Annotated in this window: 39 protein-coding genes, 1 tRNA gene and 1 pseudogene; 24 read left to right on the forward strand and 17 right to left on the reverse strand. The window is 74.9% G+C overall.

Translation table 11 applies throughout. The annotated features are described in order from the left end of the window. Positions 1-104 precede the first annotated feature (104 nt). The 10 genes from ACWEO5_RS19350 (at position 105) to ACWEO5_RS19395 (ending at position 16,237) form a co-directional block, all read left to right on the forward strand. A complete protein-coding gene (locus tag ACWEO5_RS19350; protein ID WP_452163546.1) occupies positions 105-1,610 on the forward strand; it encodes a DUF7059 domain-containing protein in 1,506 nt (501 codons plus the stop codon). A 396-nt stretch (positions 1,611-2,006) separates the two neighbouring features. Continuing rightward, the gene (locus tag ACWEO5_RS19355) at positions 2,007-2,507 is read left to right on the forward strand and encodes a hypothetical protein (protein ID WP_452163512.1); all 501 of its coding nucleotides are present in this window, start codon (positions 2,007-2,009) and stop codon (positions 2,505-2,507) included. A 338-nt stretch (positions 2,508-2,845) separates the two neighbouring features. Continuing rightward, positions 2,846-5,734: a type I DNA topoisomerase gene (gene topA / locus ACWEO5_RS19360; RefSeq protein ID WP_452163513.1), complete on the forward strand. Its 2,889-nt coding sequence runs from the start codon at positions 2,846-2,848 to the stop codon at positions 5,732-5,734. 78 nt (positions 5,735-5,812) lie between these two features. Then, on the forward strand, positions 5,813-9,013 hold the full coding sequence (tmk, locus tag ACWEO5_RS19365; RefSeq protein ID WP_452163514.1) for a dTMP kinase: 3,201 nt from the start codon (positions 5,813-5,815) through the stop codon (positions 9,011-9,013). 288 nt (positions 9,014-9,301) lie between these two features. After that, positions 9,302-10,507, forward strand: a complete 1,206-nt coding sequence (locus ACWEO5_RS19370; RefSeq protein WP_452163515.1) for a DNA polymerase III subunit delta' — start codon at positions 9,302-9,304, stop codon at positions 10,505-10,507. A 297-nt stretch (positions 10,508-10,804) separates the two neighbouring features. Continuing rightward, complete coding sequence (locus ACWEO5_RS19375) at positions 10,805-11,893, forward strand: hypothetical protein (RefSeq protein ID WP_452163516.1); 1,089 nt, start codon at positions 10,805-10,807, stop codon at positions 11,891-11,893. Positions 11,894-12,154: 261 nt separating this feature from the next. Next, the gene (locus ACWEO5_RS19380; protein WP_452163517.1) at positions 12,155-13,774 is read left to right on the forward strand and encodes an alpha/beta hydrolase; all 1,620 of its coding nucleotides are present in this window, start codon (positions 12,155-12,157) and stop codon (positions 13,772-13,774) included. A gap of 128 nt (positions 13,775-13,902) precedes the next feature. Further along, positions 13,903-14,553, forward strand: a complete 651-nt coding sequence (gene leuE / locus ACWEO5_RS19385; RefSeq protein WP_452163518.1) for a leucine efflux protein LeuE — start codon at positions 13,903-13,905, stop codon at positions 14,551-14,553. A gap of 108 nt (positions 14,554-14,661) precedes the next feature. Continuing rightward, positions 14,662-14,735: transfer RNA gene (locus ACWEO5_RS19390), tRNA-Thr, on the forward strand. A 281-nt stretch (positions 14,736-15,016) separates the two neighbouring features. Continuing rightward, complete coding sequence (locus ACWEO5_RS19395) at positions 15,017-16,237, forward strand: DUF6236 family protein (protein WP_452163519.1); 1,221 nt, start codon at positions 15,017-15,019, stop codon at positions 16,235-16,237. A 7-nt stretch (positions 16,238-16,244) separates the two neighbouring features. Here the strand turns inward: ACWEO5_RS19395 and ACWEO5_RS19400 are convergent, their stop codons facing one another. Next, the gene (locus ACWEO5_RS19400) at positions 16,245-16,871 is read right to left on the reverse strand and encodes a hypothetical protein (RefSeq protein ID WP_452163520.1); all 627 of its coding nucleotides are present in this window, start codon (positions 16,869-16,871) and stop codon (positions 16,245-16,247) included. A gap of 242 nt (positions 16,872-17,113) precedes the next feature. Between ACWEO5_RS19400 and ACWEO5_RS19405 the strand changes: the two genes are divergently transcribed. Together ACWEO5_RS19405 and ACWEO5_RS19410 are read left to right on the forward strand one after the other, a co-directional pair. Beyond that, a complete protein-coding gene (locus ACWEO5_RS19405) occupies positions 17,114-17,830 on the forward strand; it encodes a hypothetical protein (RefSeq protein WP_452163521.1) in 717 nt (238 codons plus the stop codon). A gap of 597 nt (positions 17,831-18,427) precedes the next feature. After that, positions 18,428-19,803, forward strand: a pseudogene (locus ACWEO5_RS19410) (IS1380 family transposase). 428 nt (positions 19,804-20,231) lie between these two features. Here the strand turns inward: ACWEO5_RS19410 and ACWEO5_RS19415 are convergent. Further along, positions 20,232-20,615 carry a winged helix-turn-helix transcriptional regulator gene (locus ACWEO5_RS19415; protein WP_452163522.1) on the reverse strand — a complete coding sequence of 128 codons (384 nt, stop codon included), beginning with the start codon at positions 20,613-20,615 and terminating at the stop codon, positions 20,232-20,234. A 180-nt stretch (positions 20,616-20,795) separates the two neighbouring features. On the opposite strand from ACWEO5_RS19415, the gene ACWEO5_RS19420 reads away from it, so the two are divergent. After that, a complete protein-coding gene (locus tag ACWEO5_RS19420; RefSeq protein WP_452163523.1) occupies positions 20,796-21,641 on the forward strand; it encodes an NAD(P)H-binding protein in 846 nt (281 codons plus the stop codon). A 188-nt stretch (positions 21,642-21,829) separates the two neighbouring features. Here the strand turns inward: ACWEO5_RS19420 and ACWEO5_RS19425 are convergent, their stop codons facing one another. From ACWEO5_RS19425 to ACWEO5_RS19435, 3 genes are read right to left on the reverse strand one after another with little or no spacing between them, the layout of a single operon-like run. Further along, a complete protein-coding gene (locus tag ACWEO5_RS19425) occupies positions 21,830-22,630 on the reverse strand; it encodes an SDR family oxidoreductase (protein WP_452163524.1) in 801 nt (266 codons plus the stop codon). A 50-nt stretch (positions 22,631-22,680) separates the two neighbouring features. Next, positions 22,681-23,643, reverse strand: a complete 963-nt coding sequence (locus tag ACWEO5_RS19430; RefSeq protein ID WP_452163525.1) for a sigma-70 family RNA polymerase sigma factor — start codon at positions 23,641-23,643, stop codon at positions 22,681-22,683. Then, positions 23,640-24,413, reverse strand: coding sequence for an ArsR/SmtB family transcription factor (locus tag ACWEO5_RS19435; RefSeq protein ID WP_452163526.1), 774 nt, complete (start codon positions 24,411-24,413; stop codon positions 23,640-23,642). The genes ACWEO5_RS19430 and ACWEO5_RS19435 overlap by 4 nt, the downstream gene beginning before the upstream one ends. A gap of 64 nt (positions 24,414-24,477) precedes the next feature. On the opposite strand from ACWEO5_RS19435, the gene ACWEO5_RS19440 reads away from it, so the two are divergent. After that, positions 24,478-25,980 carry an MFS transporter gene (locus tag ACWEO5_RS19440; protein ID WP_452163527.1) on the forward strand — a complete coding sequence of 501 codons (1,503 nt, stop codon included), beginning with the start codon at positions 24,478-24,480 and terminating at the stop codon, positions 25,978-25,980. A 49-nt stretch (positions 25,981-26,029) separates the two neighbouring features. On the opposite strand, the gene ACWEO5_RS19445 is transcribed toward ACWEO5_RS19440, so the two are convergent. The 3 genes from ACWEO5_RS19445 to ACWEO5_RS19455 all read right to left on the reverse strand — a co-directional run bounded on the left by ACWEO5_RS19445 (position 26,030) and on the right by ACWEO5_RS19455 (position 28,740). Continuing rightward, the gene (locus ACWEO5_RS19445) at positions 26,030-26,635 is read right to left on the reverse strand and encodes a superoxide dismutase (protein WP_344558295.1); all 606 of its coding nucleotides are present in this window, start codon (positions 26,633-26,635) and stop codon (positions 26,030-26,032) included. A 210-nt stretch (positions 26,636-26,845) separates the two neighbouring features. Then, the gene (locus ACWEO5_RS19450) at positions 26,846-27,688 is read right to left on the reverse strand and encodes a siderophore-interacting protein (protein ID WP_452163528.1); all 843 of its coding nucleotides are present in this window, start codon (positions 27,686-27,688) and stop codon (positions 26,846-26,848) included. An 11-nt stretch (positions 27,689-27,699) separates the two neighbouring features. Continuing rightward, positions 27,700-28,740, reverse strand: a complete 1,041-nt coding sequence (locus tag ACWEO5_RS19455) for an ABC transporter substrate-binding protein (RefSeq protein ID WP_452163529.1) — start codon at positions 28,738-28,740, stop codon at positions 27,700-27,702. 173 nt (positions 28,741-28,913) lie between these two features. Between ACWEO5_RS19455 and ACWEO5_RS19460 the strand changes: the two genes are divergently transcribed. The 4 genes from ACWEO5_RS19460 to ACWEO5_RS19475 all read left to right on the forward strand — a co-directional run bounded on the left by ACWEO5_RS19460 (position 28,914) and on the right by ACWEO5_RS19475 (position 32,362). Continuing rightward, positions 28,914-29,945 (forward strand): FecCD family ABC transporter permease, encoded by a 1,032-nt coding sequence (locus ACWEO5_RS19460; RefSeq protein ID WP_452163530.1) that lies wholly within the window; start codon positions 28,914-28,916, stop codon positions 29,943-29,945. A 121-nt stretch (positions 29,946-30,066) separates the two neighbouring features. Next, positions 30,067-31,092 carry a FecCD family ABC transporter permease gene (locus ACWEO5_RS19465; RefSeq protein WP_452163531.1) on the forward strand — a complete coding sequence of 342 codons (1,026 nt, stop codon included), beginning with the start codon at positions 30,067-30,069 and terminating at the stop codon, positions 31,090-31,092. A gap of 125 nt (positions 31,093-31,217) precedes the next feature. Next, positions 31,218-32,030 (forward strand): ABC transporter ATP-binding protein, encoded by an 813-nt coding sequence (locus ACWEO5_RS19470; RefSeq protein ID WP_344558285.1) that lies wholly within the window; start codon positions 31,218-31,220, stop codon positions 32,028-32,030. Positions 32,031-32,128: 98 nt separating this feature from the next. Beyond that, positions 32,129-32,362 (forward strand): hypothetical protein, encoded by a 234-nt coding sequence (locus ACWEO5_RS19475; RefSeq protein ID WP_344558283.1) that lies wholly within the window; start codon positions 32,129-32,131, stop codon positions 32,360-32,362. A gap of 11 nt (positions 32,363-32,373) precedes the next feature. Here ACWEO5_RS19475 and ACWEO5_RS19480 read toward each other — a convergent pair whose 3' ends face one another. Beyond that, positions 32,374-34,812 (reverse strand): lysylphosphatidylglycerol synthase transmembrane domain-containing protein, encoded by a 2,439-nt coding sequence (locus ACWEO5_RS19480; protein WP_452163532.1) that lies wholly within the window; start codon positions 34,810-34,812, stop codon positions 32,374-32,376. A gap of 230 nt (positions 34,813-35,042) precedes the next feature. On the opposite strand from ACWEO5_RS19480, the gene ACWEO5_RS19485 reads away from it, so the two are divergent. Continuing rightward, the gene (locus ACWEO5_RS19485) at positions 35,043-35,321 is read left to right on the forward strand and encodes a hypothetical protein (RefSeq protein WP_452163533.1); all 279 of its coding nucleotides are present in this window, start codon (positions 35,043-35,045) and stop codon (positions 35,319-35,321) included. A gap of 62 nt (positions 35,322-35,383) precedes the next feature. Next, positions 35,384-35,878, forward strand: a complete 495-nt coding sequence (locus ACWEO5_RS19490; protein WP_452163534.1) for an NUDIX domain-containing protein — start codon at positions 35,384-35,386, stop codon at positions 35,876-35,878. A gap of 39 nt (positions 35,879-35,917) precedes the next feature. Here the strand turns inward: ACWEO5_RS19490 and ACWEO5_RS19495 are convergent, their stop codons facing one another. The 3 genes from ACWEO5_RS19495 to ACWEO5_RS19505 form a co-directional block, all read right to left on the reverse strand. Beyond that, the gene (locus ACWEO5_RS19495) at positions 35,918-36,613 is read right to left on the reverse strand and encodes a class I SAM-dependent DNA methyltransferase (RefSeq protein ID WP_452163535.1); all 696 of its coding nucleotides are present in this window, start codon (positions 36,611-36,613) and stop codon (positions 35,918-35,920) included. 41 nt (positions 36,614-36,654) lie between these two features. After that, positions 36,655-37,371 carry a tyrosine-protein phosphatase gene (locus ACWEO5_RS19500; RefSeq protein ID WP_452163536.1) on the reverse strand — a complete coding sequence of 239 codons (717 nt, stop codon included), beginning with the start codon at positions 37,369-37,371 and terminating at the stop codon, positions 36,655-36,657. A 68-nt stretch (positions 37,372-37,439) separates the two neighbouring features. Beyond that, a complete protein-coding gene (locus ACWEO5_RS19505; protein WP_452163537.1) occupies positions 37,440-38,138 on the reverse strand; it encodes a hypothetical protein in 699 nt (232 codons plus the stop codon). 296 nt (positions 38,139-38,434) lie between these two features. On the opposite strand from ACWEO5_RS19505, the gene ACWEO5_RS19510 reads away from it, so the two are divergent. From ACWEO5_RS19510 to ACWEO5_RS19525, 4 genes are all read left to right on the forward strand, one after another. Then, positions 38,435-39,160 (forward strand): RNA polymerase sigma factor, encoded by a 726-nt coding sequence (locus ACWEO5_RS19510; RefSeq protein WP_452163547.1) that lies wholly within the window; start codon positions 38,435-38,437, stop codon positions 39,158-39,160. Further along, positions 39,157-40,023, forward strand: a complete 867-nt coding sequence (locus tag ACWEO5_RS19515) for a hypothetical protein (protein WP_452163538.1) — start codon at positions 39,157-39,159, stop codon at positions 40,021-40,023. The genes ACWEO5_RS19510 and ACWEO5_RS19515 overlap by 4 nt, the downstream gene beginning before the upstream one ends. A gap of 319 nt (positions 40,024-40,342) precedes the next feature. Continuing rightward, the gene (locus ACWEO5_RS19520; RefSeq protein ID WP_452163539.1) at positions 40,343-40,483 is read left to right on the forward strand and encodes a hypothetical protein; all 141 of its coding nucleotides are present in this window, start codon (positions 40,343-40,345) and stop codon (positions 40,481-40,483) included. 63 nt (positions 40,484-40,546) lie between these two features. Next, on the forward strand, positions 40,547-42,112 hold the full coding sequence (locus tag ACWEO5_RS19525; protein WP_452163540.1) for a protein kinase domain-containing protein: 1,566 nt from the start codon (positions 40,547-40,549) through the stop codon (positions 42,110-42,112). On the opposite strand, the gene ACWEO5_RS19530 is transcribed toward ACWEO5_RS19525, so the two are convergent. The 5 genes from ACWEO5_RS19530 to ACWEO5_RS19550 form a co-directional block, all read right to left on the reverse strand. Beyond that, a complete protein-coding gene (locus ACWEO5_RS19530) occupies positions 42,109-42,624 on the reverse strand; it encodes a potassium channel family protein (protein WP_452163541.1) in 516 nt (171 codons plus the stop codon). The two genes, ACWEO5_RS19525 and ACWEO5_RS19530, sit on opposite strands and share 4 nt — an antisense overlap. Next, positions 42,621-43,952, reverse strand: coding sequence for a hypothetical protein (locus tag ACWEO5_RS19535; RefSeq protein ID WP_452163542.1), 1,332 nt, complete (start codon positions 43,950-43,952; stop codon positions 42,621-42,623). The genes ACWEO5_RS19530 and ACWEO5_RS19535 overlap by 4 nt, the downstream gene beginning before the upstream one ends. 164 nt (positions 43,953-44,116) lie before the next feature. Then, the gene (tatA, locus tag ACWEO5_RS19540) at positions 44,117-44,389 is read right to left on the reverse strand and encodes a Sec-independent protein translocase subunit TatA (protein WP_452163543.1); all 273 of its coding nucleotides are present in this window, start codon (positions 44,387-44,389) and stop codon (positions 44,117-44,119) included. A 192-nt stretch (positions 44,390-44,581) separates the two neighbouring features. Beyond that, positions 44,582-44,905: a DUF202 domain-containing protein gene (locus tag ACWEO5_RS19545; RefSeq protein WP_452163544.1), complete on the reverse strand. Its 324-nt coding sequence runs from the start codon at positions 44,903-44,905 to the stop codon at positions 44,582-44,584. Beyond that, positions 44,902-45,258: a YidH family protein gene (locus tag ACWEO5_RS19550; protein ID WP_452163545.1), complete on the reverse strand. Its 357-nt coding sequence runs from the start codon at positions 45,256-45,258 to the stop codon at positions 44,902-44,904. Before ACWEO5_RS19550 ends, ACWEO5_RS19545 begins: the two co-directional genes overlap by 4 nt. Positions 45,259-45,400 lie beyond the last annotated feature (142 nt).

Consider the following 45,400-nt stretch of genomic DNA (forward strand, 5'->3'; position numbering starts at 1 on the left):
CGCCCGGGCACCCGGCCGGGCGGGCGGGGCGGGCGGGGCGGGCGGGGCGCCGGACGGGGGAGAATGGCGGGGTGACGAACAGCCCCGTTCTTGATTCCGGCCGGATGGCGGAGTTCCGCGAGGCGCTGCTGAGCGCCTCCTTCACCGCCGACGGACTGCTGGACCTGCTCGGCCCCACCGCGTACGCGGCGCTGGCCCGCAGCGAGGCCGTTCCCGCGCTGCGGGCGACCCGCGGCGGCTCGCCGCTGGAGACCCTGGTGCGGCTTTTCCTGCTGCAGCGGGCCGTGCCGAGGGCCGCGGCCGCCGCCGCGCTGCCGACCGACGGGCTGCTGGACGGCCTGCTGGCCGACGGCTGGCTGGCGGCCGACGGCGACGGGCTGCGCGCCACCGTGGACGTGCGGCCGTACGCCGACGAGGTGGCCGGGCTGCCCAGCGCGGACGCCTGGGTGGTGTCCGACCTGGGCTGCGCCGTCGGCGGCGCGGGCGGGATCGGCTCGGGCCGGACGGCCGCCGGGGTCGAGCGGCGCGACCTGGTGCTCGGCGTGGGCGGGGCGTCCACCACGCTGGCCAACCTGACGGTGCGCCGGCCGGTGCGCGAGGTGCTGGACCTGGGCTCCGGCTCCGGCGTGCAGGCCCTGCACGCGGCCCGGCACGCCCAGCGGGTCACCGCCACCGACCTCAACCCGCGGGCCCTGCACTTCACCCGGCTGACCGCCGCGCTCTCCGGCTTCGACCAGGTGGAGACCGCCGAGGGCAGCCTGTACGAGCCGGTCGGCGACCGGCGCTTCGACCTGATCGTCTCCAACCCGCCGTTCGTGATCTCCCCGGCCGGCCGGTTCACCTACCGGGACGGCGGGATGGCCGGCGACGAGCTGTGCCGCAGCGTGGTCCGCGGCGCGGCCGCCCACCTGGCGCCCGGCGGCTACTGCCAGCTGCTGGCGAACTGGCAGCACGTCGAGGGCGAGGACTGGCGCGACCGGCTGGCCGGCTGGGTGGCCGGCACCGGCCTGGACGCCTGGGTGGTGCAGCGCGAGGTGCAGGACGTCGCCCAGTACGCCGAGCTGTGGCTGCGTGACGGCGGCGACCACCGCGGCGAGGAGTACGCCGACCGGTACGAGGAGTGGCTGGACGCCTTCGAGGCGGCCGGCGTCGAGGGCATCGGCTTCGGCTGGATCACCCTGCGGGCCTCCGGCGCGGCCGAGCCCGTGGTGCGGATCGAGGAGTGGCCGCACCCCGTGGAGCAGCCGCTCGGCCCGCACATCGAGGAGTGGTTCGCCCGGCAGGACTTCCTGCGCGCCCACGACGACGCCGGGCTGCTCGCCGCCCGCTACCTGCTCGCCGACGAGGTGGTCCAGGAGCAGATCGGCGACCCCGGCTCGGAGGACCCGGAGCACGTGGTGCTCCGGCACAACCGGGGCATGCGCCGGGCCACCAAGGTCGACACGGTCGGCGCGGGCTTCGTCGGCGTCTGCGACGGCACCCTCGCCGCCGGGGAGATCGTCGACGCGATCGCCCAACTGCTCGGCGAGGACCGGGAACTGCTGCGCGAGCGGGTGCCCGAGTCGCTGCGGCTGCTCACCGAACAGGGCTTCGTCGAGCCGGTGCGCTGAACCCAGGCCGGTCCGGCCCGGTCCGGCCCGCGCCGCCCGGTCCGGCCCGTGCCGCGCTGCCCGGCCCGCGCCGCCCGCCCCGCGCTGCCCCGTACCGCGCCGCACCCGCCTCCGGCACACCCGTGCCGCCCCGGCGGCCGGGCCCGTCCGGTGGTGACGTTGGTCACCCGGTGGCCCCGGTGACCTGTGCGGCCCGCCCTCGTTGGGCACGGTGGCCGGGCCGCGGCGCCCAGGGCCGCGCCGAGGCCCGCGCCGTGCTCGGCACGCCCCGGGCGGGGCGTGTTCACCCGCCCTTTCCCCGTGCGTGGCCGGGCGTACTCCGGGTGTCCGCCACCGGTTGTCCACCGGCTGCCAGGGTGCTGTCCACAAGCTGTGGAAACGCGGGGGAGGCCCGGGGTGGAGACGCCGACGGCGCTGGTGGGCGGGGCGGTCCTGACGCTCTTCGGGAGCGCGCTGCTGCTCTGGTGCGCCGTGGAACTGCGCCTGCGCCACCGCCTGCGTCGGCGTGGCGTGTCGGCCACCGCGCAGGTGGTGGCCGATCCGGACCGGGCCGGTGCGATGGACGGCAGTCCGCTGCTGTCCTACCCGGTGGCGGCCCTCGGCGAGCGGGCCGCCGCCACCGCCGGGACGGTCCGCGAACTGCACCCGGTCGTCGAACCGGACGAGCCGTACCACCTGGTGCTGGCCCGGCCGCGGGGCAGCACGCCGCTGCGGCGCCCGGCCCGGCTGGCCCCCGGCGCGGCCGTCCGGGTCGCCTACGACCCGCGGCGGCCGGACCGGGTGGTGCTGGCCGCGCAGGAGGAACTCCCCTCGCTGCCCGCCGACCTGTTCTGGGTGCTGCTCGCCACGTCCGCGCTGGCCGGCGGCCTGACGCTGCTGGCCACGGCGCTGCGCTGACCCCGCCGGGCCGGGGCGGCGGAACGCGCCGGTCGGTCACGCGGGTCGTCCTCCCGGACACCCCGGCGAGGGGCGTCCACCGGCCGCGCGGGCGGGTTCCGGCCGTTCGGCGACCGACCCGGTCGCACCGGGTGACGGGTGCGGTTGCCCGGGAAAGACATGCCCCGGGACCTGCCATCGGGTTACCGTTCGAGTGGCGTCGGTCGGCCTTGCCGGTGAAAAAGCAGGTTCCGTCCGTTTGACAAGGGTGGCCAGGGTACGGTCACACTCCGCTGGTGGGGCTGTCGCGCTGAGGCGGTCCAGGAGCTTTGGTAAACGACCGGGAGAGAAGAGCGAAGGTGTCCCCGAGCAGCGAGACCGCGCACGGCAAGCGACTCGTCATCGTCGAGTCGCCGGCCAAGGCCAAGACGATCAAGGGCTACCTCGGGCCCGGCTACATCGTCGAGGCCAGCGTCGGTCACATCCGTGACCTGCCCGGCACGGCCGCCGAGGTCCCGGACGAGTACACCGGCGAGGTGCGCCGCCTCGGCGTCGACGTGGACCACGACTTCGCCCCGATCTACGTGGTGAACCCGGACAAGAGGTCCCAGGTCACCAAGTTGAAGTCACTGCTGAAGGAGTCCGACGAGCTCTTCCTCGCCACCGATGAGGACCGCGAGGGCGAGGCCATCGCGTGGCACCTGCAGGAAGTGCTCAAGCCCAAGGTGCCGGTGCACCGGATGGTCTTCCACGAGATCACCAAGGACGCGATCCAGGAGGCCGTGCGCAACCCGCGGCACCTGAACAAGCGCCTGGTCGACGCCCAGGAGACCCGCCGCATCCTGGACCGGCTCTACGGCTACGAGGTCTCCCCCGTGCTGTGGAAGAAGGTCATGCCGAAGCTGTCGGCGGGCCGGGTCCAGTCGGTGGCCACCCGCCTGGTGGTCGAGCGCGAGCGCGAGCGGATCGCCTTCACCTCGGCCTCCTACTGGGACCTGGTCGGCACCTTCGGCACCGGCCGCACCGCCGCCGCTTCGGCCGACCCGGAGTCCTTCGGCGCCCGGCTGGTCTCGGTCGACGGCAAGCGGGTCGCCACCGGCCGCGACTTCGGTCCGGACGGCCGGCTGAAGAGCGCCGCGACCACCCTGCACCTGGACGAGCAGGCCGCCCGCGCGCTGGCCGCCGGGCTGCAGCAGACCGCGTTCAGCGTCCGCAGCGTCGAGTCCAAGCCGTACCGCCGCTCCCCGTACGCGCCGTTCCGCACCACCACGCTGCAGCAGGAGGCCAGCCGCAAGCTGGGCTTCGGCGCGAAGCGGACCATGCAGGTGGCGCAGAAGCTGTACGAGAACGGCTTCATCACCTACATGCGCACCGACTCGACCACGCTGTCGGAGACCGCGATCACCGCGGCCCGCGCCCAGGTCACCCAGCTGTACGGGGCCGACTACCTGCCGTCCGCGCCGCGCACCTACGCCTCCAAGGTGAAGAACGCGCAGGAGGCGCACGAGGCGATCCGCCCGTCCGGGGACCGCTTCCGCACGCCCGCCGAGACCGGCCTGGGCGGTGACGACTTCCGGCTGTACGAGCTGATCTGGATGCGCACCGTCGCCTCCCAGATGAAGGACGCGGTCGGCCAGTCGGTGACCGTGAAGGTCGGCGGCCGGGCCGCCGACGGGCGGGACGCCGAGTTCTCCGCCTCCGGCAAGATCATCACCTTCCACGGCTTCCTGAAGGCGTACGTCGAGGGCGCCGACGACCCGAACGCCGAGCTGGACGACCGCGAGCGCCGGCTGCCGCAGGTCGCCGAGGGCGACCCGCTGGCCGCCGAGAAGCTCACCCCCGAGGGCCACGCCACCAAGCCCCCGGCCCGCTACACCGAGGCCTCGCTGGTCAAGGAGCTGGAGGACCGGGAGATCGGCCGCCCCTCCACCTACGCCTCGATCATCGACACGATCATCAACCGCAAGTACGTGTTCAAGAAGGGCACCGCCCTGGTGCCGTCCTTCCTGTCCTTCGCGGTGGTCAACCTGCTGGAGAAGCACTTCGGCCGGCTGGTCGACTACGACTTCACCGCCAAGATGGAGGACGACCTCGACCGGATCGCGGCCGGCCAGGCCGAGTCCGTGCCGTGGCTCAAGCGCTTCTACTTCGGCGAGGGCGACGGGGCCGGGTACGCGGCCGAGGCCGGCAACGGCGACGGCGACCACCTCGGCGGCCTCAAGGAGCTCGTCACCGACCTCGGTGCGATCGACGCCCGGGAGATCAGCTCCTTCCCGATCGGCGACGGCATCGTGCTCCGGGTCGGCCGCTTCGGCCCGTACGTGGAGCGCCCCGCCGCCGTCGAGGGCGAGACCGGCCAGCGCGCCGACGTCCCCGAGGACATGCCGCCGGACGAGCTGACCGTCGAGCTCGCCGAGGAACTGTTCGCCAAGCCCAGCGGCGAGCGCGAGCTCGGCACCGACCCGGTCAGCGGCAACCCGCTGGTCGCCAAGGCCGGCCGGTACGGCCCGTACGTCACCGAGGTGCTGCCCGAGGGCACCCCGAAGACCGGCAAGAACGCCGTCAAGCCGCGCACCGCCTCGCTGTTCAAGTCGATGGACCTGGACACCGTCACGCTGGACGACGCGCTGAAGCTGCTCTCGCTGCCGCGGGTGGTCGGCGCCGACGCCGAGGGCAACGAGATCACCGCGCAGAACGGCCGGTACGGCCCGTACCTCAAGCGCGGCACCGACTCGCGCTCGCTCACCAGCGAGGACCAGCTGCTCTCCATCACGCTGGACGAGGCGCTGGCCATCTACGCCCAGCCCAAGGCGCGCGGCCGGGCCGCCGCCGCGCCGCCGCTCAAGGAGCTCGGCACCGACCCGGTCAGCGAGCGGCCCGTGGTGGTCAAGGACGGCCGGTTCGGCCCGTACGTGACCGACGGGGAGACCAACGCGACGCTCCGCAAGGACGACGAGGTCGAGACCATCACCCCCGAGCGCGGGTACGAGCTGCTCGCCGAGAAGCGCGCCCGCGGGCCGGTGAAGAAGACCGCCAAGAAGGCCCCGGCGAAGAAGGCCCCGGCCAAGAAGGCGGCGGCGACCAAGACCGCGGCGGCCAAGACGGCGGCGAAGAAGACCACCGCGGCCAAGAAGACCGTGGCGAAGAAGACCGCGACGGTGAAGAGGACGGCGGCGAAGAAGACCGCCGCCGGGGCCGCCGCGGCCGAGGGGAACGGGGCCGGCGGCGCCGGTTCCGAGGAGAGCTGACGGACGCTCCGTAACGGGCCTGTTCGAATCCGGGCGGGCCCGTTAAGGACGGGCACCCGCACTCGCTACGCTGACCGTATGACGAGCGAGGAGCTGCCCCCCACCGCACGCACCGCCGCCCCCGGCCTCCCGGAGGTCGCCCCCGCCGGGACACCCGGCGAGCGGGCCCGTGCGTTGCTGAGGCTGCGGCCCTACCGGAAACTGTGGACCACCCAGCTGCTCGGCGGGGCCGCCGACCGGCTGACCGTGCTGGTGCTGGTGCCGCTCACCGTGGTGGCCGCCGCGCTCGGCGGCCAGCTCGGGCACGGCTACCGGGCGCTCGCGCTCGCCGTCGCCGCGGTGTTCGCCGCCCGGCTGCTGGCCACCGTCCTGGTCGGCGCGGCCCTGCTCGGCCCGGTGCACGCCCTGGTCGGCGGCAAGCTGGACCGGCGCTGGAGCCTGCTCGGCGCCGACCTGGTCCGCGCGCTGCTGATCGGCCTGGCCCCCTGGTGGGTGGTCTGGGCACCCGGCTCGGCGACCTGGCCGCTGCTCGCCACCGCCTTCCTGGCCGGCACCGCCGAACGGATCTGGACCATCGGCAAGGCCGCCGCCGTGCCCGGCCTGCTGACCGTCCCCGAACAGCCCGGGCCGCCGTCCGCCGCCGCGCTGGACGCCGTCCGCACCCTGGACGCGCGCACCGGCTGGGCCGCGCTGCCGCTGGCCGCCGGCGGGCTGATCGGCCTCACCCTGCTCAACAACGTGCTGGCCGCGATCGGCCTGGAGTGGCTGCACGCGCACCAGCTCACCGTCGCCGCGCTCGGCGCCGCCGGGCTGTTCGCCGCCAACGCCGCCCTGCTGTACCTCCAGGAGCTCCCGGCCGGGGCCAGCACCGCCCCGCGCTCCCCGCTGCAGGGCCTGCGCGCCCCCACCGACGTCCACCCGTCGCCCGCCACCCCCCCTGCCGGAGACGCTTCGCGTCGCCCCTCTTTCGGCCCCTCCCTGAAGAAGGGCCGCACCGGCTCCGCCCCGTACTTCACCTTCGCGATCGCCGCCGGGTACGCCTCGATGGCCGGCGTCGCCGCGCTCGGCCTGCTCACCGCGGGCGAGCACCTGGCCGGGCCGATCGGCTACGGCCTGCTGGTGCTGGCCGCCGCGGGCGCCCCCGCGGTCGGCGTCCGGCTCAGCCGGGCCACCCTGCCCGGCCTGTCCCGCCGCCGGCTGCTCGCGCTCGGCCTGGTCACCTCCGGCGTGGCGCTGATCCTGGCCGGCCTGGTCCTCGACTTCGTGCTGGTGCTGCTGTTCACCGTGCTGGCCGGCCTGGCCGCCGGCGTCGTCATCGCCACCGGCCGCGGGCTGCTCGCCCAGGAGATCGAGGAGATCCGGCTCGGCAAGGTCACCGAGCACCTGTACGCCGTGCTGCGGACCGTCGTCGGCGCCGCACTCGTCGGCATGCCGCTGCTGGCCGCCGCGTACGGGCAGGTCAGCCTCGGCGAGGTCGGCCGCGGCCACTTCACCTTCATCCACGGCGGCGCCGCGCTCGCGGTCTCCACCGCCGGGCTGCTCACCCTGGTGCTGGCCGCCGTCGTGCTGCTCAAGACCGACGACCAGCGCGGCGTCGTCCCGTTCGGCCGCGAGCTGGCCCAGGCCGTCCGCGGGCGGGCCGAGGTGGCCCCGCACCGGGCCGCCGGCAAGGGCTACTTCATCGCCCTGGAGGGCGGCGACGGGGCCGGCAAGTCCACCCAGGCGCAGGCGCTGGCCGAGTGGATCCGTGCCAAGGGCCACGAGGTCGTCCTCACCCGCGAGCCCGGCGGCTCCCCGATCGGGCAGCGGCTGCGCGCCCTCGTGCTGGACGTCGGCAACACCGGGCTCTCGCACCGGGCCGAGGCGCTGATCTACGCCGCCGACCGGGCCGAGCACGTCGAGAACGTGATCCGCCCGGCGCTGGAGCGCGGCGCGGTCGTCATCACCGACCGGTACATGGACTCCTCCATCGCCTACCAGGGCGCGGGCCGCGACCTGGCCGCCACCGAGGTCGCCCGGATCTCCCGCTGGGCCACCGGCGGGCTGGTGCCCGACCTGACGGTCGTCCTGGACGTCGACCCGACCGCCGCCCGGGACCGCTTCACCGAGGCGCTGGACCGGCTGGAGTCCGAGCCCACCGAGTTCCACCAGCGGGTCCGCTCCGGATTCCTGGCGCTCGCCGCCGCCGACCCGGCCCGCTACCTGGTCGTCGACGGCACCCAGACGCCCGCCGTCGTCACCACCTCGATCCGGCACCGGCTCGACCGCGAACTGCCGCTCTCCGACCAGGAGAAGGCCGCCAAGGCCGAGCAGGAGCGCAAGGCCCGCGAGGAGGCCGCCCGGCGCGCCGCCGAGGCCGAGGCCGCCCGCAAGGCCGCCGAGGAGGCCGAGCGCAAGCGCCTCGAACTGCTGGAGCAGCTGCGCGCCGAGCAGGCCGAGAAGGACCGGCTCGCCGCCGAGGAAACCGCCCGCGCCGAGGCCGAGGCCGCCCGCAAGGCCGCGGAGGCGGCCCGGATCGCCGCCGAGGCGGAGGCCGCCCGGCGCGCCGAGGAGGACGCGAAGCGACGCGCCGAGGAGGCCGCCCGGGCCGAGGCGGCGGCGGAGGCCGCCCGCAAGGCCGCCGCGGAGGAGGCCGCCCGCGCCGAGTTCGCCCGGCAGCGCGAGCTGCAGCGGGAGGAGCAGCGGCGGCGCGCCGAGGAGGCGCTGCAGCGGGCGGAGGCCGCCCGGCGGGCCGCCGAGGCGGAGACGGCCGCGGCACTGGCGGCGGAGGCCGCTCCGGCTCCGGCTCCGGCTCCGAAGGCTGCTCCGGCTCCGGCTCCGAAGGGTGCTCCGGTCGACGAGACCGCGGTGCTGCCGAAGGTCGAGGACGGGGCGGACGCGGAGACCACCCGTGAGCTGCCCCGGCCCGGCCGGGGCAAGCCGGCGGTGGAGGAGACCGCAGTGCTGCCGACGGTGGACGGGACCGCGGTGCTGCCGGTGATCGAGGACGGCGGTGCGGACGCCGAGGAGACGGCGGTGCTGCCCAAGGCGGACGACCCGACCGCCCGGGTGCCCCAGGGGCTGTTCCGGGACGAGAACGACTCCGCGCAGACCCGCGAGCTGCGGCCCCGGCCCGACTGGGCGGAGGAGACGCCGCTCGACGACCTGCCCAGCCTGACCGACAGTCTGCTCGGCTCCCGCGAGGAGTGGGCCCGCTGGGAGACGGAGGAGCCCGAGGACGACCAGGACGGGTCGGACCGGCAGTCGAAGAAGGGCGGCTGGCGCCGCCGCAAGGACTAGCCGCTCGGGAAGAACGGCACGTGCGGCGGGGCCGCGACGGAACGGCAGGTGCACTGCCCGCGTCGCGGCCCCGTTCGCGCGGGGCGCCCGCCGCGCCGGGGCTGTCCCGGGCGGGCCTGGGCTGTCTCCGGGCGGGGTTAGGCTCGGCGGGGCGGTGGAAGCGGCGGGAGCGGTCAGCGAGGTGACCGCGGTGGCCGCAAGGGCTGCAAGGGCTGCAAGGGCCGCGATGGCACGAGTGGCATCGGCGGCATCGGTGGTATCGGTGGTATCGGTGACGAGGAGCGCGGCGTGAGTGTCTGGGACGACCTGGTGGGGCAGGACCGGGTGGTCGAACAGCTGCAGGCGGCGGCGCGGGCGGCGCGGGCGAGCGTGCTGGCCGGCCGGGGGGAGACGCCGGCGGGGAACGCCTCGCTGATGACGCACGCCTGGCTGTTCACCGGCCCGCCCGGTGCCGGGCAGGTGACGGCCGCGCGGGCCTTCGCGGCGGCGCTCCAGTGCACCAGCCCGGACCTGGAGCTGGGCGGGGTGCCGGGTTGCGGGTTCTGCGACGGGTGCCACACCGTGCTGTCCGGCAGCCACGCGGACGTGAAGCAGGTGCGGACGGACGGCCTGTCGATCGGCGTCGGCGACATGCGCGACCTGGTGCTGCGGGCGGCGAGCTACCCGACCGGCGGCCGCTGGTCGGTGATCCTGGTGGACGCCGCGCACCGGCTGACCGAGGCGGCCGCCAACGCGCTGCTCAAGGGCGTCGAGGAGCCCTCGCCGCGGACGGTGTGGCTGCTGTGCGCGCCGTCCGTGCAGGACGTGCTGCCGACGATCCGCTCGCGCTGCCGGCTGCTGGTGCTGCGCACGCCCCCCGCGGAGGCGGTCGCCGACATGCTGGTGCGCCGCGACGGGGTGGAGCCGGAGGCGGCCCGGCTGGCGGCGCTGGCCGGGCAGGGCGACATCGAGCGCTCGCGGCGGCTCGCGGTGGACGAGCAGGCCCGGTCGCGGCGGGCCGAGGTGCTGCGGATCCCGCTGGAGGTGGCCGACCTGGGCGGCTGCCTGGCGGCCGCCCAGCGGCTGGTGGACACCGCGAAGGCGGACGCCGAGGCGCTGGCCGAGACCCAGGACGCCCGGGAGACCGAGGACCTGCGGGCCGCGTACGGCGCGGCGGAGGGCAGCCGGGCGCCGCGCGGCATGGCCGGGGCGGTCAAGGAGCTGGAGAAGCGGCAGAAGAGCCGGGCCACCCGGACCCGCCGCGAGACGCTGAACGTGGCGCTGGGCGACCTGCTGGGCTTCTACCGGGACGTGCTGGCCCTGCAGCTCGGCGCGGGCGGGGCACTGGCCAACGACGACCAGCGGCCGGCGCTGCAGCGGATCGCGGGCGAGGGCGCGGCGGAGAACACGCTGCGCCGGATCGAGGCGGTGCTGGCCTGCCGCCGGGCGCTGGACCGGAACGTGGACCCGCTGTTGGCGGTGGAGGCGATGACGGTGGCGCTGCGGGCGGGCTGAGTGGCGGCGGGCTGAGCGGCGGCGGGTCGAGCGGCGGCGGGTCGAGCGGCCGGGCTGGGTGCCCGGGCCGTGCCCCGGCTTCCGTGGCGGCGGCCGGTACTTCGCGCGGCCGGTACTCCGCGCGTCCGGTGCCCGGGCGGGGGCGTGCCCCGGGGCCGTCCGGCCGTCGCTCGTTCGAGTGAACGTGTGGAGGCGCCCGTACCGCCCCGGGGCGCGGGGACGCTCGGTCTTGCACCCTGTGCACTGACCACGCGCTCGCGTCCGGCGGCCGGTCCTTCCCCGAGGTGGTGCGTCCCCATGCCCCGTTCGCTCCTCGTCCTGTCGTTGCTGGTGGCCGCGGTGGCGGGCAGTTGGCTGGCCCGTTCGGCGATGGTGCGCTGGCGGGACCTGCGGGCCGCCCAGACGTACGAGTTGGCGGCGGAGGCGCGGCCGGTGCTGGTGCGGGCGGGGGCGGCGGTGCTCTGCCTGACGTGCGTGAGCGCGCTGGGGGTGGCGGTGCTGCTGGGGGAGCGGGGCGGGGTGGTGCGGGCGGTCGCGGCGGAGGCGGGGAGCGCGGACCGGGCGGTGGCGTCCTCGTCCGCGTCGCCGTCCGCGTCGCCCTCCTCGTCCTCGTCCCCGGGGCCGTCCCCGGCGGCTTCGCCGGTGGCGTTCGCGAGTGCGGGCCGGGCGGCGGGCGGGGAGTTGCTGCAGGGGTCGGTGCCCGGCCCGGACGGGCGGGCGCGGACGGTGCGGGTCTGGCTGCCGGCCGAGTACGGGAAGAACCCGGCGGACCGGTTCCCGGTGATCGTGCTGCACTCCGGGACGCCCGGGCGCACCGCCGACGCCGACCTGCCGGACGTGTTCGACGGCGTGGCGTCGGCGGTGCAGCAGGGCAAGGCCCGCCCGTTCGTGGTGGTCGCCCCCGAGGCGCCCGGCGGCACCGGCCACCCCTGCGACCTGGTGGCGGCCGCCCCGCAGGCGGTCGCGGACGACGCGGCGCTGCGCGCGGCCGTCGGCGCGGCCTTCCGCACCCTGCCGGCCGGCCCGGGCGGCTGGAGCGTGCTCGGTGTGGACGGCGGCGCCCCCTGCGCGGCCGCGGCCGGGCTGGCCCGCCCCGACCTGTACGGGGCGGCCGCGGCGGTCTCCGGCCGGTACGACGCGAAGGCGCTGGCCGGGGCGGCGGCGGAGGCTCCCGGGGCGGTGGCGCCGCGGTTGCTGCTGGCCGCCGCGAAGCGGGACGCGGCGGCGCTGGCGTCCGGGCGGGCGGTGCAGGCGGCCCTGCGGGACGCGAAGTCGCGGGCCGAGGTGCGCACTTCGGAGGTGGTGCAGGACTACACGCCGGAGCGGGAGCGGCTGCGGCTGGTGCGGGTCGCGGTGCAGTACCTGGCGGAGCAGTTGGCCAAGTAGCGGCCGGTCGGGGCTGGCGGGGGCGACTGGTCCGGTCCGGGGGAGCGGGCCGTCCCGTGCGTGGGGCGGGCCGTCCCGTACGGGGTTGGGCCGTCCCGTACGGGGTTGGGCCGTTCGGCGCGGGGCCGTGGTGCGATCGGCGGTGTGCCGGTCGGCCGGGCGGGGTGCTCGCGGGGCGAGTCGCCGGGGGTGGCGGTGGCGCCCGCTAGGCTCGGGCTCCCGGCCGCCGCAGCCGTTCCCCAGGGGAGAGGACCCGCCGTCATGAGAGTCGCCCGGAGCCGTCGGACGGCGCCCGCCGTCGTGCTGGCCGCCGCCGTTTCGCTGCTGCTGGCGGGCTGCACCTCCGGACACCCGGCCTCCTCCGGTACGCCGTCCGGCACCCCGGGCCAGTCGACGGACAGCGTGCCGGGCGGGGCGACGGGCAGCCCCGCGGCGTCCGGGGCGACCCCGCTGGAGCCGCTGCCGGCCGAGCAGCCGGCCGGCCTCGCCCCGTACTACGCGCAGAAGTTGAGCTGGAAGGCGTGCGACTCCGGGTTCGAGTGCACCACCTTCAAGGTGCCGCTGGACTACGCGCACCCCGGGGACGGGCACGACGTGGAGCTGTCCGCGGTCCGCAAGCCCGCGGGCGACGCGTCGCACCGGATCGGCTCGCTGCTGCTGAACCCGGGCGGCCCGGGCGGGTCGGCGATCGACTACGCGGAGCGGGTCGCGGCGCGCTACGACGCGGGCGTGCGGGCCGGCTACGACCTGGTGGGCTTCGACCCGCGCGGGGTCGGGCGCTCGGAGCCGATCACCTGCCTGACCGGTCCGCGGATGGACGCCTACACCACCACCGACCTGACCCCCGACGACCAGGGCGAGGTCGACGCGGTGGTGACCGCCGACAAGGGGTTCGCGGACGGCTGCCGGGCCGAGGCGGGCGACCTGCTGGGCCACGTCTCCACGGTGGAGGCGGCCCGCGACATGGACGTGCTGCGGCAGCTGGTCGGCGACCCGAAGCTCAACTACGTCGGCAAGTCGTACGGCACCTTCCTGGGCGCGACGTACGCGGGCCTGTTCCCCGGCAAGGTCGGCAAGGTCGTGCTGGACGGCGCGATGGACCCCGCGCTGGACGCGGTGACCGGCAACCTCACCCAGGCGGGCGGGTTCGAGACCGCCTGGACGGCGTTCGCCGAGGACTGCGCGAAGCGGGACGACTGCCCCGTCGGCCACAGCGCGAAGGAGGCCGGGGACAAGCTCACCGCGCTGTTCGCGCAGCTCGACGCGGCGCCGCTGCCGACCGAGCAGAACCGCCCGCTGACCGAGGCCCAGGCGCTCACCGGCGTCGCCCAGGCGATGTACACCCAGTCGATGTGGCCCTACCTGCGCGAGGCGCTGACCACCGCCGGGGCGGGCGACGGCAGCGGGCTGCTCAAGCTCGCCGACAGCTACTTCGGGCGCGGCAGCGACGGCAGCTACGAGAACCTGATGTACGCCAACATGGCGGTCAACTGCCTCGACCTGCCGGCCCCGTTCGCCGACCCGGCCGCGGTCACCGCCGCCGTCCCCGCCTTCGAGAAGGCCGCCCCGCACTTCGGCCGGGACATGGCCTGGATGGCGCTCGGCTGCGCGTACTGGCCCGACGCGGCCACCGGCGCCCCGCACACCGTGCGCGCGGCCGGCTCCGCCCCGATCGTGGTGGTCGGCACCACCCGGGACCCGGCCACCCCGTACGCCTGGGCGAAGTCGCTGGCCGGGCAGCTGGAGAACGGGCGGCTGCTCACCTACGAGGGCGACGGGCACACCGCCTACCAGCGGCAGAACGCCTGCATCGACAACGCGATCAACGACTACCTGCTCGGCGGGGAGGCCCCCGCCAACGGGAAGACCTGCAAGGACTGACCCGGGGAGCCCCGGGGAGCCCCGGCGGGACCGCGGGTCCGTCAGGAGTGTTCTCGGTCGAAGGGGCTGGCAGCTACCATGGCGCAGCCCCTTCGGCGTTCCCGCCCGCACGCTTCCTGGAGACCGCAGTGCTCGGAGTCCACGACCTGGCCACCTACGTCCTCGGTGCACTGGTCATCGTCCTGCTGCCCGGACCCAACTCCCTCTACGTGCTCTCCGTCGCCGCCCGCAAGGGCGTCCGCACCGGCTACCGCGCGGCCTGCGGCGTCTTCCTCGGCGACCTCACCCTGATCAGCCTCACCTCGCTCGGCGCGGCCTCCCTGCTCCGGGCCAACCCGGCGGTCTTCGCGGTGGTCAAGTTCGGCGGCGCCGCCTACCTGCTGTGGATCGGCTACGGCATGCTGCGCGCCGCCCGCCAGATGTGGCGCGAGCGGGCGCTGAGCGCGGCCTCCGCCGAGGACGCCCCCGCCGAGGACGGCGAGCGGCCGTTCCGGCGCGCCCTGGTCATCAGCCTGTTCAACCCCAAGGCGATCCTCTTCCTGCTCTCCTTCTTCACCCAGTTCGTCGACCCCTCCTACGGCGCCCCCGTCCTCTCCTTCGCCCTCCTCGGCACCGTCCTGCAGACCTTCTCCTTCCTCTACCTCTCCCTGCTGATCTTCACCGGCACCTCCCTCGCCAACGCCTTCCGCCGCCGCAAGCGCCTCTCCGCCGGCCTCACCTCCTCCGTGGCCGTCCTCTTCGCCGGCTTCGCCGCCAAGCTCGCCGTCTCCTCCGCCTGACCTCCCGGCCGCCGACCGCCGCGTACGGATTACCTCCGGAAACTGTGTAGACTGGCGCGCGTTGCCGATGCGACCCTTGCCCTCACGGGCCGGGTCACCGGCAGCGGTGCCGCCTTAGCTCAGTTGGCCAGAGCAACGCACTCGTAATGCGTAGGTCATGGGTTCGAATCCCATAGGCGGCTCAGTGGAGGCCCAGGTCAGACCAGTTCTGATCTGGGCTTTTGCCTTTCCATGACCTGTTGCGCTGGGTGCATGTGAGCGGAAATCGCTTCATGATCACTCTCGGTGGACGATCGGTGGACACTCGTGCAGCGAGCGTGCACGCCGGTGGACATCGGCCCGACTCCGGCGGCAACAGAGCCGCGAGACGGTGTGTAACAACCCGACAAGCGGACCCAGACTGCCCTCAAGGATGATGGGCGACATAGGTGGGCGGCGGATCGAGGCCAGGGAGGCGTAGGTCATGCAGAAGATCGGGTTGTACTACCCGTACGTGCACGTCCAGGACGACGCCTGGATGAAGACGGCGGCTCTGTACTGGCCGCAGATGGCCCGGGTGGTCCCAGACGGATATCCGGTGAGCGACACCGATTCGGCACAAGCACTCGCGGATCAGCTCGACTTCTTCGTTCCCGTACCGCCCGGCAGCGCACCGACGGCCGTCGAAGCGCCCTTCTTGGAGGTGATCCAGGAACACGCTGGCGTGCTCCGGCGGTACTACCACGTCGACGAGTGGGGCCGCAGCCTCGCAGTCCCGCCGGCACTACGTCGCACCAACGCCTACATCCCCCAGACGGTGACGCACACTAACCACGATGACCGACCCCCGGGGCACGTCGCCCACCTGTACTGGAAGGAGGTGTCTCCCAACCTGCGCGAGGCACTCATCCAGGAGGGGCTGGCGATCAATACGGATCGGCCGACATACGAAGGCAGCAACCCGCTCGGCACCTGGATCTCGATGGACCCCATGCTCGCCTGGGTCTACAAATGCGCCCTCACCGATGAACTGGCTCGCCGGAACCGCCTTCTGCCCACTACCGACCAGATCGCGGCTCACGCGGCAAACGAGGAGTGGACCACCGAGCGGATCGCCCGAGTGCTCCTGCGCGGCCGACCGCCGCAGACCGACAAGCCGGTGACGGCCGCCCTCGGGGAACTGGCCGTCCAGATGGTGTTGCCGACCGACATGGCGACCGTTCCCGTCGAGAAGGTCATCGAGCTTCGGCAGAAGCATGCGACGGAGTTCGACGCCTTCATGGCCACGGTGGACACCGTCGCCAGCAAGATCCAGGAGGACATCGCCGGGATCGAGAACCGTGAGGTTCTCGCGGCGTACCTCCGGCAGGTCAACAAGAACGAGTTCGAGGCACCGCTCCGCGAGCTGAGGACAGCCATGAGAAGCCTGAAGCTTGAGGCGACTACCGGAGTGCTCAACGTCCAGACGCAGACACCCGCCGCGATGGGCGCAGTCGGCGGGTACATCGGTGGCGGCCTGCCGTACGCCTCCGCGGCTGGCGTCGCGTTCGGCCTCTTCGGCTACGCCCGGCAGATCAGCAAGCAGCGCCAGGACGCACTCGCGGGTTCCCCGGTGTCTTTCCTCCTGCGGGTCGAGGCTGGCCTGCGTCCCGGGAACCTGGTCCGCCGCCTCGCGAGCCTCGCCCCCCGCGCGGGCGCCCGCTGAGCATCTGCTACCAGATCGGCCCCCGCGGACGGGGCAGGGCGGCAGCGCGCCTCTCCTCCGCGATCCGCGCTTGATCCCGCTGCTGAGCGTCTTCCTGGGCCTCCGCCGTGACGGGGCCACCGAAGGTGACTGCGGGCTCCGAGTCGACAGGGTCGAGGAAGTACCGGGCGGGCGGCCGGGTGGACCGGGCAGGAAGGTGCAGGCGGGCGACGCCAGCTGGCAGCTCGGTACGAAGCGCCCCGTGCCACCGGATCCAAAGCGCTGGGTGCCCGCGAAGGGCTTCGTCGCGGAGCTTGTCCACTGCAGTGCTGTCGTCGGTGCGATCGATCTCCACGGCGATCGGAGGACCGTCGCCGCGAACCAGCCGCAGGTCCAGGTGGGCCGACCATGGAGGTGACCAGCAGATCCGGCAGCCCACACGTTCCGCGCGAGGCGGGTCGATGTACCGGATCGGGGCCTCCCACCTGGTTTTCCAGCCGGCCGCTACTGCCCACTGCGCGACCGCAATGCTGATGGACTCGGTTGCCCGCGCACCGGTCAAGTCGGCGAAGGCGAAACGGCTCTGGGACAGATACGTGTGCAGGGCGGCGGCGAGGATCTCGGACTCACCGACTACCGAGGGTTCGATGGCCACACGCAGATTCTCGGCGATCCCACCGACAAACGGAGGTTGAACTGGGCACTTTCGCATAGGAATTGGCGGAGTGGCGTGTCGCTGAAGACGGATGCGTGCTGAGAGGCAGGGGTGGTGAATTTGCTCGGGCCGTGAGCGCAACTGCCCGGCTGTCTGGGCTACCGTGGAACCTCAGTCGAGCGTTTGGGGGCCACATGCAAGAACCGGACGGTCAGCCCCTACTGCAGGTTCCTAGAATTCCCATGCCGCCACGGCCCCCTCTGCCGGAGCCCGTCGTCGAGCTCGCCGACATGATGCTCGCCGTCGCACCCGACGCCGTCTTGGAGCAGCTCATCGGAGCGCTGAACACCCGACCGGTGCCGGAGATCCGCTCTCTCGTCGAACCGCTTATCCCTGAGCTTCCGGAGTCGTGTCGCCGTACCTGGGAGACCGATGGAAGAGGGCTGGAGGACGCACTGCGAGCGATCTTGGACGGTTCGAACGAGCATCAGCGGCGCAAGGCGCGCCTCCGCGACAAGTTGTTCAGGGAGGAACGCGAACGACAAGCCGGCCTGCCGAAATCGTGGGAGTCCGCAAAGCCCCGACTCGCGATCCAGATCAGGTGCGCGGGCAACGGCCGACGCTGCAAGGTTGTCCGAGGAAACGTGTTCACGCTTCCTGGGCGAGCACCAGGAAGTCCGGTCCTGCTCGTCGAGAACGACATGATCGCCCACGGTGCCGGCAAGCTCCAATTCTTGGTACCAGACGACTTCGGTGGTGGCGTCGACATCCTGTACAGCGCTCGATGCGACCACAACACCCTCGTCACGCATCGGGAAGGGGAGAGGGTCGTCAGCCGAGGGGCGGGTGTCCAGATGCCGGCGAACCTGCTGCAGGCGCCCTACTTCGCCTATCTGGAGACCGCCAAGCCGCAGACGCTCCGATGGGCACCCGGTGCGGCCCCGACGATGCACGCCTGATGTAGCATCCTGATACAACGTCAAATAAACCGTCGCCCGCAGCAGCGAGCTGCAGACATCCCCGGAGTTGGCACGCCGGAAGCCCCTGGGAGGGGTTTCCAATGGTGCTCGGAGATCTCAGTTACGTGGGACTCGGCGCAAGCGCGGTTCTCGTTGCGGTAGGCCGGACCGTTGTACGGCGGCTCTCAGGCCAGACCGGCGTGTCTTGGGCGAAGCTGGTTCTGGCTCGACCGATGTGGTGGGTAGGGGCGGTACTTCTGGGTGTTCCTGACCGGAAGGGGAAGTGGCCAGCCTTTCGAGACCAGGTCTTTCAAGCGTGGCAGATTCGCTTGCTCCCCACCTCAGCCCAAGAGGGTTTGACCAGCGGTGCTGAGACTGCGGTGGGCCCTGCGGCCTGACGGTGCTACCCGCGGATTAAGCACACGGAGGAGCCCCGACCTGATTCTCGGCCGGGGCTCCTCCGTGTGGCGCTCAGCCTGGATCCACCGGGTTGCGACTGAGGTGGGGAATGGGGTGACGCAGAGAGGTGCCTGCTGGGCTGGGAGGATGGGAGTTCTCTACGCTTCCGTCCGGCCCGACCAGCAAGGCACCTCGTAAGTGAAATCCTCCCACGGCTCTGCCGCGCTCTCCGTCGTGTTCGACGAGCCGAACCTGGTCGCGGACGCGGGGCTGGTCCGGTTGGCCGAGCGGGTCGGGCTTCCCGAACTGGTCGGTGAGCGACTGCGGATCGACCGGGCCGGCAACAGCGGCGGTGCCGACTCGGCTGCGAAAGTGATGACGCTGGTCGCGGCGATGTGCGCCGGGGCCGACTCGATCGACGATACCGGCCGGCTGCGGCACGGCGCGATGAGCCGGCTGTTCGACGGGGTGCGCGCCCTCCACGCCGGGCACCTTCCTGCGCGCCTTCACTCACGGGCGCAACCGGCAACTCCACGCGGTGCACCGGGACTTCCTCGCCCGCCTGGCTGTCGCCACCCCGCTGCTGCCCGGCCTGGACCGGGTCGCGTCCGTGGACGTCTACCCCACCCACCGCCGCGTCTACGGACGCGCCAAGCAGGGCGCCGAGGCCGGCCGGTTCAAGGGCGTGCGCACCCTGCACCCGATCCTCGCCGCCCTCAGCACGCCGACGGGCCGCCCGGTGATCGCGGCGGTCCGCCTGCGGCGGGGCAAGGCCGCCGATGCCCGCGGCGCCGGGCCCTTCACGGCCGAGGCCCTGGCGGCCGCCCGGGAGGCCGGGGCGGGCGGCACGGTGATCGTCCGCCCGGACAGCCAGTTCTACAACGCCGACGTGGTGGCCGCCTGCCACCGCGCGAGGGCGTACTTCTCACTGACCGCGCGCATGAACCCCCACGTCGCCGCCGCGATCAGCGCCATCGGCGAGGACGCCTGGACGCCGATCCGCTACCCCGAGGCGTTCGTCGACCCGGACACCGGCGACCTGGTCTCCGACGCCGAGGTAGCCGAGACCGAGTACACGGTGTTCACCGGACGCAGGAAAGCCGAGCACGCCACAGGCCGCCTGATCGTGCGCCGGGTCCGCCGCCTGAACGCCGAACCGGCGCCCGGGCAGGGCGAGTTGTTCACCGCCTGGCGCTACCACCCGGTGTTCACCGACAGCCCGTTCGCCACGCTCCAAGCCGAACTCCACCACCGCCAGCACGCGGTCATCGAGCAGGTCATCGCGGATGGCAAGGGATCGGCGCTGGCCCACCTACCCTCCGGCGACTTCCAGGCGAACAACGCGTGGCTGACCCTGTGGGCCATCGCCCACAACCTGCTGCGGGCCGCCGGAGCCCTCGCCGGGACCTTCCACGCGAGGTCCAACCACCGCGACCCTGCGGGCCCACCTGATCCACCTACCGGCCCGCATCGCCCGCTCGGCCCGACGGCTGACGCTGCACCTACCCGACCGCTGGCCCTGGCAGCCCGCGTTCACCGACCTGTTCCATACCGCCCACCCGCCACCAGCCTGATCAACGACCCGACCACCCGCCCCACAGAGCCCGACCGGAGCAGACGTGGAAGAGCTGGACAGACCAGCGGACACCCCACGCCCACCACCCGGCCACCCCGACCGAACCCCAAATCCGATTACTCTCGAATCAGGCCGGTGGATTCGGGCTGAGCGGAGGGCCTGGATCTGCGTGAGCGATGCGTGAGCGGACGGGGCAGCACGTGCCGGTTCGAACGGGATCGTGGATCACAGTGCAGCGTTCTGACCTGCGGGTGCATCGCCAAGTGGTCGATGCCGACAGCAGCGGGCATGATCACTGTCGGGCTCGTAATGCGTAGGTCATGGGTTCGAATCTCATAGGCGGCTCAGTGGAGGCCCAGGTCGCGTGGTTCGCGGCCTGGGCCTTTTATCGTTTCCGGGGTTCCTCGGCCGGGGGCTTCGGTGGGGTCAGGCGTTGGTGGTGTCGAAGGTGGTGCGGGCGCGTTCGACTTCGGGGAGGTGGGTGGTGGACCAGGTGGTGAGGGTGGCGAAGAGGGGGGCCAGGGTGAGGCCGAGTTCGCTGATCTCGTACTCGACCCGGGGCGGGACCTCGGGGTGGTAGGTGCGGATCACCAGGCCGTCGCGTTCCAGTTGGCGGAGGCGTTGGGTGAGGACCTTGGCGGTGATGGTGCCGACGTTCCGGTTGAGTTCGACGAAGCGCTGCCGGCCGAACTGGTGGAGGGTCCAGAGGATCGGGGTGGTCCAGCGGCTGAAGACGATGTCGAGCACGGGGGTGATCGGGCAGGCCTGGGCGCCGCCGGCGCCGGGGGCGGGGTGGTTCGGTGCGGTCACGGCGGGCCCTCTCCGTCGTCCGGTTTCTTTTGGGTAGCCACTTTATTCGGGGTGGTGGTCGATCGGTGGGTCGGTTTCCTCTAGGTACCTACTATATTCACGATGCTAGCTTCTTCGACGTGGCCGAACGGGCCACGGGGGCAAGGGACTTCGGGTCCCTGCGGATCGAGGAGTGCGATCATGATCGTTGTCACTGGAGCCACCGGGAACGTCGGCCGTCCGCTGGTCGCGCTGCTCGCCGGGGCGGGGGAGCAGGTCACCGCGGTCTCCCGCCGGGTGCCGCTCGGCGGCTTCCCGGAGGGGGTCGAGCACGTGGTCGCGGACTTGGCGGACTTCGCGAGCCTCCAGCCCGCGCTGAAGGGGGCGGACGCGCTGTTCCTGCTGCTGGGCGGCGAGCTCAACGGCCCCGGGGCGCCCGCCACCGAGTTGCTGGACCTGGCCCGGGAGGCCGGGATCGGGCGGGTCGTCCTGCTGTCCTCGCAGATCAACGGGACCAGGCCGGAGGCGGCCTCGCACGCCCGGCTGCGCGAGTTCGAACTCGCCCTGCGGCTCAGCGGGTTGGAGTACACCGTGCTGCGGGCCGGGGGCTTCGCCTCCAATGCGTACGCCTGGGCCGAGAGCGTCCGCGGACAGCGCGCCGTGCACGCTCCGTTCGGGGACGTGGCCCTGCCGGTCGTCGACCCGGCGGACCTGGCGGCGGTCGCCGCGACCGTGCTCCGGGAGGACGGGCACCACGGAGAGGTGTACGTGCTCACCGGGCCGGAGGCGATCACGCCCCGCCGGCAGGCGGCGGTGCTCGGGGCGGTGCTCGGGGAGGAGGTCGCGTTCGTCGGGCTCACCCGCGAGCAGGCCCGCGCGCACCTGGCGGCCTTCGTGCCCGAGGAGGTCCTCGACGGCACGCTCGACATCCTCGGCTCGCCCCTCCCCGAGGAGCAGTCGGTCAGCCCGGACGTCGAGCGGGTCCTCGGCCGCCCGGCCCGGAGCTTCGCGGACTGGGCGGCCGGGGCCCGTCCCGCCTTCCAGTAGGAGGTGTGGGAGGACGCGCATGCGGGGGCTCGGGGAACGGCGAGTCGGTGCTGCTGGCGGTCGGAGCCCGTCGGAGGGCCGTGCTGCTGCGTGTGGTGAACAGAACCGGGAGCGGGTGCGCGCCACGGCGGTGAACCGCTCGCAGACCCGGGCTCGCCGTTCCCCGAGCCCCTGACGGCGCTCCCGCTTCAGCGCTTCGCGGCGAGGAAGTCCTCCCAGGTGCGGGTGCCGCGGGCGTTCCGGGGGGCGGTGAGGGCGCCTGCGCGCAGGGCGCGGCCGGCGCGGCCGGGGAGGTGGAGGGGGAGGACCGGGCGGCGGCGGTCGTGGGCGCGCAGCCAGACGGTGGCGAGGTCGGTGGCGGGGCGGGTCTCGGGGCCGGCGAAGTCGGGGGCGCGGCCCGCGGGTTCGCCGAGGGCGAGTTCGACCAGGCGGGCGGCGACCTCGGCGGGGTGGACGGGCTGGACGGGGGTGCGGGAGGGCATGGGGAGGACGGGCAGCTTGGCGAGGGTGCCGAGCATGCCGTCGAGGAGTTGGGGGAACTGGGTGGCGCGCAGGTTGGTCCAGCCGAGGCCGGACGCGGCGAGGAGTTCCTCGCCCCGGAGCTTGATCCGGTAGTAGCGCATCGGGATCCGGTCGACGCCGACGATCGAGATGTTGACGACGTGCCGGACCCCGGCCCGCCGGGCGGCTTCCAACAGGTGGCGGAGGGCGGGCAGGTCGTGCTTCGGGTGCCGGGGGTCGCTGGCGCAGTGGATCACGGCGTCGGCGCCGGCGAACGCCGCGTCCAGGCCGGTGCCCGCGGCGAGGTCGCCGGTGTGCCAGTGGGTGCCGTCCCCGGCGGGGAGGGCGGTGCGCCGGGTGAGGGCGTGGACGGGGCGGCCGGTGTCGCGGGCGCGGCGCAGCACCTCGCGGCCGAGGACGCCGGTCGCGCCGGTCACCAGCAGCGGGAGGGCGGGGGAGTCCGCGGGCGGGTTCGCGGGGGAGTGCATGGTCGGGTTCCTCTCCGGTGGGCGGGGGTTCACCAGGAGGAACCGGACGGTCAGCCGTTCTGTGACAGCGCGCGGTGCCGTTCCGCGTAGTGGGAGAGTTTGTCCGGGTTGCGGAGGATCCGGATGCCGGTGACGCCGTCCGGTCCGGCCTCGACCGCGCTGACCGAGGTGAGGTCCGGGCCCTCCCAGCCGAGCAGGACGGCGGTGCCGTTGGCCTCGGCGAGTTCGAACCGGACGCCGTCGGTGAACCGTTCGAACAGGCCGGCCAGGAAGCGGGCGGCGTTGCCGCGGCCGTGCACCGGCCGGAGCGCGGCGCGGACCTTGCCGCCGCCGTCCGACCACACCACGACCTGTTCGGCGAGGAGCTGTTCGAGCTGCTCCAGCGACCCGTCGGAGGCGGCCCGCAGGAAGCGGCCGAGCAGGGCGGCGTTCTGCTCGGCGTCCGTGCCGGAGGGGGCGGAGGTGGCGGAGGAGGCGGAGGCGGCGGAGGCGGCGGGGGGAGCGGAGGCGGCGTGCGGGGCCTGGTCGGCGAGGTGCTTGTGGCCCCGGTGGTAGAGCTGCCGGGCGGCGGCCTCGGTGCAGTCCAGGACGCCGGCGATCTCCCGGTGGCTGTAGGCGAACGCGTCGCGCAGCACGACGGCGGCGCGCTCGGGCGGGGAGAGGCGTTCCATCATGGTGAGCACCGCGAAGGACACCGCCTCGCGCTGCTCGGCCCGCTCCATCGGTCCGAGCGCCCCGCCGGCCACCGGCTCCGGCAGCCAGGTCCCCGGGTACTCCTCGCGGCGGGCCCGGGCCGAGGTGAGCCGGTTCAGGCACAGGTTGGCGACCACCTTGTTGAGCCACGGCCCGGGCGCGGCGACCTGCCCGGGTTCGGTGCCGTGCCAGCGCAGGTAGGCGTCCTGCACGGTGTCCTCCGCCTCGGCGGCCGACCCGAGCATCCGGTAGGCCAGCGCGAACAGCCGCCCCCGGTGGCTCTCGAACTCCCGTGCTGCTTCGTCCCGTTGAGCGTTCACGGAGCCATGCTAGGGCGCAGGCCGATCCAGTCGGCGAGGCCGGTGGCGCCGGCCGGGGTGAGGTGGACGACGCGGGGGCCGGTGCCGTGCCGGATCCACTGCAGGGCGAGCAGCCGGGCGGTGAGGGCGGCTCCGGCGGCCCCGGCCAGGTGGTGCTGGCGTTCGCTCCAGTCGACGCAGTAGCGGACCAGCGGGCGGCGCGGCGGGAGGGCGTCGAGGTCGATGCCGAGCCGCTGCAGGGCGGCCCGGCCGGGCGGGGTGAGCCGGTAGTGGTGGTCGTGGCCGTAGCCGCTGGCGCGGTCGCGGACGGCGGCGGCCGGGTGGTGGGTGCCGTCGTGGCCGGTGAGCATTCCGCGGTCGAGCAGGGCACCCATCAGGGCGACGCCGAGCCGCCCCGCCAGGTGGTCGTAGCAGGTGCGGGAGCGGCGCAGCGCGTTGTCGGTGCTGCTCTCGCGCAGCGAGGTGATCGGCAGCGGGGGCGCGATCAGCGCGAGGGCCTCCAGGGCGTGGCCGACCTCGGGGCCGGACAGCCGGTAGAAGCGGTTGCGGCCGCTGCTGCGGACGGTGACCAGTCCGGCGTCGAGCAGCCGGGCCAGGTGGGCGCTGGCGGTGGGCGCGCCGATGCCCGCCTCGGCGGCGAGGACGGCGCCGGACAGGGCGCGGCCGTCGCCGAGCGCCTTCAGCATCCGGGCCCGGGACGGGTCGGCGAGCAGGGCGGCGGCCCGGGCGACGTCGGGCTGGCCGCTGGAGGGGGCGGGGAGGGCGGGCACCGGACCAGCCTACGGCGGGCACGGTTCGCCGGGGGACGAACGGTTCCGCGCCGAGACTGCCGTCATGACTTCTGCAGCGCGCACGCTTCCCGCCCCCGTCCGGCCGCCGGTGGCGCGGCTCGCCCTGCCGCCGCTGGTCGCGCTGAGTCTGGGCTCCTTCCTGGTGATGCTGGACGTGACGGTGGTGAACGTGGCGGTGCCGGGGCTGCGGGCCTCGCTGGGGGTGGGGGCGGCGGGGGTGCAGTGGGTGGTGGACGGCTACAGCGCGGTGTTCGCGGGGCTGCTGCTGCTCGGCGGCGGGATCGGCGACCGGTACGGGCACCGGCGGTCGTACCTGGCGGGGCTCGGGCTGTTCGCGGCGGCTTCGGCGCTCTGCGCGGCGGCCCCGTCGGGGGCGGTGCTGGTCGGGGCCCGGTTCGGGCAGGGGGCGGGGGCGGCGCTGCTGGTGCCGGCCTCGTTCGCGCTGTTGCGGGCGGCGTACCCGGACGGGGCGCTGCGGGCCCGGGCGGTGGGGGTGTGGGGGATGGTCTCGGCGGTGGCGTTCGGGGCCGGTCCGGCGCTGGGCGGGCTGCTGGTGGCCGGGCCGGGGTGGCGGTGGGTGTTCTGGGTGAACCTGCCGGTCGCGGCGCTGGCGGCGGTGCTGACCCGCCGGCACGTCCCGCCGGTGGCGGCGCGGCGGACGGCGCGGCGGGGCGATCCGGTGGGCCAACTGCTGGGCGTGGTCGGTCTGGTGGCGCTGGTCGGGGCGGTGAACGAGGCGGGCGTCCGGGGCTGGGGCTCGCCGTGGGTGCTGGGCGCGTTCGGGGCGGGCGCGGCGGCGCTGGCCGGGTTCGCCCGGGTGGAACTGGGGCTGGAGCGGCGGCTGGGGCGGCACTCGGACCCGCGGGTGGCGGACCCGCGAGTGGCGGAGCCGGGCGGGCAGGAGCCGGTCGGCCGGGAGCCGGGCGGACGGGGGCCGCTGCTGCCGCCCGCGCTGCTGCGGGACGGGCGGCTCGCGGCGGTGGACGCCGTCGGCCTGCTGCTCGGCCTGGGCTACTACGGGATGCTGTACGTGCTGACCCTGCACTTCCAACTGGTGTGCGGCTACGGCTCGTTGGGGGCGGGCCTGGCGCTGCTGCCCTCGGTGGGGATGGGCCTGCTCGCGGCCCCGCTGTCGAGCCGGCTGGCGGCCCGGTACGGCCCGTACCCGCCGATGGCCGGGGCGCTGCTGCTGGGGGCGGCGGGGTTCCTGGGCTGGTTGGCGGCGGGGCCGGACACGCCCTACCCGGTGCTGCTGCCGGCGCTGGCGGCGACCGGTCTGGCGACGCCGGTGACGGTGGTGTCGGCGACCGTCGCGGTGCTGGAGGCGTCCCCGCCGGACGCGGCGGGAACGGCCTCGGCGGTGTTCAACGTGGCCCGTCAGGTGGGTAGTTCGCTGGGCGTGGCGCTGTTCGGCACCCTGCTGGGCGGCTTGGGCCCGGTCCGCGGCCTGCACGTCTCGGCCCTGGTCGCGGCGGGCGCCTTCCTGCTCGGCGCACTGCTCGCGGTGCGGGTCCTGCGGCGGGGCCGGGCGGCGGGCGGTCGCTGAGTCCGTGTCCTCCGCTCCCCGTCCCCGCCCCGGCCCCGCCGTCCGGTGCTCAGCCCTGCTGGGTGGCGGCGGCGTAACGGGCGCTGACGTCCTGCCAGTTGACGACGTCCCAGAGCCGGGTGACGTAGTCGGGGCGGACGTTGCGGTACTGCAGGTAGTAGGCGTGCTCCCAGGCGTCGAAGGCGAGCAGCGGGACGCTGCCCTGGCCGACGTTGCCGTGGTGGTCGTAGACCTGCTCGACGATCAGGCGCCGGCCGAGCGGCTCCCAGGAGAGGATGCCCCAGCCGGAGCCCTGGACGCCGACGGTGGCGGCGGTGAGCTGCTGCCGGAAGGCGTCGAAGGAGCCGAAGTGCTCGGTGACGGCGTCGGCGAGGGCGCCCTCGGGGCGGTCGCCGCCGTCGGGGGAGAGGTTCTCCCAGAACAGCGAGTGCAGGACGTGCCCGGAGAGGTGGAAGGCGAGCGTCTTCTGCAGGCCGACCAGGGCGCCGAACTGCTCCTTGTCACGGGCCTCGGCGAGCTGGTCGAGGGTCGAGTTGGCGCCGTTGACGTACGCCAGGTGGTGCTTGGAGTGGTGCAGTTCGAGGATCTCGGCGGACATCGCGCGTTCGAGGGCGGAGTAGTCGTACGGCAGGTCAGGCAGCGTGTAGGCACCCATGGCGGAGCAGCCCTTCTCGTTCGACGGAGGGTCAGTTGCGAGTGCCACCTTATTGCACATTACTTGCAGGAGCGATAAAAGGTCATTAAGGCTCGGTGTCGCCACGTGACGAAGGCCCGTCCGGGCGAGAACCGGACGGGCCTTCAGCGGGACGGGCTTTCAGTGGGCCGGGCCTTCCACCGGACGGGCCTTCCACGGAGGGGCCGGGGGTCAGGACCGCCCGGCGGACGCCTCCTCGCGCAGCCGGTCCTCGGACGCGCCGCGCCGCCAGTAGCCGGAGAACGTCACCGCCCGCTTGTCGACGCCGCGTTCGCGCACCAGGTGCCGGCGCAGCTCCTTCACGGTGCCGGACTCCCCGGCGATCCACGCGTACGGGGCGCCGTCGGGCAGGTCGGCCGCGCGCAGCGCGGGCAGCAGGCCGGAGGGGGTGCCGGGCGCGCGGACCAGCCAGTGGACGCGCACGCCGTCGGGGGCGGCCAGGTCCTGGACGTCGGCGGCGTCCGGGACCTCGATCCAGGCCAGTCCGCGGGTGCCGGGCGGCAGCCACTCCAGGATGCCGCCCGCCGCGGGCAGCGCCGTCTCGTCGGCCAGCAGCAGGACGCAGCCGGTGTCCGCGGGCGGCCGGAAGGACACCGAGCGGTTGTCGGCGACGGCCGGGCCAAGCAGCACCACCCGCGCGCCGGGCCCGGCCGTCGAGGCCCAGGTGGTGGCCGGTCCGGCGTCCGGTCCGGTACCGTGCAGCGCGAAGTCGACGTCCAGCTCGGGCGGTTCGGCCCGCTGGGCGCGGACCGTGTACGAGCGCAGCACGGCCCGCCGCTCCGCCGGGATCGCCCGCCAGGCCGCGAACCAGCCCTCGCCCTCCGCGTACGGCAGCTCCGGCTCGTCCTGGCCGGGGTGCGGCAGGAACAGCGAGAAGGACTGGTCGCGCCCACCGCTCGCGAAGTCGCGCAGCGCCGCGCCGCCGAAGGTGACCCGCAGCAGGGTCGGGCCGAGCCGCCGGGTGCGCAGCACGTGCGCCGGGAAGAAGTCGTACTCCTGGGCCTGGCCGGTCATCCGACTGCCTCTCAGCTCAGCTTGCGGGACTTCTGGATGGCGGCGGTCAGCCGCTCGATCAGCGGGGCGAACCCGGCGTAGGAGAAGCGCGGCACCGCGTCCCACGGGGTGATCTGCTCGGCCTTGACGGCGGCCAGCTCGCCCCAGGCGGGCTTGGCGGCCAGGTCCTTGGGCTGCAGGGCGGTGGAGCGCTGGTCGAGCAGCAGCAGGTCGGCCGGGTACTTGCCGGCGTTCTCCCAGCTCAGGCCCTCGTAGTAGTCGCCGCCGTCGGTCTTCTCCGGCTGGATGAACTCGACGCCCAGCTCGGCGAAGTAGATCAGGTCGCAGGAGATCTTCGGGTTGGAGACGTAGAACAGGTCGGCGCTGCCGGAGCAGGCCATCACCTTGACGCCGCCGGCCGCCTTGACCGCCTGCCGCAGCTCCTCGGACGCCTTCTCGAACCGGGCCTTGGCGTCGACGACCTTCGCCGCCTTGAGGTCCGCGCCCAGCGACTCGGCGAGCTTGGCGTAGTGCTCGATCGGCTGGGTGATGGTGACCCGGCCGGTGGAGACCAGCGCCTGCGGGGCGAGCTGGAGGATCTTGTCCTTGGACTCGTCCGGCACGTACCAGTACGCGCCCGGGTCGTACATGTGGGTCACCAGCAGTTCGGGGCGCAGCGCCGCGTACTTCTCGATCGAGAACTCGCCCCAGGCGTTGCCGATGATCTCGATCTTGTCCACGTCCAGGCTGCCGGCCTGCGGGTCGGCCTTGCCGTCGGCGGCCTTGGTCTCGCCGAAGACGCCGACCAGTTGCCTGTCCAGGCCGAAGTCGGCGAGCGCGGCGGCGGCGCCGGTGAAGGCCACCACCCGGGCGGGGGTGCTCTTCGCGGTGACGGTCTGCGGGCGGTCGTCGGTGAAGCTCCACGCGCCGCCGCCCGCCGCGTCCTGGGCCCCGCCGGACGCCTTGCCGCCGGAGTCGCCGGAGGATCCGCAGGCGGCCAGCACCGCGCCGAGGGCGGTGGCTCCGCCCGCGGCGAGCAGGCCGCGGCGGGTCAGGCGGGGGGAAGAGGGCATGGCGGTACCTCGGTTCGAGCGCTTCGGGGCAGGGGGAACCGCACCCCGGTGGGAGCGCCGGAGTGCGGTACCCGGCGGTAGCCGCCGGGCGTACGCAGGTTAACCTAACCTAAGTTGCGGTACGGAGGGCCCCCGGGTCCGCCGACCCGTTCCCCGACCGATCCGGAGCACCCTTGAGCACCACCGGCTCCCTCCCGATACCCGGCGCCGCCACCGCCCGCCGCGGCTCGCCCCGCGCGCTCGGCCTGGTCGCCGGGCTGCTCGTGCTGCTCGCCGTCCTGGTGCTCAGCCTCGGCCTCGGCGCCAAGCAGCTCGGCCCCGCCGAGGTCTGGCACGGACTCCTCGACCCGGACGCCCCCGGCTACACCGTCGTCCACCGGATGCGGCTGCCCCGCACCCTGCTCGGACTGCTCGCCGGCACCGCGCTCGGCCTGGCCGGCGGCGTCATGCAGGCCCTCACCCGCAACCCGCTCGCCGACCCCGGCCTGCTCGGCATCAACGCGGGCGCCTCCGCCGCCGTCGCCACCGCGGCCGCCGTGCTCGGCGTCAGCTCCTTCACCGGCTACGTCTGGTGGGCGCTGGCCGGCGCCGCCCTGGTCTCCGTCCTGGTGTACGCCGTCGGCGGCGGACGCGGCGCCACCCCCGCCCGGCTCGCCCTGGCCGGGGCCGCGCTCAACGCCACCCTGTACTCGTACGTCAGCGCCGTGATGCTGCTGGACACCGCCTCGCTCGACAAGATGCGCTTCTGGACGGTCGGCTCGCTGGCCGGGGCCCAGACCTCCACCGTGCTCGGCATCCTGCCGTTCGTCGCCGTCGGCGCACTGCTCGCGCTCGCCCTGGCCCGCCCGCTGAACGCACTGGCGCTCGGCGACGACGCGGCCCGGGCGCTGGGGGCCCGGCCCGCGGCGGTCCGGGCCGCCGCGATCGTCGCCGTCACCCTGCTGTGCGGCGCGGCCACCGCCGCCTGCGGCCCGATCGTCTTCGTCGGCCTTATGGTCCCGCACCTGGTCCGCGCCCTCACCGGCCCCGACCTGCGCTGGATGCTGCCCTACTGCGCCGTCCTGGCCCCCGTCCTGCTGCTCGGCGCCGACGTCCTCGGCCGCGTCCTGGGCCGCCCCGGCGAACTCCAGGTCGGCATCGTCACGGCCGTCCTCGGCGGCCCGTTCTTCCTGTACTTCGCACGACGGGGGAAGGCCCGCGCATGAGGACGACGACACGAACCGGACGGGCCGCGGCCGACGCGCGGGCGACGGTGCCGGGAACGCGGGCGGTTCCGACGCCCGCGGCGGGAGCACGGGCCGCGGCCGGTGCCGGGGAGGTGCGGGCGTGAGGACGTTGCGGGTGGCCCGGTTCTCGGTCCGCTACCGGCCGCGCGGGCTGGCGGTGTGCGCGGGCGCGCTGCTGGTGACGGCGGTGGTCGCGGTGTTCGCGCTCGGCCGCGGGGACTACCCGATCGCGCCGGGGGAGGTGGTCCGGGTGCTGCTCGGCGGGGGCGGCCCGGCCGAGGACTTCGTGGTCAACCAGCTGCGGCTGCCCCGGATCGTCACCGCGCTGCTGGTCGGCGCGGCGCTGGCGCTCGCCGGGGCGCTGTTCCAGACCCTGGTGCGCAACCCGCTGGGCAGCCCGGACATCCTCGGCTTCACCCAGGGCGCGGCCACCGGCGCGCTGCTGGTCGTGGTCGCGGGCGGCTCCAGCGCCGCGCTGGCGGGCGGCGCGGTCGCGGGCGGCCTGGCCACCGGCGTGCTGATCTACGCGCTGGCCTGGCGCGGCGGCGTGCAGGGCGCCCGGCTGGTGCTGGTCGGCATCGGGACGGCGGCGATCCTCACCGGCGTCAACGGCTACCTGCTGACCCGCACCCAGCTGATGGACGCCGCCCGCGCGGTGCTCTGGCTCACCGGCAGCCTGGACGGCCGCGGCTGGGAGCAGGCCCGCCCGCTGCTGGTCGCGCTGGCCGTGCTCGTCCCGCTGGTGCTGATCGGCTGCGGGCCCGCGCTGCGCGCCCTGGAGCTCGGCGACGACGCGGCGAGCGGGCTGGGCGTGCGCCCCGAGCGGCTGCGGATGGTGCTGCTGGGCGCCGCCGTGCTGCTCGCCTCGCTGGCCGCGGCGGCCGCCGGACCGGTCAACTTCCTGGCCCTGACCGCCCCGCAGCTGGCCCGCCGGATCACCCGCTCGCCGGGCCCGAACCTGGCCGCGTCCATGTGCACCGGCGCCGCGCTGCTGGTCACCGCCGACTTCGCCGCGCAACACCTGCTCGGCGAGCGCCAGTTGCCGGTCGGCGTGGTCACCGGCGTGCTCGGCGGCGGCTACCTGGTCTGGCTGCTGGCCACCCAGCGCCGGGCCGGCCGCCTGTGAACGGCCCCGACCCGGCGGCGGACCCGGCCCCGCCCGTGGAGAACCGCCCGTGAAGAACCGCCCGTGAAGAACCGCCCGTGAAGAACCAGCCCCCGTCCGTCCCGTCGTCCCGAACGGAGCCCCCGATGGCCCAGCCCGAGCCGCGCCTGGCCGGCCGCGACCTGACCCTCGCCTACGACAAGCGCACCATCGCCGAGGGCCTGACCGTCGACGTCCCCGACCACTCCTTCACCGTGGTGGTCGGCCCGAACGCCTGCGGCAAGTCCACCCTGCTGCGCGCGCTGTCGCGCACCCTCAAGCCGGTCGCCGGGCAGGTGCTGCTGGACGGGCGGTCGATCGCCACGCTGCCCGCCAAGCAGGTCGCCCGCACCCTGGGCCTGCTCCCGCAGTCGTCGATCGCCCCCGACGGGATCACCGTCGCCGAGCTGGTCTCCCGCGGCCGCTACCCGCACCAGGGCGTGCTGCGCCAGTGGTCGGCCGAGGACGAGCGGGTGGTCGCCGAGGCGATGGCCGACACCGGCGTCGCCGAACTCGCCGACCGGCCGGTGGACGAGCTCTCCGGCGGCCAGCGCCAGCGGGTCTGGATCGCGATGGCGCTGGCCCAGCAGACCCCGCTGCTGCTGCTCGACGAGCCCACCACCTACCTGGACATCGCGCACCAGATCGAGGTCCTCGACCTGTGCGCCCGCCTGCACCAGGAGCAGGGCCGCACCCTGGTCGCCGTGCTGCACGACCTCAACCAGGCCGCCCGCTACGCCACCCACCTGGTCGCGCTGCGCGACGGGAAGCTGGTCGCGGCCGGGCCGCCCGGCGAGGTGGTCACCGCCGAACTGGTCGAGGAGGTCTTCCGGCTGCCCTGCCGGGTCATCCCCGACCCGGAGACCGGCACCCCGCTGGTCGTCCCCGCCGCCAACCGCCGCGCCCCCGCCACTACCTGAGCCCGCCGCGCCCCCGCCACGGCCCGGCCCGGGCCCGGATGGGAGACCCGCCGCCGGAAAGGCTCGGGTTCCCGCCGGTTCGGTCGGATACTGGCGGTATGCGTGCCAATGCGGAGAACCCCGAGAATCCCGAGTACCCCGAGGACGACGACGAGCAGTCCCCGGCCGTGCTGGAGGCCGCCGACCAGGAACGGGCGGCGGTCGAGCCGGAGGTGGACGACCTGGAGGTGTTGCGGCAGCAGCGCGAGCGCGGCGCGGAGCCCGCGGACGAGGGCGACGCGGTGGAGCAGGTCCGCGAGGTCGCGCTGGAGGACGAGGACTACCGCGACTAGCCGGGCGGGCCTCAGATCTGCTCGCGGCGCTTGAGCCAGGCGAAGGCGGCCCAGCCCGGCAGCACCGGCAGCACGAAGGTCAGCAGCCGGAACAGCATCACGGACGCCCGCGCGTCGTCCTCGCCGATGCCGCCGGTCAGTTCGAGCAGTCGGGGCATCAACAGCTCCACTCCGCCCGCGCCGCCGGGCGTCGGCACCACGTTGCCCGCCGCGTTGCCGGCCAGGAAGGTCATCGCGACGGCGTTGAAGCCCGGGTGCTGGCCGGCCGCGCGGGTGCAGCAGTACAGGCACATCACGAAGCACATCGACACCAGCAGCTGCCCGGCCACGCCGGTGGCGAGCCGGCCGGGCCGCTGGGCCAGGTCGAGCAGCCGGGGCAGCACCTCGGCGCGCAGCGGCCGCAGCAGGGTCTGGGCGCGCCGCCGCAGCGAGGGCACCGCGGCGACCGACACCGCGACGACGGCGGTGACCGCGCCGGCCAGCCAGACCACCCAGCCGCTGGTCAGCGGGGAGGACGACTCGCCGCCGGCCTCGGCGGCGTCCACCCCGACCAGGGCGCTGAACACGGCGAGCTGCAGCATGTGCAGCAGCAGGCCGAACAGCTGGCTGACGCCGATGCTGGACATCGCCTGCGCGGTGGGGATGTTCGCGCACTGCAGGTAGCGGGTGTTCAGGGCGAGGCCGCCGACGCCGCCGGGGGCGACCACCTTGACGAAGGAGCCGGCCACCTGGGTGGCCAGGGTGGAGCGGAACGACAGCTTCTCGGGGACGAAGCCGCTGAACGCGAAGGTCGCCACCGGGTAGCTGACCGCGGCCCAGAGGACCGCGCCGGCCAGCCACAGCGGATCGGCCCCGGCGACCACGTCCACCGGGTTGGGGAACTGCAGCAGCCCGTACCCGACCACGACGCAGGCCACGACGGCGAGCAGGGTGCGCGGGCGCAGCCGCTCCAGCCGGACGGGCACGGCGGTGGCGGTGGACTGCGGCGTCTGCCGCTGCACCTCGGCGCGCAGGACGGCGGCCAGCTCCTTGTGCCGGGCGAGCGCGGACCGGGTGCGGCGGGCCAGCGCGATCGGCTGCAGCAGCGGCAGCGCGGCGCTGACCGGCCCGGGCCCGAGCACCTCGACCGCGGCCCGCACCGCCCGCCGGGGTCCGGCGTACAGGGCGAGGACGGCGAGCAGCCCGGCGACGTCCAGGCGCAGCAGCAGTTCGCTCGCGGCGATCTCGCCGTTGGCCAGGCCGACCAGGTGGACCCTGCCCTCGGCGTCCAGCAGCACGGTGTTCGGGGAGAGCGCGCGGTGCGCGATCCGGCGGCGCTGCAGCAGGGCCAACTGCTGCCAGGCGTCGCGCAGTTCGGCGTCGGTGGGGCCGGCGTCGGGGTCGGCCTCGGTGGCGGGATCGGCGGCGGTCTCGGTTCCGTCGGCGGTGTCGCTGTCGGTGCCGGTGTCGGTGGCGCTGCCGTCCGGTCCGGGCAGTTCGTCGAAGAGTTCGGCGAACGGCCGGGCGTCGATCCGCCGGTAGGCCACCAGGGCGGCGTCCGGGCCGAGTTCGACCGCCGCGAGCGGGGTGCGGGTGCGGGCCCCGGCGGCGGACGCGGCGTGGCCGAGCAGGGTCTGGTGCTCCAGCCCGTCGCGCAGCGGGCGCAGGCCGAACGGGCGGGGCGCGGTGCGCAGTCGCAGCGCCAGCCACAGGTGGCCGAGCAGCCCGCTGGCCTGCGCGTACCGGTCGAGCAGGTGGACGTCCAGGTCGGGGCGGTCGCCGTGCTGGGTGACCAGGTAGCGGCCGCTGCCGAGCATCAGCACCACGTCCGGGCGGACGCCGGTGCCGGCCAGCGCGGCGGCGATCTGGCCCTCGGAGGGTTCGCCGACCGGCTCGCCGACGGCGTACCGGGTGGCGTGCGCGGCGGTCCAGCCGAGCAGCAGCGCCAGCAGCAGCGACAGCGGGGTGGCGTACCCGGTGACCAGCCCCGACAGTCCGGTCAGGCCCAGCGTGACGGCCAGCGCGGTGCGCCAGCGGCGGCGTCCGGCGGTGCCGAGGGCGGTCATGAAGGCCAGCACCGGCGCGAGGTGCCCGTACACCGGGTCGGTGCGGCCGAGGCCGGAGGGCAGCGGGTGGGTGAGCGCGGTGAGGTCGCCCACCAGCAGGTCCAGGCCGAGCGAGAGGCCGTAGGCGAGGACGGCGGCGAGCACGCCGTCGGCAACCCGGCGGCCCTCCCCGCGCAGCACCCGGTCGACGGCGAAGCCGAGCGGCACGGTGAGCAGCGCGGCGCCGCACAGCGCGGCGGTGAGCTTGGCGGGCGGCCAGGGCAGCAGTTCGACGCCGCGGGCCACGTCGCTGTCCAGGCCGAGCGCGGAGGAGCGGGCGTAGGAGGCCAGTAGCAGCACCAGGGCGGTCCAGCACGCCCCGCCGGCGAGTCGGATCAGCTCGGCGGGGTGGCGGACCCGGTCCACCCGTCCGGTCCGGGCCCGGCGCGGGGGCGGAGGCGGGAGCGGGGGCGGGGGCGGGGTCGTGCGGGACCCCTGGGATTCGTCGGCTTGTATCACCGTGGCCACGCGGCATGGTCCCACACCGGTACGTCCTTGATCGGTCCGTTCCGGCAAGGGGGGCCGGGTGTCCTGGTGTATATCGCCTGATAGCGGGCATATCGACCTGATGGAGGCCCGAGGAAGGGAGCCAACTGATGACCGAGCGATCGACCGACAGGACGGCCGTGCTCCGCCGGAGCGGCGAGGAGCTGCTGGCTGAGCGCGGCATGGCGGCCGAACCGGTGGCCCTCGCCCCGCAGATGCACGGCGCGGCCGCCCCCGAGAGCCGGAGCGGCCCCCACTACGTGGACGCGGTGTACAGCCACGGCGGCCGCCGGATGCCCGAGACCGCCGGCCCGTCCGGCGGGCCCGCCGCCCACCCCGACCTGCCGGGCCACCGGCACCGCGGAGCGGAACGGCACTCCGCGCACTGACACCCGCCCGGCGGGGGTGGGAGAGTGGGGCCGCAAGCTCCCGCCCCCGCCGAAGGAGTGCCATGGCCGACGCCCCCGAGTTCGCCTCCCGCGAGGAGTGGCTCGCCTCCCTGCACCGCGTGTACGCCGCCGCGGGCTGCCTGATCACCGACCCCGACGGCCGCGTCCTGATCGTCAAGGCCGGCTACCGCGACGCCTGGCAGTTCGTCGGCGGCACCGTCGACCTCGGCGAGAACCCCCGGCAGTGCGCGACCCGCGAACTCCACGAGGAGACCGGCCTGCGCCGCGAGGCCGGCGAACTGCTGGCCGTCGCCTGGACCAACCCCAGCGGCGAACTCGACCACCCCGCCTGCCACTTCCTCTTCGACCTGGGCGTCTTCCCCGCCGACACCCCGATCGCCCTCCCGCCGGGCGAACTCGACGCCCACCGCTGGGCCCCCGTCCCCGAAGCCCTCGCCCTCCTCGGCCCGGCCCGCGCCCTCCGCCTCGAAGCCGGCCTCGCCGCGCGGGCGGACGGCCGCGCCCGACTGGTGACGGCGCCCAACTCCGGCTTCTGAACCGGGTGCCGGGCAGACGGGGGCGCGGTGCCGCTGTTGTTACGGCCGGCGCCAGACGTACGCCGCCGAGACCGGGTGGCCGCGGTGGCGTTCCCACTTGGGCTTGAGCGCGGTCCAGCGGTCGCCGACGACCTCCTCGCGCATCTCGGCGAGCTGCCAGCCCGCCGCGAGGCCCGCGGTGAGGTGGTCGCTGACCAGGTGGACGTGGGTGGTGATGGCGACGGGGCCGTCGGGGCCGTCGTAGTGGGTGGGCATGCCGGCGGCCATGATGAAGGCGGGGTGCAGGCCGACCAGGACGAACAGGCCGCCGGGGCGGACCAGGCGGTGGGCCTCGCGGTAGAGCGGGCCGAGGTCGGCGAGGTGTTCGTCGACGAGGGAGCAGGCGGCCAGGTCGTACGCGCCGTCGGGGAGTCCGGTCGAGGCGAGGTCGCCCTCCAGCAGCAGGCGGTGGGCGCCGCGGGTCCGGGCGCGGGCGAGCATCTCGGGGGTGAGGTCGATGCCGTCGACCGCGGCGACGCCGCGGCCGAGCAGCCAGGCGCCGGTGCGGCCGGTGCCGCAGCCGAGGTCGACGGCGAGGTCGGCGGCGGCCCACCGCGGGACGGTGAGCCGGGCCAGCACGTCGACGTCCATCGCGTCCTGGACGGTGTCCTCGTAGCTGTCGACCCACCCGGCGTAGCCGGTGCGGACGTCGACGGTGGGGTAGCCGCGGGTGTCGAACAGGGAGAAGTTCGTCATGCCGGACAGTCTGGTCCGCGGCCCGGCGGCCCGGCGAGCGGTTATCCGAGCAGCCGGGCCCGGACGGCGGCGACGTCCCCGGCGGGCAGCCACCGTTCGGCGTCGAACTCGGCCAGGACCTCGTGCAGGGCCTGCTCCGGGGTGGTGCCGGCGTCGGCGAGGACGCGGGCGATGCCGGCCTCCTCCTCGGTGCGGGCCAGGATGGTCCACAGCGGGCGCAGGTTGGCGGCGGAGAGCAGGTAGTCCTCGGCGATCGCGGTGGGGGCGGCCCCGGCCAGGGCGAGCAGGACGAGGGCGGCCAGGCCGGTGCGGTCGCGGCCGGCGCCGCAGTGCACCACGACGGCGCCGGGGCGGGCCCGGGCGACGGCGGCGACCAGTTCGGCGACGGCGGACCGGCAGTGGTCGAGGTAGGGGCGGAAGGACAGCGGGGTGCCGTCCAGGGCGCCGAAGCGGGACCACCAGTCCGGTCCGGCCAGCGCGTCGAGCGGGACGCGGACCAGGTCGATGCCGTCGGGGGCGGGCAGCAGCGGCCGGTACTCGACGGCGTCGCGCAGGTCGATGACGGTGCGCACGCCGTACGCGATCAGGGAGTTCTGGCCCTCGGCGGTGAGCCGGTCGAGGTTGTCGGCGCGGACGACCGCGCCGGTGCGGGTGCGCCGGCCGTCGAGGGTGGGCAGCAGGCCGAGGTCGCGGACGTTCAGGCAGCCGTCCCAGTCGAGCCGGCGTTCCTCGTGCAGTACCGCCGTGGTCCCCGTCATGTCAGCCCCCGCTGTGTGCGCCCCGTGCCGTCCGGTCGGCGCGGGTACGCACCGACACCGAGAGGGACTCAGTCCGCTTCGGGATGGTTCCCGTCGGGGGCCTCGCGGAACTCCCAGAGCGTCCGGCCGAGCGTGTCGAGCACCCGGACGGTGTGGAACCGGGCGTCCCGGGCGGACAGGAAGCCGCGGGCGGCGCCCGCCAGGACGGCGTGCGCAGCCGGGTCGTGCCGGCTCCACGCGCCGTGCAACTCCAGTGCTGCGCCGGTGAGTTCGGCGCGCTGGATGCGGGCGACGGCAGCCGCGGCGAGGGCGCCGTTGACGCCGTCCAGTTCGGTCTGGCCGAGGTAGGGCTCGCGGTCCCCGGCCCGCAGCCGGCGGCGCAGTTCGGGCAGCGCGTAGCCGCGGACGGCGGCCACCGAGTCCTCGACGGCGATCAGCCAGCGCGGCCCGGGCACCACCTCCCACCAGACCTCGCCGCCGACCGGCAGCAGTTCGCCGATCGGGGAGTGCCAGCGCTCCAGCCCGGTGGGGGAGTTGGCGTCGGGGCGGATCCGCCGCCGGTCCCAGGCGGACTTGTCGGTGACGGAGAGGTTGACGGTGTACCGCACCCGCCCGTCGCCGGGCACGGCCCGCACGCCGAGCACCGCCCAGCGGTCGCGGTCTGGCAGCGAGAAGGAGTGCCGCCAGCCCCGGAAGCCGAGTGCGCGCAGGGCGGGCGCGAAGTGGTCGCGGATTCCGGTGGTGTAGAGCTCCTCGGCGGTGCGCATGCCGGTTCCGGCCTCCTCGGCTCCAGGGGAACGTGGGCGAAATGCCCCGTATTTGCACGGTATGGCGGAGGAGTGGGGGCGAACCGCGGGCGAAGGACAGCAGCCGACGGGACGAAGGTCGGGCCGCCGCGGGCCCTGCGTCCCCTCCGGGCGGGGCGGGCCGGCGTCCGCCCGGCGCGAGCTGACGTCCCGTCGGTCCGCACCGGGCCCGCACCGGTCCGACACGGCCCGCCCACCGCACCGTCACCGGCCGGGCGGTGCCCCGGAGGTGGGAGCGTTCCCCCGGATGGCGCATGATGTGGCGGGTGCACAGAGCTGAACACCACGGGGCGGACGACGGGGCCCGGCTCGGGCGAAGGCCGCCTGACGCGACACTTGCCACGGCCGTCCGCGCCGCCCAGGACGGCGACGAGGAGGCGTTCCGGGTCCTGTTCCGGGCCGTCCAGCCGGGGCTGCTGCGCTACCTGCGGGTGCTGGTCGGCGGGCGGGCCGAGGACGCCGAGGACATCGCCTCCGAGGCGTGGCTGCAGATCGCCCGCGACCTGCCGGGCTTCCGCGGCGACGCGGACGGGTTCCGCGGCTGGGCCGCGACGGTCGCCCGCAACCGGGCGATGGACCACCTGCGCCGGGTGCGCCGCCGCCCGGTCGCCGACCTGCCGGTGGAGTACCTGGCCGAACTGGCCGCCGCCGAGGACACCGAGGGCCAGGTGATGACCACCGTCGCCACCTCCGAGGCGCTCGCGATGATCGCCGCGCTGCCGCCCGACCAGGCCGAGGCGGTGCTGCTGCGGGTGGTGCTCGGACTGGACGCGGAGAGCGCCGCGAAGGTGCTCGGCAAGCGCTCCGGCAGCGTCCGGATGGCCGCCCACCGGGGGCTCAAACGCCTGGCCAAGCTGCTGGAGCAGGACGGGGGAGCGGCCGCCGGGGCACCCCGCCGGGGGGCCCGGAGGACGGCCGGGGAAAAAGTTTCCGCGCAGGGTGTGACACCGGCGCAGGTGCCGACGCTGAAGGACACGAGATGAGCACCAACCGATCCCGCCGGATCGATCGCGCCACCGCCGAGCGGCTGCTCGGCGGTGTCACGGTCGACCCGGAGGCCGGTCAGGACCCCTCCGCCGGGCAGCTGTCCGCGCCAGGACGGCCGGAGCTCGCCGCCCTGCTCGCCGCCGCTGCGACGAGCGAGGCGGCCGGCGACGGCCCGCTGCCCGGCGAAGAGGGGGCCCTGGCCGCGTTCCGGCAGGCTCGTCGCCAGCCGGCCCCCAGGCAGCACCGGAGACGAAAGATGGCGGACACCGCGCTCGCGCGTGCCCTCAGCGCGAAGGCACTGGCCGTCGCGCTGGGCGTCACCGCCGTGGGCGGCGTCGCGGTCGCGGCCTCCACCGGCCGGCTGCCGGAGGTGCTGGGCGGTCCCGCCCCGGCCCCGCCGGCCACCAGTGCCGCACCCGCCCCGTCCACCGGGGCGCCCCACAGTCCGTCCGCGACCCCCGGCGCCGAGCGCACCGCCCGGCCGACCGCGTCGGCGGGCCGCTCCGGCACCCCGACCCGGACGCCCGGGCCGAGCTCCGCCGCTCCGACCGACCTGCCGGACCTGTCGGAGCTCTGCGCGGGCTTCGCCGGACGGATCAAGGGCGGCAGCAAGCCCAAGGAGGCGGCCGTCGACCCGGCGCTCGCCGAACTGCTGAAGGCGGCGGGCGGACCGGAGAAGGTGACCGGTTTCTGCGCGCTGCTCGAAGCGCACGGCTGGGACCAGCCGGGCGGCGACGGCCGGGGGAGGGCCACCGCCGTTCCGGGCCAGCAGTCCGCCCCGCCGTCCCCCTCGCCCTTCCCGAGCAGGTGGGGGCGCGAGACCGATCGGCCGTCCGGCGGGGGGAACAGCCAGGACTGACACCGAACTCCGGTCGGACGACGGGCTCCCCCGGGCCCCGTCCGACCGGCACCGCCTCCGGGCGGCCGGCGGGCCCCTGTACCCGTCGTCCGCCCGGACCGACTCCGGACGGACGACGGGCTCCCCCGGGCCCCCGTCCGTCCGGGACAGCTCCGACCGGCACCGGACTCCCCCGGGTCCACCGCCGGTCGGGGACCGCTCCGGACGGACGGCCGGACTCCCCCGGGTCCACCGTCCGTCCGGAGCCCAGCCCGGCCGTACCGTCCGAACACCCTGGAGTCACGGTGACCGAACGACCGCACCGCCAGGCGAGCCCGCGATGACCTTCCCCCGCACCTCGCCCGCCGCCGAACGCGCCGCCCGCCGCGCGCTGGAGGGCTCCCCGCAGCGCACCCTGCGCGCACTGCTGGCCGCCGCCCTCGCCGCCCTGACCGCCGCCCTGCTGGTCCAGCGCCCCTGAGACCCGTCCGGTCGGGCCCGCTATGGTTCACGGGTGCCCGACCGAGGTTGAAGGGAGCATCCGATGATCGGACGCGCGCTGAACGGGCGTTACGAGCTCGGTGAGATCCTCGGCGTCGGCGGCATGGCCACCGTCTACCGCGGCCTGGACCACCAGTTGGGCCGCCCGGTGGCGGTCAAGGTGCTCAACGGCGGCCTGGCCGACGACCCGAGGTTCGCCGAGCGGTTCGCCCGCGAGGCCCGGTCGGCCGCGCTGCTGGCGCACCCGCGGGTGGTCACGGTGTTCGACTCGGGCGTCGACCAGGGCTCCCCGTACCTGGTGATGGAGCTGGTGCACGGCGCGACCCTGGGCCGGGTGATCGCCGAGCAGGGCGTCCTGCCGGTCGAGCGCGCCGTCGGCACCGCCGCCGCCGTGCTGGACGCGCTGGCCGCCGCGCACGACCGGGGCCTGGTGCACCGGGACATCAAGCCGGGCAACGTGATGATCACCCAGGACGGCGGGGTCAAGGTCGTCGACTTCGGAATCGCCCGGGCCGGCTCCTCCTCCGGCCAGCAGCTCACCCAGACCGCCTCGGTGCTGGGCACCGCCGCCTACCTCTCCCCGGAGCAGGCCACCGCGGGCCAGGTCGACGGCCGCGCCGACCTGTACGCGGTCGGCTGCGTGCTGTACGAGATGCTGGCCGGCACGCCGCCGTTCACCGCCGACACCCCCGTCGCGGTGACCTTCAAGCACGTCACCGAGTACCCGGTGCCGGTCTCCGCGCACCGCCCCGACGTGCCGCCCGCGCTGGACGCCGCGATCCTGCGGCTGCTCGCCAAGAACCCGGCCGAGCGCCCCGCCGACGCCCGGTCCGCGGCCGCCGAACTGCTCGCCGCCGTCCCGGCCGCCCCCGCCGACCGCACCGCCCAACTGCTCGGCGCGGCCACCCAGGTGCTGCCGCCGGTCCCCGCCGGCGCCTTCCCGCCCGCGCCGCCCGCCGCCTTCCCGTCCGCGCCCCCGCAGCCGTGGACCGAGCCGCAGCGCACCTCGGTGCTGCCGCCGGTGCAGGCCCCGCTGCTGCCCCGGGCCCGCTACGAGGACGAGGAGCCCGCACCCCGCCGCGGCCGCAACCCGCTGGTGTACGGCGGCATCGGCGCGGCCGTGATCGCCTGCGTGGCCGGCATCGCCGCGTTCTCGCTCGGCGGCGGCGGTTCCGCCCCCGAGGCCGCGCACACCCCCGCCGCGACGGCCGCCACCGGTGCCGCCCCCGCCCCCACGCCCACGCCCTCCCCGTCCCCGTCCCCGTCCGCCACCGCGAAGCCCAGCGCCTCGCCCAAGCCCTCCGCCACCCCCAAGGCCGGCCCCGTGGTCGCCCAGCTCGCCCAGCTGCGCGCCGAGGTGGCCCAGACCGACTTCAAACGGGACCGGGACAAGCAGGACGACCTGACCGGCCTGCTGGACCGGGCCACCCAGGACGTCAACGACAAGCAGCCCGCCGACGCCGAGGACTCCCTCAAGGACGCCCAGAAGCTGGTCCGCGACCTCCAGCGCCACAAGGCCGTGGACACCCCGGTCCTGATCGGCTGGCAGACCCGGCTCACCGCCCTGACCGCGGCGGTGCACGCCCAGGCCGCCCAGCAGGACGACTAACCGTCGCCCTGGTCGCGGCGGTGGGCCCGCTGCACCGCGCGGGTCTTCACCTGCCGGGTCAGCGCGGTCACGCCGGTGGTCAGGAAGACCACGGTGTACAGGAGTTGGAGCATCACCACGATCCGGGCGGTCTGCCCGGACGGGTGGATGTCGCCGTACCCGACGGTCGCCATGGTGATGACGGTGAAGTACAGCCCGTCGACCTTGGTGGTCAGCCCCTCCAGCTCGCCGGGCTGGCGGGCCATCCCCAGGTAGGAGGTGGCGAACACCACCAGCGCGCCGCACAGCAGGAACAGGATCCGCGGCGCCGGGTGCCGGGAGCGGCCCAGCACCTGCAGCCGCACCTCGCGCAGCAGCCCGAGGCCGAGCAGGACCAGCAGGCTCCCGGCCACCAGCCAGCTGAGCAGCGGGTGGTGCGGCCCGAACCAGTCCAGCGGCACCGTGAAGTAGGCCGTCAGCAGCAGTACCGGTCCGGTCAGCAGGACGAGGTACGTCCGGACCAGTTCCCTCACGCCGGTGCGGCCTTCCCACCGGACGGGGGGCCGGACGGCGGGCCGGCGGAGGGCTCGGCGGGCTCGTCGGCGGGCGTGTCGAGGAACTCCAGCACGGCCAGCACGGCCAGCAGCACCACCGCCATCCAGAGCACCACCGCCCCGGTCGGGTAGCTCCAGGTCAGCAGCAGCACGGCGGCGACGGCGACCGCGCCCCAGCCCAGCCACGCCTTCCAGCGGTGCACGAAGCGGCCGACCGGGCCGAGCCGCATGCCGATGCCCTCGGCGGCCCGCCGGACCGCGCCCAGGCCCTCCCGCCACAGGTGCCGCACCCAGCCGGCCCGGCGGCCCGCGCCGGTCAGCCAGGCGGCCAGCGCGACCACCACGCCCAGCGCCAGCACCATCCGGATCGCGGCCCGCAGGTAGCGCACCAGGGTGTCGTAGACCGCCATCGCGGCGGCCTGGTCGACGTCGGCGGGCAGCTTGTCCAGGTAGAGCGCCCGGAACACGCTCAGCCCGATGCCCAGCAGCCCCGCCCCGGCGGCCATCCCGAGCGCCGCCCAGACGGCGGCCCGGCGGTGGCGCACCGCCAGCACGACGCCGCCGACCGCGCAGAGCAGGGCCAGCACCGGCACCCAGAACCCGGCCAGGTCGAGCAGCCGCAGCCCGGTCTGCGCCTTCCGCACCGCGTCCGACTGCACCAGCGTGTAGTCGGTGTGCACCTCCGGGATCTTCGAGGCCAGCCCCAGCCCGTTGGCCACCAGCCGGTCCTTGACCGCCGCGACCACCGGCCCCAGGTCGAGGCTGACGGTGTCGCCCTTGACCTGCACCGCCCCGCCGCCCTGCCCGGTCAGCACCTTGTCGAAGGCGGCGTGCGCGTTGCGCAGCACGCCGGTCCAGACCGTGGCGAAGGCGTCGGACTGGACGAAGCGCAGCACCTGGTCGTGGACGAAGCCGGTCAGCCCGCTGGTCAGCGCGGGGCCGAGCTTGCCCAGCGCGGCGTCCAGCAGCGGCCGGTCGGCGGGGGCCGCGTCGTTCAGCAGGTCGGTGATCGGCAGCTGCTGCATCACCGCGGTGGTCACCCGGTTGGTGACCGCGCCCTGGACCGCGGGGGCGGCGGCCAGCGGCGCCATCGTGGACACGAACCGGTCGGTGTCGGTCACCTGCGACTTGCTCCAGGCGGCGACCACCCCGAGCGGGGTCAGCACCGCGGCCAGCACGATCAGCAGCACCGCGAAGAAGGACCGCACCCGGTGGTGCTCCCGCCGGGGCGCCCCCTGCTTCTCCAGGAGGCCGATCCGCTCGCGCAGCTCCGCGAGTTCCCGCTCCTCCGACGGATCCGCCGCCATCCGGTGCCTCCCTCATGATCCGCCGTCAGGTGGATACCAGGAGATACCAGAACAAAACGGTCAGCCACTCGGGCCCGGCGACACGCCGGAGCCCCCGGTCCGTCAGGGCGACGGGCCGGGGGCTCCGGTACGGCGGGCGCGGTCGGCCGGGGGCCGACGCGGCGTCAGGCCGTGGTCGGCTTGGTGGCCTCGGCGGCCTTGGTGACGACGATCGGCTCGACCGCGGGGCGCACCGGCTCGGCCTGCGAGGCGGCGGTGGCGTTCGCGGTCTCGGCGGGGGCGTCGTCCTCGCGCAGGGCCTTGGTCTCGGCCTTCAGGATGCGCATCGACTTGCCGAGGCCGCGGGCCATCTCGGGCAGCTTCTTCGAGCCGAAGAGCAGGACGAGCACCACCACCATGACGGCGATGTGCCAGGGCTCAAGACCGTTACGGAACATCCCTGACCACCGGTCCTTTCGTGGAAGTTCTCGCTGTGACAAAGGGCGTCGAGCGGAATGCCCGACTCGGCCAGTATGCACGGCCCGGTCGGCGAACGTATACACCCGTCGGCAAACAGCCGCCGAAAAACAGGTGATCCGAGTCATGTGGTCTGGACCACCTTGGCGGGCCGCGGGTGGGCCCGGCGCACCTCATCCGCCCGTGTTCACCAGCACCGACCAGGCGGACCCGGCGGCCGCCAGCACCACCGCGGCGGTCAGCCCCCGCATCCACCACCGGCTCGCCGAGACGTGCGGACCGTGTTCCACCGCACTGCGCCGCCGCACCCCGTGCAGGTACAGGCCGACCGCCGCCAGCGCCAACAGCCCGCCCAGCGCGGCCAGTCCGGGCAGCCCCCGGACGTACCCGGTGCGCAGCACCAGCAGCGCGTCGGCGGCCAGTACCAGTGCGGTGCGGCTCCAGGCCAGCAGGGTCCGCTCCGGTTGCAGGCCCGGGTCCCGGGGGGCGGTGGTCACCGCGACCAGCCGACGATCAGCACCGAGAACACCGCCGCGGCGACCGCCACGCACACCGTCAGCACCAGCATGATCCGGGTGGCCGGCAGCGGGCCGCCCGCCCGCATCGCCCGCTCCACCCGCACCCACCGGTGGTAGGCGGCCCACCCCAGCCCCGCCCCGCCGGCCGCCAGCAGCACCGAGAGCGTCACTCGCACCGGCACCGGCGCCAGGTCCGGCGTCAGCTGGTCCAGCCCCACCGCTCCGGCGAGCAGCGCCAGCGCGGTCCTGATCCAGGCCAGGAAGGTCCGCTCGTTGGCCAGCGTGAACCGGTAGTCCAGCTCCGCCGGCTCCTCGTCGTCCCGCTCCGCCATACGGCGACCCTAGGCCGGGAGCGGGGCGGGTGCAGCGCGAAGGGACCGGGCCGGGTGCAGCGCGAAGGGACGACGAGGAGCCGGCGGAGCTGGACTACCGGTTCACGCTGGCCAACGAGCGGACCTTCCTGGCCTGGATCAG

This window comes from Kitasatospora sp. NPDC004272 (assembly GCF_053603035.1).

Excerpts from the sequence above, each read along its gene's own strand:
- ACWEO5_RS19445 (WP_344558295.1), bottom strand. The coding sequence starts at position 26,635 with ATGGGTGCCTACACGCTGCCTGACCTGCCGTACGACTACTCCGCCCTC.
- ACWEO5_RS19505 (WP_452163537.1), bottom strand. The coding sequence starts at position 38,138 with ATGCGCACCGCCGAGGAGCTCTACACCACCGGAATCCGCGACCACTTC.
- ACWEO5_RS19440 (WP_452163527.1), top strand. The coding sequence starts at position 24,478 with ATGACTTCTGCAGCGCGCACGCTTCCCGCCCCCGTCCGGCCGCCGGTG.
- ACWEO5_RS19495 (WP_452163535.1), bottom strand. The coding sequence starts at position 36,613 with ATGACGAACTTCTCCCTGTTCGACACCCGCGGCTACCCCACCGTCGAC.
- ACWEO5_RS19515 (WP_452163538.1), top strand. The coding sequence starts at position 39,157 with ATGAGCACCAACCGATCCCGCCGGATCGATCGCGCCACCGCCGAGCGG.
- tmk (WP_452163514.1), top strand. The coding sequence starts at position 5,813 with ATGACGAGCGAGGAGCTGCCCCCCACCGCACGCACCGCCGCCCCCGGC.
- ACWEO5_RS19420 (WP_452163523.1), top strand. The coding sequence starts at position 20,796 with ATGATCGTTGTCACTGGAGCCACCGGGAACGTCGGCCGTCCGCTGGTC.
- ACWEO5_RS19520 (WP_452163539.1), top strand. The coding sequence starts at position 40,343 with ATGACCTTCCCCCGCACCTCGCCCGCCGCCGAACGCGCCGCCCGCCGC.
- ACWEO5_RS19475 (WP_344558283.1), top strand. The coding sequence starts at position 32,129 with ATGCGTGCCAATGCGGAGAACCCCGAGAATCCCGAGTACCCCGAGGAC.
- ACWEO5_RS19375 (WP_452163516.1), top strand. The coding sequence starts at position 10,805 with ATGCCCCGTTCGCTCCTCGTCCTGTCGTTGCTGGTGGCCGCGGTGGCG.
- ACWEO5_RS19395 (WP_452163519.1), top strand. The coding sequence starts at position 15,017 with ATGCAGAAGATCGGGTTGTACTACCCGTACGTGCACGTCCAGGACGAC.
- ACWEO5_RS19455 (WP_452163529.1), bottom strand. The coding sequence starts at position 28,740 with ATGCCCTCTTCCCCCCGCCTGACCCGCCGCGGCCTGCTCGCCGCGGGC.
- ACWEO5_RS19550 (WP_452163545.1), bottom strand. The coding sequence starts at position 45,258 with ATGGCGGAGCGGGACGACGAGGAGCCGGCGGAGCTGGACTACCGGTTC.
- ACWEO5_RS19350 (WP_452163546.1), top strand. The coding sequence starts at position 105 with ATGGCGGAGTTCCGCGAGGCGCTGCTGAGCGCCTCCTTCACCGCCGAC.
- ACWEO5_RS19380 (WP_452163517.1), top strand. The coding sequence starts at position 12,155 with ATGAGAGTCGCCCGGAGCCGTCGGACGGCGCCCGCCGTCGTGCTGGCC.
- ACWEO5_RS19490 (WP_452163534.1), top strand. The coding sequence starts at position 35,384 with ATGGCCGACGCCCCCGAGTTCGCCTCCCGCGAGGAGTGGCTCGCCTCC.
- ACWEO5_RS19510 (WP_452163547.1), top strand. The coding sequence starts at position 38,435 with ATGTGGCGGGTGCACAGAGCTGAACACCACGGGGCGGACGACGGGGCC.
- tatA (WP_452163543.1), bottom strand. The coding sequence starts at position 44,389 with ATGTTCCGTAACGGTCTTGAGCCCTGGCACATCGCCGTCATGGTGGTG.
- ACWEO5_RS19525 (WP_452163540.1), top strand. The coding sequence starts at position 40,547 with ATGATCGGACGCGCGCTGAACGGGCGTTACGAGCTCGGTGAGATCCTC.
- ACWEO5_RS19450 (WP_452163528.1), bottom strand. The coding sequence starts at position 27,688 with ATGACCGGCCAGGCCCAGGAGTACGACTTCTTCCCGGCGCACGTGCTG.
- ACWEO5_RS19485 (WP_452163533.1), top strand. The coding sequence starts at position 35,043 with ATGACCGAGCGATCGACCGACAGGACGGCCGTGCTCCGCCGGAGCGGC.
- ACWEO5_RS19470 (WP_344558285.1), top strand. The coding sequence starts at position 31,218 with ATGGCCCAGCCCGAGCCGCGCCTGGCCGGCCGCGACCTGACCCTCGCC.
- ACWEO5_RS19405 (WP_452163521.1), top strand. The coding sequence starts at position 17,114 with ATGCCGCCACGGCCCCCTCTGCCGGAGCCCGTCGTCGAGCTCGCCGAC.
- ACWEO5_RS19425 (WP_452163524.1), bottom strand. The coding sequence starts at position 22,630 with ATGCACTCCCCCGCGAACCCGCCCGCGGACTCCCCCGCCCTCCCGCTG.
- ACWEO5_RS19535 (WP_452163542.1), bottom strand. The coding sequence starts at position 43,952 with ATGGCGGCGGATCCGTCGGAGGAGCGGGAACTCGCGGAGCTGCGCGAG.
- ACWEO5_RS19500 (WP_452163536.1), bottom strand. The coding sequence starts at position 37,371 with ATGACGGGGACCACGGCGGTACTGCACGAGGAACGCCGGCTCGACTGG.